51 protein-coding genes, 4 tRNA genes, 1 pseudogene and 1 other annotated feature (1 of these 57 only partly in view) are annotated in these 56,838 nt (G+C 69.4%); of the genes and pseudogenes, 30 read left to right on the top strand and 26 right to left on the bottom strand.

Going from position 1 to position 56,838, the window contains the following annotated elements; translation table 11 throughout:
• Both HMPREF1529_RS03455 and HMPREF1529_RS03450 read left to right on the top strand, forming a co-directional pair.
• On the top strand, positions 1-687 hold the 3' portion of the coding sequence (locus tag HMPREF1529_RS03455) for a glycosyltransferase family 4 protein (protein ID WP_016463708.1). The gene continues 456 nt to the left of window position 1, outside the view; the window shows 687 of its 1,143 coding nt (coding positions 457-1,143); the start codon falls outside the window, past its left edge; its stop codon occupies positions 685-687.
• A gap of 6 nt (positions 688-693) precedes the next feature.
• Positions 694-1,257, top strand: coding sequence for an acyltransferase (locus HMPREF1529_RS03450; protein ID WP_005050703.1), 564 nt, complete (start codon positions 694-696; stop codon positions 1,255-1,257).
• 15 nt (positions 1,258-1,272) lie between these two features.
• On the opposite strand, the gene HMPREF1529_RS03445 is transcribed toward HMPREF1529_RS03450, so the two are convergent.
• The 6 genes from HMPREF1529_RS03445 to HMPREF1529_RS03420 form a co-directional block, all read right to left on the bottom strand.
• Positions 1,273-2,343: a glycosyltransferase family 4 protein gene (locus HMPREF1529_RS03445; RefSeq protein WP_005050702.1), complete on the bottom strand. Its 1,071-nt coding sequence runs from the start codon at positions 2,341-2,343 to the stop codon at positions 1,273-1,275.
• 25 nt (positions 2,344-2,368) lie between these two features.
• On the bottom strand, positions 2,369-4,828 hold the full coding sequence (locus tag HMPREF1529_RS03440) for a right-handed parallel beta-helix repeat-containing protein (protein ID WP_232212041.1): 2,460 nt from the start codon (positions 4,826-4,828) through the stop codon (positions 2,369-2,371).
• A gap of 103 nt (positions 4,829-4,931) precedes the next feature.
• A complete protein-coding gene (locus HMPREF1529_RS03435) occupies positions 4,932-6,107 on the bottom strand; it encodes a hypothetical protein (RefSeq protein ID WP_016463706.1) in 1,176 nt (391 codons plus the stop codon).
• Between the two features lie 44 nt (positions 6,108-6,151).
• Entirely contained in the window at positions 6,152-7,543 is a 1,392-nt protein-coding gene (locus HMPREF1529_RS03430) for a polysaccharide biosynthesis tyrosine autokinase (protein WP_016463705.1), read from the bottom strand.
• Entirely contained in the window at positions 7,540-8,772 is a 1,233-nt protein-coding gene (locus HMPREF1529_RS03425) for a glycosyltransferase (RefSeq protein ID WP_016463704.1), read from the bottom strand. Before HMPREF1529_RS03425 ends, HMPREF1529_RS03430 begins: the two co-directional genes overlap by 4 nt.
• Positions 8,769-10,055, bottom strand: a complete 1,287-nt coding sequence (locus HMPREF1529_RS03420; protein ID WP_232212040.1) for a lipopolysaccharide biosynthesis protein — start codon at positions 10,053-10,055, stop codon at positions 8,769-8,771. The genes HMPREF1529_RS03425 and HMPREF1529_RS03420 overlap by 4 nt, the downstream gene beginning before the upstream one ends.
• A 404-nt stretch (positions 10,056-10,459) precedes the next feature.
• Between HMPREF1529_RS03420 and HMPREF1529_RS03415 the strand changes: the two genes are divergently transcribed.
• Positions 10,460-11,074, top strand: a complete 615-nt coding sequence (locus HMPREF1529_RS03415) for an arsenate reductase/protein-tyrosine-phosphatase family protein (protein ID WP_232212039.1) — start codon at positions 10,460-10,462, stop codon at positions 11,072-11,074.
• Positions 11,075-11,112: 38 nt separating this feature from the next.
• On the opposite strand, the gene HMPREF1529_RS03410 is transcribed toward HMPREF1529_RS03415, so the two are convergent.
• From HMPREF1529_RS03410 to HMPREF1529_RS03380, 6 genes are all read right to left on the bottom strand, one after another.
• The gene (locus HMPREF1529_RS03410) at positions 11,113-12,324 is read right to left on the bottom strand and encodes a glycosyltransferase (protein ID WP_016463702.1); all 1,212 of its coding nucleotides are present in this window, start codon (positions 12,322-12,324) and stop codon (positions 11,113-11,115) included.
• Positions 12,324-13,850 carry a sugar transferase gene (locus HMPREF1529_RS03405; protein ID WP_016463701.1) on the bottom strand — a complete coding sequence of 509 codons (1,527 nt, stop codon included), beginning with the start codon at positions 13,848-13,850 and terminating at the stop codon, positions 12,324-12,326. Before HMPREF1529_RS03405 ends, HMPREF1529_RS03410 begins: the two co-directional genes overlap by 1 nt.
• Before the next feature lie 407 nt (positions 13,851-14,257).
• Positions 14,258-15,495 (bottom strand): IS3 family transposase gene (locus HMPREF1529_RS03400; protein ID WP_442852578.1). Its coding sequence is split into 2 segments (ribosomal slippage): positions 14,258-15,216 and positions 15,216-15,495, totalling 1,239 coding nucleotides; the frame shifts between segments, so codons are not numbered across the junction.
• Positions 15,107-15,223 (bottom strand) — a sequence feature (AL1L pseudoknot). It overlaps the preceding gene by 117 nt.
• Before the next feature lie 180 nt (positions 15,496-15,675).
• Positions 15,676-15,748: transfer RNA gene (locus HMPREF1529_RS03390), tRNA-Phe, on the bottom strand.
• An 82-nt stretch (positions 15,749-15,830) separates the two neighbouring features.
• A tRNA-Asp gene (locus tag HMPREF1529_RS03385) sits at positions 15,831-15,904 on the bottom strand.
• Positions 15,905-15,931: 27 nt separating this feature from the next.
• Positions 15,932-16,004, bottom strand: a tRNA-Glu gene (locus HMPREF1529_RS03380).
• A gap of 270 nt (positions 16,005-16,274) precedes the next feature.
• On the opposite strand from HMPREF1529_RS03380, the gene HMPREF1529_RS03375 reads away from it, so the two are divergent.
• Entirely contained in the window at positions 16,275-17,684 is a 1,410-nt protein-coding gene (locus tag HMPREF1529_RS03375; RefSeq protein ID WP_016463699.1) for a M23 family metallopeptidase, read from the top strand.
• 66 nt (positions 17,685-17,750) lie between these two features.
• Here HMPREF1529_RS03375 and HMPREF1529_RS03370 read toward each other — a convergent pair whose 3' ends face one another.
• Positions 17,751-18,284 (bottom strand): inorganic diphosphatase, encoded by a 534-nt coding sequence (locus HMPREF1529_RS03370; RefSeq protein ID WP_005050676.1) that lies wholly within the window; start codon positions 18,282-18,284, stop codon positions 17,751-17,753.
• Positions 18,285-18,445: 161 nt separating this feature from the next.
• Between HMPREF1529_RS03370 and tilS the strand changes: the two genes are divergently transcribed.
• The 15 genes from tilS to lysS all read left to right on the top strand — a co-directional run bounded on the left by tilS (position 18,446) and on the right by lysS (position 32,301).
• Entirely contained in the window at positions 18,446-19,444 is a 999-nt protein-coding gene (gene tilS, locus HMPREF1529_RS03365) for a tRNA lysidine(34) synthetase TilS (protein WP_016463698.1), read from the top strand.
• A gap of 100 nt (positions 19,445-19,544) precedes the next feature.
• Positions 19,545-19,814, top strand: a complete 270-nt coding sequence (locus tag HMPREF1529_RS03360; RefSeq protein ID WP_016463697.1) for a hypothetical protein — start codon at positions 19,545-19,547, stop codon at positions 19,812-19,814.
• Positions 19,811-21,694 carry an alpha/beta hydrolase gene (locus HMPREF1529_RS03355; protein ID WP_016463696.1) on the top strand — a complete coding sequence of 628 codons (1,884 nt, stop codon included), beginning with the start codon at positions 19,811-19,813 and terminating at the stop codon, positions 21,692-21,694. The genes HMPREF1529_RS03360 and HMPREF1529_RS03355 overlap by 4 nt, the downstream gene beginning before the upstream one ends.
• A gap of 62 nt (positions 21,695-21,756) precedes the next feature.
• The gene (locus HMPREF1529_RS03350) at positions 21,757-22,209 is read left to right on the top strand and encodes a hypothetical protein (protein WP_016463695.1); all 453 of its coding nucleotides are present in this window, start codon (positions 21,757-21,759) and stop codon (positions 22,207-22,209) included.
• 53 nt (positions 22,210-22,262) lie between these two features.
• Entirely contained in the window at positions 22,263-22,814 is a 552-nt protein-coding gene (gene hpt / locus HMPREF1529_RS03345) for a hypoxanthine phosphoribosyltransferase (RefSeq protein ID WP_016463694.1), read from the top strand.
• A 130-nt stretch (positions 22,815-22,944) separates the two neighbouring features.
• A complete protein-coding gene (gene ftsH, locus HMPREF1529_RS03340; RefSeq protein WP_005050670.1) occupies positions 22,945-24,954 on the top strand; it encodes an ATP-dependent zinc metalloprotease FtsH in 2,010 nt (669 codons plus the stop codon).
• A gap of 9 nt (positions 24,955-24,963) precedes the next feature.
• Positions 24,964-25,554, top strand: coding sequence for a GTP cyclohydrolase I (folE, locus tag HMPREF1529_RS03335; RefSeq protein ID WP_016463693.1), 591 nt, complete (start codon positions 24,964-24,966; stop codon positions 25,552-25,554).
• Complete coding sequence (gene folP, locus HMPREF1529_RS03330; protein ID WP_016463692.1) at positions 25,551-26,375, top strand: dihydropteroate synthase; 825 nt, start codon at positions 25,551-25,553, stop codon at positions 26,373-26,375. Before folE ends, folP begins: the two co-directional genes overlap by 4 nt.
• The gene (gene folB / locus HMPREF1529_RS03325) at positions 26,372-26,746 is read left to right on the top strand and encodes a dihydroneopterin aldolase (RefSeq protein WP_005050666.1); all 375 of its coding nucleotides are present in this window, start codon (positions 26,372-26,374) and stop codon (positions 26,744-26,746) included. The genes folP and folB overlap by 4 nt, the downstream gene beginning before the upstream one ends.
• Positions 26,743-27,330 (top strand): 2-amino-4-hydroxy-6-hydroxymethyldihydropteridine diphosphokinase, encoded by a 588-nt coding sequence (gene folK / locus HMPREF1529_RS03320; RefSeq protein WP_016463691.1) that lies wholly within the window; start codon positions 26,743-26,745, stop codon positions 27,328-27,330. Before folB ends, folK begins: the two co-directional genes overlap by 4 nt.
• Positions 27,327-27,821: a DUF3180 domain-containing protein gene (locus tag HMPREF1529_RS03315; protein WP_005050663.1), complete on the top strand. Its 495-nt coding sequence runs from the start codon at positions 27,327-27,329 to the stop codon at positions 27,819-27,821. The genes folK and HMPREF1529_RS03315 overlap by 4 nt, the downstream gene beginning before the upstream one ends.
• A complete protein-coding gene (locus tag HMPREF1529_RS03310) occupies positions 27,766-28,368 on the top strand; it encodes a PH domain-containing protein (protein ID WP_016463690.1) in 603 nt (200 codons plus the stop codon). The genes HMPREF1529_RS03315 and HMPREF1529_RS03310 overlap by 56 nt, the downstream gene beginning before the upstream one ends.
• On the top strand, positions 28,365-29,972 hold the full coding sequence (locus HMPREF1529_RS03305; protein WP_005050661.1) for a PH domain-containing protein: 1,608 nt from the start codon (positions 28,365-28,367) through the stop codon (positions 29,970-29,972). Before HMPREF1529_RS03310 ends, HMPREF1529_RS03305 begins: the two co-directional genes overlap by 4 nt.
• A complete protein-coding gene (locus HMPREF1529_RS03300; RefSeq protein WP_016463689.1) occupies positions 29,969-30,670 on the top strand; it encodes a DUF2520 domain-containing protein in 702 nt (233 codons plus the stop codon). The genes HMPREF1529_RS03305 and HMPREF1529_RS03300 overlap by 4 nt, the downstream gene beginning before the upstream one ends.
• Before the next feature lie 80 nt (positions 30,671-30,750).
• A complete protein-coding gene (lysS, locus tag HMPREF1529_RS03295) occupies positions 30,751-32,301 on the top strand; it encodes a lysine--tRNA ligase (protein WP_016463688.1) in 1,551 nt (516 codons plus the stop codon).
• Positions 32,302-32,353: 52 nt separating this feature from the next.
• Here the strand turns inward: lysS and HMPREF1529_RS03290 are convergent, their stop codons facing one another.
• Entirely contained in the window at positions 32,354-33,118 is a 765-nt protein-coding gene (locus HMPREF1529_RS03290; protein WP_016463687.1) for an IclR family transcriptional regulator, read from the bottom strand.
• 184 nt (positions 33,119-33,302) lie between these two features.
• Here HMPREF1529_RS03290 and dhaK point away from each other — a divergent pair, with 184 nt between their 5' ends.
• Genes dhaK through HMPREF1529_RS03275 form a run of 3 tightly spaced genes read left to right on the top strand, consistent with a single transcriptional unit; the run spans position 33,303 to position 35,705 of the window.
• Complete coding sequence (dhaK, locus tag HMPREF1529_RS03285) at positions 33,303-34,295, top strand: dihydroxyacetone kinase subunit DhaK (RefSeq protein ID WP_016463686.1); 993 nt, start codon at positions 33,303-33,305, stop codon at positions 34,293-34,295.
• 1 nt (position 34,296) lies between these two features.
• A complete protein-coding gene (dhaL, locus tag HMPREF1529_RS03280) occupies positions 34,297-34,959 on the top strand; it encodes a dihydroxyacetone kinase subunit DhaL (protein ID WP_005050656.1) in 663 nt (220 codons plus the stop codon).
• Positions 34,956-35,705: an HPr family phosphocarrier protein gene (locus HMPREF1529_RS03275; protein ID WP_016463685.1), complete on the top strand. Its 750-nt coding sequence runs from the start codon at positions 34,956-34,958 to the stop codon at positions 35,703-35,705. The genes dhaL and HMPREF1529_RS03275 overlap by 4 nt, the downstream gene beginning before the upstream one ends.
• Positions 35,706-35,708: 3 nt before the next feature.
• Here the strand turns inward: HMPREF1529_RS03275 and HMPREF1529_RS03270 are convergent, their stop codons facing one another.
• Entirely contained in the window at positions 35,709-36,842 is a 1,134-nt protein-coding gene (locus HMPREF1529_RS03270) for a DUF4192 family protein (protein ID WP_016463684.1), read from the bottom strand.
• Between the two features lie 116 nt (positions 36,843-36,958).
• Here HMPREF1529_RS03270 and HMPREF1529_RS03265 point away from each other — a divergent pair, with 116 nt between their 5' ends.
• Both HMPREF1529_RS03265 and cls read left to right on the top strand, forming a co-directional pair.
• Positions 36,959-37,171 carry a hypothetical protein gene (locus tag HMPREF1529_RS03265; RefSeq protein ID WP_036282681.1) on the top strand — a complete coding sequence of 71 codons (213 nt, stop codon included), beginning with the start codon at positions 36,959-36,961 and terminating at the stop codon, positions 37,169-37,171.
• A 50-nt stretch (positions 37,172-37,221) separates the two neighbouring features.
• Positions 37,222-38,682 (top strand): cardiolipin synthase, encoded by a 1,461-nt coding sequence (gene cls / locus HMPREF1529_RS03260; protein WP_016463682.1) that lies wholly within the window; start codon positions 37,222-37,224, stop codon positions 38,680-38,682.
• Between the two features lie 94 nt (positions 38,683-38,776).
• On the opposite strand, the gene HMPREF1529_RS03255 is transcribed toward cls, so the two are convergent.
• The 3 genes from HMPREF1529_RS03255 to HMPREF1529_RS03245 form a co-directional block, all read right to left on the bottom strand.
• A complete protein-coding gene (locus HMPREF1529_RS03255) occupies positions 38,777-39,007 on the bottom strand; it encodes a helix-turn-helix domain-containing protein (protein WP_016463681.1) in 231 nt (76 codons plus the stop codon).
• Entirely contained in the window at positions 39,004-39,765 is a 762-nt protein-coding gene (locus HMPREF1529_RS03250) for a hypothetical protein (protein WP_016463680.1), read from the bottom strand. Before HMPREF1529_RS03250 ends, HMPREF1529_RS03255 begins: the two co-directional genes overlap by 4 nt.
• Before the next feature lie 111 nt (positions 39,766-39,876).
• Positions 39,877-41,129, bottom strand: a protein-coding gene (locus HMPREF1529_RS03245; protein ID WP_157533856.1) for an IS3 family transposase whose coding sequence is annotated in 2 segments (ribosomal slippage) — positions 39,877-40,847 and positions 40,847-41,129 — 1,254 coding nt in all. Because the reading frame shifts where the segments join, the coding sequence is not laid out codon by codon here.
• A 318-nt stretch (positions 41,130-41,447) separates the two neighbouring features.
• Between HMPREF1529_RS03245 and HMPREF1529_RS03235 the strand changes: the two genes are divergently transcribed.
• Positions 41,448-43,973: an ATP-dependent Clp protease ATP-binding subunit gene (locus HMPREF1529_RS03235; protein WP_016463677.1), complete on the top strand. Its 2,526-nt coding sequence runs from the start codon at positions 41,448-41,450 to the stop codon at positions 43,971-43,973.
• Positions 43,974-44,130: 157 nt separating this feature from the next.
• Here the strand turns inward: HMPREF1529_RS03235 and HMPREF1529_RS03230 are convergent, their stop codons facing one another.
• From HMPREF1529_RS03230 to HMPREF1529_RS03220, 3 genes are read right to left on the bottom strand one after another with little or no spacing between them, the layout of a single operon-like run.
• Positions 44,131-44,874, bottom strand: a complete 744-nt coding sequence (locus HMPREF1529_RS03230) for a gamma-glutamyl-gamma-aminobutyrate hydrolase family protein (protein WP_016463676.1) — start codon at positions 44,872-44,874, stop codon at positions 44,131-44,133.
• Positions 44,871-45,800: a transglutaminase family protein gene (locus HMPREF1529_RS03225; RefSeq protein WP_016463675.1), complete on the bottom strand. Its 930-nt coding sequence runs from the start codon at positions 45,798-45,800 to the stop codon at positions 44,871-44,873. The genes HMPREF1529_RS03230 and HMPREF1529_RS03225 overlap by 4 nt, the downstream gene beginning before the upstream one ends.
• On the bottom strand, positions 45,797-48,325 hold the full coding sequence (locus tag HMPREF1529_RS03220) for a circularly permuted type 2 ATP-grasp protein (RefSeq protein ID WP_016463674.1): 2,529 nt from the start codon (positions 48,323-48,325) through the stop codon (positions 45,797-45,799). The genes HMPREF1529_RS03225 and HMPREF1529_RS03220 overlap by 4 nt, the downstream gene beginning before the upstream one ends.
• Positions 48,326-48,372: 47 nt before the next feature.
• On the opposite strand from HMPREF1529_RS03220, the gene HMPREF1529_RS03215 reads away from it, so the two are divergent.
• The 3 genes from HMPREF1529_RS03215 (at position 48,373) to HMPREF1529_RS03205 (ending at position 50,370) form a co-directional block, all read left to right on the top strand.
• Positions 48,373-48,906, top strand: coding sequence for an amino-acid N-acetyltransferase (locus HMPREF1529_RS03215; RefSeq protein ID WP_016463673.1), 534 nt, complete (start codon positions 48,373-48,375; stop codon positions 48,904-48,906).
• A 51-nt stretch (positions 48,907-48,957) separates the two neighbouring features.
• The gene (locus tag HMPREF1529_RS03210; RefSeq protein WP_198013019.1) at positions 48,958-49,635 is read left to right on the top strand and encodes a hypothetical protein; all 678 of its coding nucleotides are present in this window, start codon (positions 48,958-48,960) and stop codon (positions 49,633-49,635) included.
• Between the two features lie 327 nt (positions 49,636-49,962).
• Complete coding sequence (locus tag HMPREF1529_RS03205; RefSeq protein ID WP_016463672.1) at positions 49,963-50,370, top strand: hypothetical protein; 408 nt, start codon at positions 49,963-49,965, stop codon at positions 50,368-50,370.
• A 117-nt stretch (positions 50,371-50,487) separates the two neighbouring features.
• Here the strand turns inward: HMPREF1529_RS03205 and radA are convergent, their stop codons facing one another.
• Entirely contained in the window at positions 50,488-51,843 is a 1,356-nt protein-coding gene (gene radA / locus HMPREF1529_RS03200; protein ID WP_016463671.1) for a DNA repair protein RadA, read from the bottom strand.
• 60 nt (positions 51,844-51,903) lie between these two features.
• Positions 51,904-52,857, bottom strand: coding sequence for an L-lactate dehydrogenase (locus tag HMPREF1529_RS03195; protein WP_016463670.1), 954 nt, complete (start codon positions 52,855-52,857; stop codon positions 51,904-51,906).
• A gap of 114 nt (positions 52,858-52,971) precedes the next feature.
• Between HMPREF1529_RS03195 and HMPREF1529_RS03190 the strand changes: the two genes are divergently transcribed.
• Entirely contained in the window at positions 52,972-53,676 is a 705-nt protein-coding gene (locus HMPREF1529_RS03190; protein ID WP_036282679.1) for a DUF899 domain-containing protein, read from the top strand.
• Here the strand turns inward: HMPREF1529_RS03190 and HMPREF1529_RS03185 are convergent.
• Complete coding sequence (locus HMPREF1529_RS03185; RefSeq protein ID WP_016463668.1) at positions 53,646-55,073, bottom strand: MFS transporter; 1,428 nt, start codon at positions 55,071-55,073, stop codon at positions 53,646-53,648. The two genes, HMPREF1529_RS03190 and HMPREF1529_RS03185, sit on opposite strands and share 31 nt — an antisense overlap.
• A 122-nt stretch (positions 55,074-55,195) precedes the next feature.
• Here HMPREF1529_RS03185 and HMPREF1529_RS03180 point away from each other — a divergent pair.
• Positions 55,196-55,286: transfer RNA gene (locus tag HMPREF1529_RS03180), tRNA-Ser, on the top strand.
• A gap of 468 nt (positions 55,287-55,754) precedes the next feature.
• Here the strand turns inward: HMPREF1529_RS03180 and HMPREF1529_RS03175 are convergent.
• Positions 55,755-56,444 (bottom strand): annotated as a pseudogene (locus HMPREF1529_RS03175) (DDE-type integrase/transposase/recombinase); the annotation flags it as partial.
• Between the two features lie 12 nt (positions 56,445-56,456).
• Positions 56,457-56,838 (bottom strand): ISL3 family transposase (locus HMPREF1529_RS03170; protein WP_016463666.1); only part of this gene is annotated, 382 nt, incomplete at its 5' end.

Raw genomic sequence — 56,838 nt, 5'->3', positions numbered from 1 at the left:
GCGCGACGGGTCGCCCGCTCGCTCGACCGGATCGCCTTCGGGACGCCCGATGCGCGGGATCTCTATCGTGATGAGTTCGGGAGCACTCGACGCGGTGCTGCGCGCCTCGTCGAGGCGCTGCCCGTCGCGGTCGACCTCGGGGCGAGTGCGGACGTCGCGCGTCCGCCGAGCATCCTGTTTCTCGGCGATCTGGCGGCGCGCAAGGGCTTTCCCGACGTCATGGCGGCGTGGTCGCAGGTGCGCGACACCATCGTCCAGGCCCGGCTCGTCATCGTCGGACGGGGCGACGGTGTGGAACAGGCGCGGCTGCTGTCAAAGGCGGATCCCCGCGTGGAGCTCTTCGTCGCGCCGCCGCGTGACGTCATCCTCGACCAGCTCGCGCGCGCCAAGGTGCTCGTGCTCCCCTCGCGCCGCCGGCCGCTGTGGAAGGAGCAGATCGGTCTGCCGCTCGTCGAAGGACTGGCCTACGGGTGCGTCGTGGTGACGACCGATGAGACCGGCATCGCCCCGTGGCTGAGAGCCCACGAGCACGCCGTCGTGCCGGAGGCGCAGGTCGCAGAGCGGCTTGCGGGCGCGATGATCGACGCGCTACGCCTGTCGGTCACGCCGGGCGACGTGCAACGTGCCCTGCCGGACCGGGACGGCCGGACCGCCGCCCGGGAGTGGTTGTATGGAATCGAAGGGTGAGAACGCATGTCGACACCGAACCTCCGCCGGCTACTGCGCGGCGTCTGGTCGCGGCGGCGGCACCTGCTCTCGTATGCGCGGGGGGTGCTCCGCGGGCATCCGGGCGCTCGAATCGGACGCGGCGTCCGGCTGAGCGGCCCCGGACGCTATCGAATCGAGCGCGGCGCGACGCTGACCACCGGCGTGCGCATCTGGGTCGGTGACGGCGCGACGTTCACGCTGCGCGAAGGCGCGAAGCTGGGAGACCGGACGATCGTCAATGCCGCCACGAGTGTCACGATCGAGCGGGGAACGCGCGTGTCGTGGGATGTGCAGATCATGGACACCGACTTCCACTGGATCGAAAACGCGGACGGGACCCGACGCCCCCACAAGGCGGCGATCGTGTTGGGTCCGCGCGCGCTCATCGGCGCTCGCTCCATGGTGCTGAAGGGTGTCACCGTCGGAGAGGGCGCCGTCGTTGGCGCCGGCTCGATCGTGCGGCGGTCCGTGGCACCGGGCGTCATCGTGAGCGGCAACCCGGCGCGTGAGGTCGGCCAGGTCACCGACTGGGGCTCGGCTCCCGCCTGATCCGGGCGGTTCGGATCAGACGGAGACGACGGCGGCGACACGCGCACCGAGATGGTCCGTGGTGAATCCGCCCTCGACGTGCGCTCTCGCCGCCTGGCCTCGTCGCTGCCGTTGCGTCGGGTCGTTCAGGAGCCGTAGGGCAGCGGCGGCGAGAGCGTCGGCATCGGACGGCGCCACCATCTGCGCGCCGTCGGTGCCGCCGAAGTAGTCCGCCATTCCCGGCGTCTCGGTGATGATGAGCGGGCGCCCCGTCGCCATGCTCTCCAGCCCCACCGTCATCCCGGAGACGTGGGTGTTCGGCCTGGTCGCGATGACGCAGACCGAGGCGCGCTGGTACAGCTGGCGGAGCTCCCCGTGTGAGAGGTGCGGGACGAGGGTCACCCCCGCCGGCGGCTCCTCCCGTGACGTCGTCTGAATGATGATCTCGACGTCGGGCCGCTCGTGCCGCACCCGTGCGAGCGCGCGGAACAGTGTCGCCGCATCGCGATCGCGATCCCCGCCCACGCTCACCAGCAGCGGCGTTTCCGGCGGCGGCGCCGCGTGGAAGAAATCGGCATCCACTCCGAAGACGACGTGGTGCACCCGAGGGCCGTCCTCGCCGATGAAGTGCTGGAGCGGCCCGACCTGCGCCGAACTGAGCACCCAGAGGCCGTCCATGCGGCGCAGCATCGATCGTCTCTCCGCCAGCCACGACGGCTCCTTCGTCGCCAGCTGGTCGGTCAGCCACACAACACCGCTGAATCGGGATCGCAGGGCGGGGACGGCGGCCAGTCTGTCGACGGAGTTCTCATCCCAGACCAGGCCCACAGGTCCGCGGCCACGCCACAGAGCCGGCGGGGTGGCGCGCATCAGTCGGCGCAGGGCGCCCTGCATGGCTGTGTCGCGCGGAAGATTGCGGGCTTTGACACTCGACACGTGGTGCGCAAGCTTGTTCAGGCCGTACGGCCACGCGTCAGGCCGAGCACCCGCCCCATAGTCGCGAGCCCAGCCGGCGAGGTCCTTGCCGGCCGGATAGAAGACAACCACGTCGTCCGACCCGCCCGCCCCGCTCATCCCCCGTGCGCGCACTGCCCCCGTTGCCCCCATGGACCCATGCTAGAGCTCGCAGCGGCTACTTCGCGGGTGTCGTGAACGGGCCGACGCGGGTGGCGCCCGCCTTCTGGCCGATGGCGGTCGCGACATCCGATGGAAGGCCGTAGGTCGTGGCCTTCGGCGCGGTCAGGACGGCGGACACCACCTTCAGATCGGATGCGAAGATCGGGTTTCCCATCCACAGCGCCGACCTCTGGTCGTTGCCGGTGAAGCGCGAGAAGTCCTCGAGTGTCTTGAAGCTCCGGGTGCCGGCCGTCCCGTTCGCCCAGCAGGCGAAGTTGCTGGGAGCCGAAGCGGTCGCACGGTGGTAGACATTGCCGTCCAGGCTTATGCCGAAGTCGTTGCCGTACATCTTCTGGCTGTAGTCCTGCGTGAGCATCGGGCATGAGCCGCCCGCGCTATACGAAATGGCGTTGTTGCGCAGTGTGATGTTCTTCATCACCCACGGAATCTTGGATGCCAGCGACGACACCTCTTGGCGACGACTGTCGTGCGTGAAGCTCAACGCGCGCTTCACGCCGTCGATCGCGTTGTTCCACACCTGTACGGATCCGCTGTTGCTGATCTGCAGCCCGATGTCGTTGCCCGAGATGTAGTTGTCGGCGATGATCGCCTTCTCGCTGATCTCGACCTGCACCCCGGTCGTCGAGTTGCCGGTGACCCGGTTGCCGGTGACGATGAGATCGTAGGAGCTCACGTCGAACCACACGCCCGCGCTGTCGTTGTTGGCGACGACATTGCCGGAGACGAGGCCTTTGTCGATCCCGGACAGCTTCATGCCGCCGGACACGGGTGCCGGTTTGAAGGCCTGCGCATTGTTGCCGCTGACGACCGAGTTCGTGATGCGGAGGTTGTGCGTGCCGTTCGCGCCGATGCCCAGCATCCCGTTACCGGTCACCGTGAGCTTCTTGAGCGTCTGGTTGTCGTTCCAGGCGTAGATGCCGATCGTCGCGTTGTCGCGCACGACGAGGTTCTCCAGGGTGATGTTGTCCACTTCGGCGGTCACGGTGCCCATCATGTTGAGGGTCGTCGCGTAGCGCTGCACCCCGAAGCCACGCAGCGTCGTTCCCGCGCCCTGCACCTGGATGGCGCGGGTCAGGGTGCTCGCTTCGACGCGGCGACCGGAGGGATCCGATCCGATCACCAGACGCTTTGCGGACGTGTCTGCGAAGAAGGTTCCGCTCGTGACCTGCGTTGCGCTGCCGACCTGACGCAGCGGCTCGCCATCGATCCAGACCTGTTCGGGGTAGCCGGCGAGGGGGTTGCGGGAGTCGGTGAAGCGCGCCGTCTCGTCGAGGTTCGCATTGAATGAGACGCGGCGGTCGAATGAGTGATTCCAGTTCGCGATCCACGTGGATCCGGACTTCGTCCACCCGCTCACCGGCGAGCTTCCGTCGAACCACACGGCCTCGCCGGGGTACGACTGGATCGTGAGCTTCCTGTTGAAGCCGATGTAGACAGACTCGCGGTACGTGCCGCCGCGCAGCACGATCGTGGATCCGTTCGGAGCCTTCTCGACGGCGTACGCTGCGCTCCCGTAGGGATTGTTCGCGGTTCCGGCTCCGGTGCGCGTGCCCTTCGCCGCCGCGTAGATGGCACCCGCGGGCACCGTGTACCGCGTGGATCCGACGGCGGCGCTGCCCGCCGTCGCTCCGGCGGTCGTCGACCCAGGCTGCGCTGTCGGCGTTGGGGTGGGTGTCGGCGTCGCCGTCGCCGTCGGCTCCGGCGTGGGGGTGGATGCCGCGGTGGCGGCGAGTAGGGTCACATCATCCACGCGCACCGCCATCGCCGGCGAGCCCGAGGACAGGTGGGTGCTGACCGCGGCGGATCCCGCCGCGCGCACGCGGGCGTCGGACGAGTCCGAGATGGTCTGCTGCCACGAGGTGGGCTGGGCCGCCCCATCGATCCAGACACGGGCCTTGAGTACGACGGGAGACTGTCCCGACACGGAGAGCTCCGCACGAACCTTCTGACCCGCCGCGATCGAGGCGATCGGCTTGCTCGAGGCGAGCACGCTCTCGGCGCCGCGCGTATCCATCCGGCTGAGCCAGAGGTTCACGCCGCTCGTGCCGAAGCGCACGCGCGCCTGGTAAGAGGTCTTGCCCTCCGAGCGGGCGACGAGGGAGATCGTGGGGCCGTTTCCGGTCGCCGTGCGCGACTCCGGCCAGAGGAGCGCGGAGAGGGTGGCATCCTGCGGCATCCCGCCGGACAGGGTCTGGGTGGTCTGTGTTCCGGGATCGGAGGATACCCGGGCAGACCCGCCCGCCACGCTCGTCGACGACGGTGCTGTCGTCGACCACGAGCGCCCGTCGATGGAGGGACCCCATCCGCTCGCCACGGAGCGTTCGAAGGTATCGGTGCCGGTCGTCGCGGCGGTCGCGGCGGGAGCGACGGCGAGACTCGTGACGACGAGTGCGGTCGCGGCGCAGGCGGAGACCAGACCGCGTGCGAGGGTGCGCGGAAGTGCTGTTCGTCTCATGGGGAGCGCTTTCGGGGTGGCGCGGACGGGAAGGAGCAGGTTCATGTAAACACGGCGAAAACAGCCCGCTTTCCACATGAGACACTTCTCACCTCATGTCACGTCACGGCGATGCGGGTGGCGGCTTCCGTTCACCGACGGCGGGCAGAAGCACCGCCAGCGTCACGGCGAGGGTGAGTGCCGCGCTTCCGATCGGGCTGAACGCGAGGTCCCACATCAGCCGCAGTGCGAGGAACGCACCGACAGCGCTCACCGTCCCCGATGCCAGCCGGATGACGAGGCTCGCTCCGACGGCGAGGGCGAGCACGACGGCGAAGGCGAGGCCGAGCACACCGAAGAGGATCCAGAGGTCACCGGTGAGGCTGTGCACCTCGAACCCGTTGCCGAACATGTAGCGATTGACGTAGCCGTTGTCGGGGTCGTAGCCGAGAGCGACCATACCCTGCTTAGCGACCTGGACCTGTTCGCCGGTGGGGAAGACGCCCGACCCGTATCCCCACGGATGGGCGGTGAGCAACGCGATCGAGGCGCCCAACTCGGGGCGACCACCCGTCAGGAGGGAGCCGGACCGCTCGATCTGGGCGACGGAGCGCGCCTGGGCCTGTTCGCCCAGCGCCCCGTCGAGGAGTGCGGCTTGGATGAGGAAGTATCCGCCCACGCCGACGAGCGCGACGCGGGTCGCGACCAGGGCGGCGCGCCCTGACGTCGACGTTCCCGGCGCCCCCTGCGTGAAGAGGAGCGCCATGACGACGACGAGCATGCCGGTGAGCGAGCGGGAATCCTGGAGCGCGGACACCGCCGCGAGGACGAAGAGCACCGCGATCTGGGCTCGCCGATGTCCCCAAACGCGCGGTAAAGAGAGCGCGATCAGGATGCACGGAACCGCGAAGGTGAACTTCCACGGGTTGTCCCAGTTGATTCCCCGAGATGCCACCGACAGCAGCACTCCTACCCCGAACCCGAGGACCATCATCTGCGCTCCGATGAGGGAGCGGACCCAGAGGAGCGCGATCGCGGTGACGACCACCCCGAGGAGGAGGATCGAGTTCGCTGTCGCCATGCGCGTGCTCGTCCCGGCCCACCCGCGCGTGAGCTCGGTGAGGACGATGCCGTTCGCGATCGCCAGGACCGCGAAGACCGCGATCGTCGGCGCGAACCGGTACTGACGCAGCGCGCGGAGTGTGACCGGCAGCAGCAGCGCGCAGACGGCGACGCCGAGCGGGATGTCCAGCGGCAGTCGGATCCGCTGCGCGGACGCCACGGCGACCGCGAACGCCATCAGCGCCTCTCCGCTGATCGGTGTCCGCCAGGCGGAGGCGGGCCTCAGCCTCGTCGACGACCGCGCAAGAACCATGTCGACCGACCGGCGTGAGGGACCTCGGCCCTCTCGTAGTAGGGGCTCGACGCCACACGCTTCACGTCGTTCAGCACGATGCCCATGATCCGCGTGCGCGTTGCCTCGAGTTCGGCGAGTGTGCGAGCCAGAGCTTCGCGCTTCGTTCGCCGCGACCGAGCGACGACGATGATCCCTTCGACGGCCGGCGCCAGCCACAGTGCGTCGCTCACGGCGAGCACCGGCGGGCTGTCGACCACGACGAGATCGAACTCTTCTCGCACCTGTGCGAGCAGTTGCCGGAGATGACCCGAAGCGAGCAGCTGACCTGGGTTCGGCGGCGTCGCGCCACTGGTGAGCACGCGCAGCCCCGACTCTCCCCATGCTTCGGCGGCGTCATCGAGGGTGACATCTCCCAGAAGCACGGTGGTCAGACCGACCGCGCCCTCGAAGCCGGTCACGTCGGCCACGGTGCCCCGGCGCAGGTCGGCGTCGATGAGCAGAACCCGCTGGTCCTGCTCGGCCGCGATCGCGGCGAGCGTGAGAGCGATGGAGGACTTGCCATCGCCGGATTCCGGCGATGTCACGAGGACGACCCTCGCCTCGCCGTCCACGTTGGCAAAGCGCAGGGATGCCGCGACGGTTCGCACCGCCTCGGCGAGCGAGCCCGACGCGGTGTCGCGAACGGCGACGGCCAGCGGTACCCCCGTCGTGTTGACGGGGATCTGGCCGAGGACGGCGATATCGGTGACCTCGGCGATGTCCGCGCGCGAGACGAGGCGTGTGGTCAGGACCTGTCGCAGGATGGCGATGACCGCCGCCGCGAGCAGCCCGATGAGGGCGCCGATGACGGCGAGCAGGCGCGTGTTGGGCGCGATGGGAGAGCGCGGTTCGCTTGCGGGGCTGATCTGTTCCACGCGTACCGCGGGCCCGGAGGAGGTCGTCTGAGGTGACAGGTTCTCCACGGCATCCGCGAGCTCGTTCGACACGGCGTTGGCGATGCGGGTGATCTGGCCGGGATCCGCGCCGCTCACGGCGATCTCGAGCACGGTCGTGTCGAGAGGGGAGCTGACGCTCACGATGCGCGCCAGGTCGCGCGAGGTCGTGTCGAGCCCCAGGCTCGCGATGACCCGATCGAGGACCACGGGAGACGTGGCGACCACCGTGTAGGTCGCGACGAGCCCCTGGACGTAGTTCGATCCCTGGACGAGCTCACTGGTGGTGTCCCCACGAGCCGGCACGATCACGACGGAGGACTGGGCGCGGTACGTGTCGGTCTGCAGTGTCCCGTACCCGTACCCGAGGGCCGCACCGAGGATGGTGAGGACGAGAAGCAGCGCCCATCGCTTTCGCAGTGCGGAGAAATAGTCGTGGAGCGTCACCGCGTCTGTCCCTTCAGCCGGTCGGTACCCGAGCGTAGCGCCGCGCGTCCGTCGGCCGCACCGGGCGTCGTCTTCCAGTGAACGGCGGTGACGAGCCTCGCGACACTCGAGCGGTACCGGTCGGTGTGGTGCCTTTCGTCGGCCTCCGCGGCGCTGCGCCCGGTCGCGGTGGCGACCGCCGCCCACTGGTCGCAGAATCCCGCGACCGCGTCGGCGAGTGCGCGCGGGTCGTCGGGGGTGACCAGTCGGGTCGACGCGTAGCCGCCCGCCGCTTCACGCAACCCGCTCGTATCGCTGGCGACGACCGGGCGCTGGGCGAGCACGCCCTCGACAGCGGTGTTGCCGAACGGCTCGTCGACGATGGACGGCACCAGGAGGATGTCCGCCGCATCCAGGCGAGGCCATACGTCGCTCTCGAAGCCGAGGAAACGGACGCGGTCGACGAGTCCGAGTCTTTCGGTCTGGTCGCGCAGCTCCTGCTCGAACCACTCGTATCCAGTGAACGCCGTGCCCAGCACATCCAGTGTGGCGTTCGTGCCTTCCTCGGTGAGGATCCCCAGCGCGGCGACGGCGACCTGTGGCCCCTTGCGCGGCGACAGGCGCCCGACGAACAGGAGGCGCAGGGGGTCGGGGGCCTGCGTGCGCAGCGGCGTGGGGGCGGAGGGTCCCGGCACGCCGTTGAGCACGACCTCGGTGCGCGCCGCGAGCGCGGAGTAGGACCGAAGGAGCGTGCGCCGGCTGAACTCGCTGTTGACGACGATGCGGTCGGTGGCGAGCAGCGGTGCGTAGAGCACCCGCCGAACCACCGCACTGGCGGTCGATTCCGCTTCGTGGACGTGTGTCACCGCGCGCACGCGGTGAAGGCGCGCGAGTGGTGCCCACAGCGGGAGCGTGACCGTGCTGACGTACACCGCTGCCGGCCTGTGCTGGCCGATGAGACGCCGCGCGCTGCGGAGATTACGCAGCGAGTCGCGAACGAGGGTGTACCAGCCGCGCGGGCGCAGCAGGGACTTTCGGAGGACGAGCATGGGAACCGTGACGACGGTGACGCCGGCGGCGCGAATGCGGTCGGCGAGCGGTCCTTCCTCCGGCAGTGCGACCAGCACCGGCACCCGTCCGGCGAGCCCGATGACGCTCTCCAGAAACATGCGGTCCGAACCGAACAGTTCCGCTCCCGGGTGCACCGCCAGGATGGTGCGCTCCTCGGTAGCGCGGGCGCCCGCGCTCACGCGTCGACCTCCGTGCTCGCGGTGACGTGCTTCTCCAGGGTGCGCGCGTCCAGTGCGGCCAGCCGTCGGCGGACGAGGAACCAGTTGGGGATGAACTGGAAGAAGAGGACGCCGATGATCGAGCCGAGCACGGGTGCGACGGCTCCGAGCGCCGGGATCAGGGTGATCGTGAGTCCGAGGTTCACCGGCAGCATCCCGAGGATGAAGAACGCCTGGAAGCGCAGACCGGAGGTATCCGTCAAGTACATGCCGAACGGGTACTTCGCCGACTGGAGGACGATGAAGACGCCGAATGCCCAGAGCAGCGGCGCGTCGAGGTGGATCTTGCCGCCGGAGGCGACCTCGGAGAGCCAGCCCGACGCGGCGGCGAGGATCAGCGCCGCGAGTGCCGCGGCGCCCGCGAACACCAACGACATCTTGCCGGGCGAGACGGGCGCCCTCGTGCCGGTCGATCGTGCTTTGGCGAAGACGGGCCACAGGGCGAAACCGGCGGTGGTCACGACGGCGAGCACCGGCGAGAAGATCTGGTTTGCGAGGCTGTATTGGGTCAGATCCGACACCGTGCCGACGAGGCTGAGCACGAGCCGGTCCGATGACATCGCGATCGGAAGCGCGATCATCTGGATCAGCATCGGCCACGCCGTGTTGAACACCCGCGCACCCTTGACCTTGCGGTCGACCGCACCGCGCAGGGCGCTCCCGAGCATCGGGCTGATCATCCGCGCGGCGATGAGGATCGCCAGCCCACTGATCAGGGCGGTGGCGAGGTAGGAGGCGACGGCGATGTAGCCGCCGCCGGCACCGAGCTGGATCATGGCCCAGAGTGCGAGAAGCACGATCGGGGTCTGCAGGGCACTGAGGAGCACGACGACGACGTTCATGCCGAGTGCGGCGAGGATGCGCTGCCCGAACGCGATAAGCAGATTGAAGCCGAACACGGCGAGGCAGAGCGTCGCGGCAAGGGCGCCCGTTTCGGGCGTGAGCGCTGAACCGAGGAGCGTCGGCCAGAGGCCCGTGGCGTACAGGATGAGCGCCACGCTGACGACCGTCACGCAGCAACCCGCGAGCAGTCGCAGGCATGACACGAGGACGAGTCGCAGATTGTTGTCCCGACGGGGGTCATCTGCCCCCGCGACGGCGTTCATGATGGCCGCGGTGAGACCCAGATCACTGAACGGGATGAGCCCGGCGATGCCGACGAGCAGGATGTACTGGGCGTAGGTGTCGATGCCGAAGTGGTCGATGATGAGGCGCGTGACCACGATGCCGAGGACGGCGCTCACCGGTAGGACGAGAAAACGCGCTCCGGCACTCGAGAGCAGCGACAGGATGGTCCCGCGACGGCTGCCGAGGTCGCGGATCTGCGAGATGCCCCTCTTCGGCCCGCGGCTTGCGCCACCGCCGTCGTCCCGATGGTCTGAAAGACGGCTTTCGCGCAGCTCGCGCCGCGTCCGATCTTGTGTCCCCACGTTCACTCTGCCCCCAATGCGCCGGAGTGTCCGCGAGACGCTACACGCATCGGCGTCTCACCACCCGAGCGAACGCGCCTGCGTGACCCCACTGCCGGCTCGCGCGCAAGTCCCCCAAGCGCGCAGGACACTAGGATAGCCGTTTCGGCCGCTGCGCGTGCATGCGGCCGCGAGAGGCCGACGTGGTGGGTCGGTCGTGACGACGACGGGGGCGAGGCGTGACGCGGGTTCTGATGGTCTGCAGTGCCAACGTCTGTCGTTCGCCCGCGATGGCCATCGGCTTTGCGACCGCCGCCCGCGAGGGGGGTGTGCGTGTCGAAGTGGTCAGCGCGGGACGGTTGGCGCAGCCCGGTGCGATGATCTGTGCGGTCACCGCCGAAACGGTCGGCGTGGACGAACGTAGCCGTCAGGCAGCAACCGAGCATCGTGCCCAGCGGCTGAGCGCGGAGCTCATCGAGTCAGCGGGGCTGATCCTCGGCGCCACACGCGAGGAGCGGGCCGCCGTGGCCGTCATGTCGCCGCGCTCACGCTCGCGGGTGTTCACGATCGCCGAAGCCGTCGCGCTGGGCGAGATCGCCGCCGAGCGCCGCTTCGCGCCGGCATCCGGTGACGTCGACGAGTTCGTCGCGGCGTTGAACGCTCATCGTGGCAGGCTGCCGGTGACCGACAGGCGGGTTGGGCCAGGACGGCAGTCCCCGTGGCGGCGAGCACCCGCCGATCCCCTCGATCTTCCGGACGCGCACGGCTCGCGGCTCGCGGAGCACACCAGGCGCGTTCGTGAGGCGGTTCGGCTGTCGGAGCGTCTCGTCGCCCTCATGGCCCCCACGAACTGACACGGCCGGGCGCGATGCGCCCACGGGCGTTCGTTGTGTCAGACCGTCGCACCGACGCGCTGTGCCCGCCGCGCAGATGCGTGCACGGATGAGCCGGCCGCGATGCGTCCCGCGAGGTTCTCGTAGGCGGTCGCGACGTCATCCCAGCGGAAGTTGTCCTTCGCGCGCGCCTGTACGGCGGCCGAGAGGGTGGGTACCTGTTCGCGATCCAGCTCCAGGTCGGTGAAGTGGCGCTCGACCTCGCTCGCGTCTTCGAAGAACCAGCCGAGGTCGTCGAGTGTCTCGCGGTTGAAGTTCACGTCCCAGGCAATGACCGCGGTGCCGGCTCCCATTGCTCGCAGCAGTGACGGATTGGTGCCGCCCACGGAGTGCCCGTGGACGTAGGTGCGGGCGTGGAAGTACAGCGCGTCAAGCAGATCCTGGTCGAACACGCCACCGAGAAGTCGTATGCGCGGGTCGCCCGCCGCCGCGGTGTGGATGCGCTGGGTGTACTCAGCCGCATAGGGCGCTGAGCCGACGACCACCAGCGGCGCCGCCGCCCCGCTAGCTCGGTAACCCTCGACGATCTCGAGCACATGGTTCTCAGGCTCGAAGCGCGCGACGACGAGATGGTAGCCGTCGGGTCGAAGGCCCAACGCGGTGATGCCGTCGATCGGAGCGCTCTCGATGATCGGAGCGCCGTAGCGGATGAGTTCTGTAGGCACACCGAATTGGTCGGCGTAGTAGTCGGCTATGCCGGGTGCATCCGCAATCAGGGCATCTGCGGACCGCACGCCGAACTGCTCGGCCCACCGGTAATAGGCACGACCTCGTGCGCCCCACTTCGAACGCTTCCACTCGAGGCCGTCCATGTGAAGAGCGACAGGGATGCCGCGAGCGCGCAGCAGCGGCACGAACGGAGAGTTGGCGGCGTTGAAAACGAAAGCGGCATCCGGAGCCTTGCGGCTCACCGCGTGCAGGGCCGACAGTCCGGTGTGGCTGAGGGTCTCGAGCTGCTTCTGTCGCAGCGCCGGCAGGTGCACGACCCGCATCCCGAGGTATTCGCGTTCACGGTGCTCGGATCCGCGGGTGTACACCGTGATGTCGTGACCGCGCTCCACCAGCCGCTTGCCGACTTCCTCCACAGCGGTCTCGAAGCCGCCGTACGACGCGGGAACACCGCGCGTACCGATCATCGCGATCCGAAGTGCCCTGTCCGGGACGACAGGTGTGGGCGCCTCCGCGACAGGCCGGCTCAGGATAGACGTCATCAGTAAGCTCCTTCGGACCGCACCATCACGCGCACAGTGCGCCACATGATCTGGAGGTCGTCGACGACCGACCAGTTCTCCACGTACCGCAGGTCGAGCCGGACGCTCTCCTCCCAGCTGAGGTCGCTGCGTCCGCCGACCTGCCAGGGACCGGTGATGCCCGGCTTGATGTAGAGGCGACGGAAGACGCTGTCGTCGTAGGTGGCGACTTCGCTGGGAAGAGGAGGGCGCGGGCCGACGACACTCATGTCGCCGAACAGCACGTTCCAGAACTGGGGAACCTCGTCGAGCGAGTATTTCCGCAGGATCCGACCCACGCGGGTGACCCGAGGGTCGTTGTGCATCTTGAACAGCGGGCCCGCGCCCTCGTTCGCCGCGAGCAGCTCAGCGCGCTGCTCCTCGGCATCCACGGCCATCGAGCGGAACTTGATCATTCGGAACTCGTGGCCGTCACGACCGACCCGTGCTTGGGGAAAGAACAGCGGGCCGGGCGAGTCGAGCTTGACCGCGATGGCGATGACCGCCGCGATCGGTGCGAAGAAAAAGAGCGCGATCGAGGCGACCGCGATGTCGAGTGCGCGTTTGGCGACGTAGGCGCGACCGGTGAACGACGCGATCTCGACATGGATGAGCGGCAGGCCCTCGACGGGCCGCAGCGACATGCGCGGCCCGGCGACATCGGAGACGCGGCTGGAGATGACCAGCTCGGCGGCGGTGTTCTCCAGCTGCCAGGCGAGGTGCTTGATCTCGTCTGCGCCTTCGTCTCCGCGGCTGGCCATGATGATCGTGTCGGCGTCGAGCGCTGCGGCGGCTTCGGCCACGCTGTGCGTGCGCATCGCCGGATAGATGGCGTCGCCGACCCGCAGGCTGTCGAGGTCGTCGCCGCGCAGCGAGGCGCCGACCACCTGGTAGCCCAGGCCGGGATCGGCGATCGAGCGGATCACGTACTCGACGTCCGCGCGGTCGCCGACCACGATCGCGCGCGTCGTGTACGCGCCCGCCAGTCGACGGCGGATGAGCCACCGGCGCCACAGCCAGCGCTCGAAGAGCAGGGCGCTGATGCCGAGGGGCAGCGCGACGAAGAGCTGTGCGCGGATGCCGTCGACATCGATGGCCACATCGATCATCGCGAGAAGTCCGAACGCGAAACCGGTCGCGTGGATCAGGCGGGTGTACTCGGCGGCGCCCGAGCCGATGAGCTTGACGTCCCGCGTCACGAAGGCGGAGAGCATCAGGAGCCAGATCACGGCCGTGGCGGCGGCGATCTGGAAGACGAGGCCAGGATCGGCGACGGCGAGCGGGCCGCTCACCGCGCCGATCGAGACCACCGAGGCCACTGCGCAGGTGAAAACGACGGCGGCGGCGTCGCTCGTGCGCAGGATCCAGCGGTAGCGACGTTCCCACGACTGTCGGCGCTCGAGAGCACGCGACGGTGGTGCGGCCGCAGACGCCCGGGACGCGATGGTCGGGAACGGTGAAACGAACCCGGTCGTCGCGATGCCCGTGGCGTCGTGAAGCGCGCTCATCGTGTGATCCCCAGCACGGACGAACGCAGCAGTGCAGTCGGCATTTTGCCCCCCAGCAAACCGACGGACGGATCGAAATCCGTCCACCCCCAGTAAGACGACGCGAAGACCCCCGTCTCCTGCGGACCAACCCCCCGGCTGTCACGCGTGCGTCGTGAGTGACTCTACCCCGCGAATCGCGTCGAGCGCCACCGCGAGTATTCAACCTGTGGACGGATGCCGTTCATCGAGCATTTCGCGGTCGTTGAGCGACGCGCCGTGCGCCGAGTCGAATTGCCCTACCCCAGTGCGTCGACGACGGCTGCCCGTCGCTGCGGGGCCACGCGCGGCGCGGCATCCCAGATCTGCGTCATCCGCTCGGTGCCGAACGCCGGCCAGCCAGGATTGAATCGGCCTGACTTTCGTTCCTATCGGGAGCCTTGTCCGGCCAGTGCCAGATTGGCTGATTCGTGGTCAGCGTAGTACGCGTCCTCGACCTCGATCGGGGTACGCATGTCGAGCTCGCCGTGGAGGCGCTGGTTGTTCCACCACCACACCCATTCGAGCGTCGCGAGCTCGACCTGCTCGACTGTGCGCCAGGGGCCGCGCTGACGGATCAGTTCGGTCTTGTAGAGGTTGTTCACCGCCTCCGCCATCGCGTTATCGAAGCTGTCCCCGACGGTCCCCGTGGAGGGGACCGCGCCGAGCTCGACGATCCGCTCCATGTAGACCATCGCGGTGTAGTTCGAGCCGTGATCCGCGTGATGGATCAGCCCGTCGAGCCTGCCACCGGCGCTCCACGCGGCCATGTCGAGCGCCTGCATCGGCAGGATCTCCGATCGCAACGTCGACGCGACGTTCCACCCGATGATGCGGCGAGAGTAGACATCGGTGACGAACGCGACATACGCGAACCCGGACCATGTCGCGACATAGGTCACGTCACACATCCAGAGCCGACGCGGCGCCGACGCCGTGAAGCGGCGGTTCACCAGATCAGCAGGCAGCACCGTCGTCTTGTCGCTCCTCGTGGTGAACACTCGCTTCGACTTCTTGACGCCGCGCACCCCCGCGAGCCGCATGAGGCGTTCGGTCTGGTCGCGGCCGATGTCCCAGCCTTGCCGGCGCATCAGCGCATGCATCTTCCGCCGCCCGTAGACGCCGTAGTTCTCGGCGTGCAGCCTCGCGACCTCCGGGACGAGGAGGCCGTCGCGCAGCTGCCGGGCCGACAGGGCACGGCTGATGGCGGCGCGGTAGCCGCGGGAGGTGAGGAACCCCGGAACTGCCGGTCGGAGGACCCGGCAGATGAGCTCGACCCCGAATTGATCCCGGTGCTCATTGATGAACCGGATCATCTCGGTCAGGGGCGGTCGAGCTCCTTCGCGAAAAACACGCTCGCAGCCTTGAGGATCTCGTTCGCCTTCCGCAGCTCGGCGTTCTCCTTCTGCAGCCGCGTGATCTCCGCCGCCGCATCCGTCGTCAGCCCCGGCTTCACGCCAGCGTCGACCTCATAACGACGCTGCCAGAGGCGCAGCATCTCCGGGCTCATCCCCAGCAGCCCAGCCACGTGCCGGACCGCGCTCATCATATTCGGATGCGACGGCCGCGTCTCCGCGAGCATCCGCAACGCCCGCTCACGCATCTCCGGCGAGTACTTCCTGTTCATCGAGTCCATCCTTGCTTGAAGAACGGAACAGAAGTCAGGCCGATTCACTCGTCTAGATTGCTCAATCGCGGTAGGCCGCCAGCGCGGCTCGAGAAGCGCGCCACACCGGGCCCAAAGCAAAACCCCCGCCATGTAGAAGCTAGGCGAGGGTTTCTGGAACCGTTGTAACGACGGTTCGTGTGGCTCCGACGGGCGTCGATCCCGTGACCTCACGATTTTCAGTCGTGCGCTCTACCAACTGAGCTACAGAGCCGCGCGGCATCCGCTTGAGAGAATCTGCCGCGTCCTACACGAAGGGCCCTCGATCTCGAAAGAAAAGGGCCCGTCGCTCGGAGCGACCCTGACGGGACTTGAACCCGCGACCTCCGCCGTGACAGGGCGGCACGCTAACCAACTGCGCTACAGGGCCATACGTATTCAGTTGTGTGTCGGAGAGTGACCCCAACGGGATTCGAACCCGTGCTACCGCCGTGAAAGGGCGGCGTCCTAGGCCGCTAAACGATGGGGCCGAGCGAACCCGGAGGCTCATTCTTACCGACGCTCAAGCATAAGAGATCATCCAGCAAATCGGAAATCGAGGGCGTGGGATGCCGAGCCTCGCCGCATCCGCGGGGGAGGATGGCCGCGGGCGCGGCACGTGCGAGCCTGCGATTTGACCCGGTTTCCCAGCTGTTTCATCACCGGGAACCCCTGGGCGAATGTGACGAATGTTGTTAGTGTGACGTGTGTTGCCACTTCCGGTGGCGGGGGTCAACGCGCGTGAAAGACGGAGGTTCGAGGTGAAGACCGAGAAGGCCGCTTCGGCGGAAGACTGCGGTTGCGCGCCGACCGCCACGGAAATGGCGGGCCTGCGTGGCCCGATGAGCCGCCGGTCCGCCCTGGGCCTCGCGGGGCTCGGCGTTCTGAGCCTCGGCGCCGTCAGCGCCTTCGGCCTGCGGTTCAGCCCGTCCGCGTTCGCCGCCGACTATCCCTCGTGGGACGACGTGCAGAACGCCAAGAACAACGAGGCCGCCAAGGCCAACGAAGTCACCCGCATCCAGGGTCTGATCGCCGCCCTGCAGGCCGACGTCGCAGCGAAGCAGGCCGACGCCGAGCGTCTCGCCAACGAATACGTGCAGGCGCAGATCGACTTCGAGACCGCGTCCGACAATGCGGACGCTCTGCAGAAGCAGGCCGACGAAGAGTCGGCCCGCGCGACCGAGTCGGCCAAGAAGCTCGGCCGTCTTGCCGCCCAGCAGTACCGTGCCGGCGGCAGCGACCCGTCCATGGAGCTCTTCTTCTCCGGCTCCGCCGCCAGCGCCGATGACCTGCTCGCCAAGCTCGGCACGATGGACCGTCTGGTCGAGGCCAACCGCGGCGTCTACGCCGACGCGGTCAGCGCCCGCAACAACGCCCAGAGCCTGAGCGACAAGGCCAAGCTGGCCCGCGACGAGCGTGACCGTCTGCAGCAGGAAGCCCAGCAGAAGATGCAGGCCGCGCAGGATGCCGCCGCCGCCGCCCAAGCCGCGCTCGCCGAGCAGGACAAGAACCTCGGCACCCTCCAGGCGCAGCTCGCCGCGCTCCAGGACCAGACCACGAAGACGGTCGCCGACTACCAGGCCGGCGTCGAAGCCGCGCGCAAAGCGGAGGAGGCTCGCCAGGCCGCCCTCGCCGAGGAGCGTCGCAAGCAGGCCGAAGCCGAGGCCGCCGCCAACGCCAACGCCGGAAACGGCGGCGGCGGTGGAGGAGGCGGTGGCGGCGGAGGAGGCGGCGGCGGAACGCCCGGCACCGACGGCTGGGTGCGCCCGGCATCCGGCTACATCAGCTCGTGGTTCGGCAACCGCGGCTCGGTCTGCGGCAACGGCGTGTGCACCAGCGGCGGCCACCGCGGCATCGACTTCGCCACCTCCTGCTGGTCGCCGATCTACGCCGCAGCCTCGGGCCGCGTCGTCTGGGCGCAGTACACCGGCGACTGGGGAAACTACGTCAAGGTCGACCACGGCGGCGGAGTCGTCACCGGCTACGCCCACATCGTCAGCGGCGGCTACAACGTCAACGTCGGTGACTGGGTCAACGCGGGCGACCTCATCGCCCATGTCGGCAACACCGGTGCCTCCACCGGCTGCCACCTTCACTTCGAGGTCTATTGGCAGGGCGTGCGCATCGACCCGGCGCCCGTGCTCTACGACCACGGCATCGACGTCTACTGACGAGTGCCGCAACGCAGAAGAGCGGATGCCGATCGGCATCCGCTCTTCTGCGTGTGAGACCAGGTCTCAGATGGTCTTGGGGGCGTGGCCCTCACCCTGGGTGGCGGTCTGCGCGTCCTCGTCCTGGAAGCGCTGGAACGCCTCGGCGACCAGGCGCTCGGCCTCTTCGGCGCCGGCCCACTGGTCGACCTTGACCCACTTGCCGGGCTCGAGGTCCTTGTAGTGCTCGAAGAAGTGGCCGATCTCGCCCTTGGTCCACTCGTCGAGGTCGTCGACGTCGTTGATGTGCGCCCAGCGCGGATCCTTCGCGAGCACGGCCACGACCTTGTCGTCGCCGCCGGCCTCGTCGAGCATCTTCAGCACGGCGACGGGGCGCACCTTCGCCATGACGCCCGGGTACAGGTCGCGGTCGAGCAGCAGCAGCACGTCGAGCGGGTCGCCGTCCTCGCCGAGGGTGTCTTCGAAGAAGCCGTAGTTCGCGGGGTAGCCCATCGGCGTGAACAGCACGCGGTCCAGGAACACCCGGCCGGTGCCGTGGTCGACCTCGTACTTCACGCGGCTGCCGCGCGGAATCTCGATGACGGCGTCGTATGCGCCCATGCTGGTTCTCCTTCGGAGGGTCTGGTGGATGCCGGCATCCAGCCTAGTCGGCGGGCTCGCAGCTGCCGAGCGTCACAACTCCGCCTCAGGTGGACCCCGGGACCTGGTCGACCCCGGTTCCCTCCGTTGAGGAGGAGTTGTGCAGGCGCGCAGTCGCTAGCGTGGATGCCGTGGACCACCGCCCCAGCCTCGACCCCGCCGTCGCCGAGATCCGCCGGGCGGTGCGCGCGGCCCTCGCCACGGTCGCCGGCCCCGTGCTGGTCGGCCTGTCCGGCGGTGCGGACTCGCTCGCGCTCGCCGACGCGGTCGCGTTCGAGGCGCCGAAAGCCGGGGTCGCGGCCTCCGCGGCGATCATCGACCACGCACTGCAGGCGGGATCCGACCGGGTCGCCGCCCGCGCGGCCGCCGTCGCGGTGGAGCGGGGCCTGCCCGCCCGCGTCATCCGCGTCGAGGTCGGCACCGAGGGCGGGCCCGAGGCCGCCGCCCGCGATGCCCGCCGCGCCGCCCTGCTCGCCGCCGCGAAGGATGCCGGGGCCGAAGCGATCCTGCTCGCCCACACCCTCGACGACCAGGCCGAGACCGTGCTCGTGGGTCTCGCCCGCGGGTCGGGAGCGGCGAGCCTCGGCGCGATGTCGCCCGACCGGGTCGAAGACGGCATCCGCATCCTCCGCCCCCTGCTCGGCGTGCGCCGCGCGACCACCCGCGCCGCGTGCACCGCGGTGGGCCTGCCGCCGTGGGAGGACCCGCACAATCTCGACCGCCGGTTCCTGCGCGTGCGCGTGCGCCAAGACGTCATGCCCGTGCTCGAAGCCGAGCTCGGCCCCGGCGTCGCCGAGGCGCTCGCCCGCACGAGCGATCAGCTGCGTGAGGATGCCGCCGCTTTCGCCGAGATGATCGACGAGACCATCGAAGACATCGTCGAGCACGCCGAAGCCGGCATCGCGGTCTCGGTGGCCGCGCTGGCCGCCAACCCGCCCGCGCTGCGTCACCGCATCATCCGCCACGTCGTCGCGAGCGAGTTCGGAGTGAGCCTCACCCGCGTGCAGACCCTCGAGGTCGCCCGACTCGTCACCGACTGGCGCGGCCAGGGCCCGATCGATCTGCCCGGATGCCGCGCCCACCGCAGCGGCACGCGGCTGGAGTTCGTCGCGGCATCCTGAACCCGCCGGCGCTTCGGCAGGGGCATCGCGGTGATGGGTAGTGCTCCCCATATGTCCGGCCGCGAAGGTCACGGCAGAATCGCTGTGGGGAGGAATTCGTATGCCGGATCTCGATATCGACGTGAACCATCTCGACGTGGCGTCGGCACTCCTGCGGAGCGCGGGTAACGCCGTCGCCGGTGTCTGCGGCCCGACGGGAGCGTGCGGCTCCGCGACCGTCGAGAGCGCTCTGTCGGAGGTCGACGCAATCGTGCGTGTCGCGCTCGATGCGTTGGCGGACGTCTCGCAGCAGCTCGCGCGCGACGTCGCAGGCGCGGCGCAGACGTTCACGGATGCCGATTCCGCCCTCGCGGCGGGGGCCGGATCGTGAGCCTGCCCGGGATCGACGCAGACCCGTCGGTCGGCGACCCGTCCGCCATCCGCGCGCTGGCGGCGGTGTTCGATGGCCGGTCCCTCGACCTCAACGACCGCGGCAGCGACGTCGGCGTTGCACTCACGGAGATCACCGCTACGAGCTCATCGACCTCCTCGGCGCTCGCTGCCCGGACGATGCTGCTGCATCAGCGGTTCGGCGAAGCCTCGGCGGGAAGCGCCGAGGTGTCTCGTGTGCTCCGCGACTATGCGGCGGCGCTGGAGGGCCTGCAGGAGCAGGCCCAGCGCAGACTGAGCAGTGCATCGGCTGCCTATGATCAGCTGCAGAGGCGTCGGCGGGAAGCGATGAATGAGGCCTCGGAGTTCATCGCGGGGTGGGCTGTCCCGTGGGATGGTGTTCTGCCGCGGTCGCTGTATCTCTCGGACCCGTCGTATCTCGTCCGCTGGCAGTCCGCGATCGACGAGTACAAGGATCGAGCGCGTCTTTACAACGAGCTCCACGCCGATCGGCAGAGCATCGACGATCGCGCGGCCCGCAATCTGCGTGCGATCGACCTCGTCGCAGCCGTCACCCATGCCGGTGCCGTCGGAGCCGGCGGCCTCGTCGCGGCCACGACCGCATGGGCTGGCGATCTGTCTGGACTGACGGCCTCGTCGATTGCGAGCCTCGGCGACCCGGCTGCTATCCGAGAGGTGTGGAACGCGCTCGACCAGACCCAGCGCGAGCAGTTGATCGCTGCCGCACCGCTCGTCATCGGCAACCTCAACGGCATTCCGATCCGTGATCGGGTCGCCGCAAACCGCATCAACATCCGGAACGAGATCACCAGGCAGGAGCAGCTCATTCAGGACTGGGAGCGGCTCAAGGCTGACACTCGCGGGTATCCGGGCGGAGGGCCGGCAGCCTACGACGCGCTCATCCGACAGGCGCAGTCGACGATCGACTACTACCGCGACGAACTGCTCGACCGGGAGATCACCTGGATCGATGACAAGGGTGGCATCCACCGGGAGATCGGAGCGCGTGTCGTCGTGTTCGATCCTTCGAAGGATGCCATCGCCACGTACCACGGCCCCCTCGATCCCGCGACGGGCGACATCCCCGCATGGGTCAAGAACGTTGCCGTTTCCGTTCCAGGCACGACCACGACGATGACCAACTTCTCGGACGGTGTGGCGAAGAACCTCCAGGCCGCCGCCGGCCCCGATTCCGCCGTCTTCCAGTGGGCCGGTGGCCGGTTCCCGCACGACATCCCCGAGGCGATGACATGGGGCTACGCGGAGACGCTGGCGCCGCGGCTGCGCGATTTCGTCGCCGGCATCGACATGCCGGCCGGTGCGACGTCGACGGTGCTCGGTCACAGCTACGGCGGCGCGACCGTCGGCCTCGCCGAGAAGGACGGGCTGTCGGCGGACCGCGTCCTGTACGTCTCCGCCGCGGGCATGGGCCACGGAGTGTCTGGAGTCGAAGACTTCCCGAACACGTCGAACGTGCCGCACTACTCGATGATGGCCCGCAACGATGCCGTCGTCGGCGCCATCCAGCCGGGCATCATGGATTGGATGCATGGACAGTCCGCGCTCACTGCCGACGATGTGACGCGGCTCGAAACCGGCTGGATACACCATGACGACCCGAACAGTGCGGACCTCGAGGACTACAACGAACCCGGGAACGGCACGCCGCCCGCGATCGACGCCCACAGCTCGGTCTTCGCGCCCGACTCGACAGCATTCCACAACATGGTCGCGGTGATCACGGGTGGGGAAGCCGTCGTCTTCGCTCCCGACAAGACGGCTACCACGGGTCGCACCGCGTACACGATGGACGGCATAGATGTGCCCGGTTACACGCCCGAATACGTCAAGACCAAATGATGATGAGACGTCTGGTGGGGGCCGCCGCACTGATGTGCGTCTTGATCCTAGGAGGCTGTGCCATGACCGCAGACAGCAGACTCGACGAATACCGGAAGACTGCTGAGGAGCTGGCCGCGCACGTCGTCCAGCTGATCCCGAGCGATCTCACGCCCATGGCCGACGCGCCCATGGACTCACATGGAGTGGCTCCGCAGAACGGCGTGAGTGCACAGCCACGGCCGCAGGACACGGCACGTTGGGAGGTGCGGACCTACATCGCGCTGATCGCGAGGCAGGATGCCGCGGCCAGCGCCATCGACGCCGTGACTCGTTCGCTCGAACAAGAAGGATGGACGTCATCGCGCGTCCGTGAGACGGGCGGCGGGCGCACCGTGACCGACGGATTCCGCCGAGACGACTGGTATGTCGAGATCTCCTGGACGCGAAGTGAGCGCGGCGCGGTCGAGCGGTTCGACATCTTCGTCGTCAGCCCGGATACCGTGCGCGGCGATCACAACGGTCTCCGCTCCTGACGGCGGAACGGGAGCGGCCGAGCCGCCGCGGCATCCGTGCCTAAAATTGAGGAATGCGCGCAGCCGACATCGCTGACCAGCTGTCCACCGTCCTCGTTACCGAGGAGCAGATCCACGACAAGCTCGGTGAGCTCGCTCAGCGGGTCGAGGCCGATTACGAGGGCAAAGAGCTGCTCCTGATCGGCGTGCTGAAGGGCGCCGTCATGGTGATGGCCGACTTCTCGCGCAAGCTCCGCCGCGACGTGGTCATCGACTGGATGGCCGTCTCCTCCTACGGTGCCGGTACCAAGTCCAGCGGCGTGGTGCAGATCCGAAAGGACCTCGACACCGACCTCACCGGCAAGCACGTGCTGATCGTCGAGGACATCATCGACTCGGGCCTCACCCTCAGCTGGCTGCTGGAGAACTTCGCGTCGCGCGGCGCGGCCTCGATCGAGATACTGGCGCTGCTGCGCAAGCCCGAAGCGGCCAAGGTCGAGATCGACTGCCGCTACGTGGGCTTCGACATCCCCACCGACTTCGTCGTCGGCTACGGCCTCGACTACGACGAGCGCTTCCGCAACCTCCGCGACGTCGCGGTGCTCGCGCCGCACGTCTACAGCTGACACCGGCGGGGCGAGGGGCGTTTCGACTCGCTCCGCTCGCTCAACGACCGGCGGTGCGCGGCCGCTCCCGGTTCGCCTGTGGCGAATGCACAGACGCCCCATAGTCGCCGCGCGGTAGCCTGAGCGGATCATGGACTTCAAGAAGCTCAGCCGCAACCCGTTCGTCTACGTGTTGCTCATCGGCGCCCTGTTGCTGATCGGCATGTCGCTGATCTCGACGCTCACCGGGGCCAAGCAGATCACGACGCAGGAGGGGCTGAACCTCCTGAAGGGCGGCACCGTCACGCAGGTGACGAACACCGACGGCGACCAGCGGGTGGACATGACACTGTCCGCGCCGTTCCAGGGCGCCAACCAGGTGCAGTTCTACTACGTCGGTGCGCGCGCCAACGAGGTCGTCTCGGCCGTGGATGCCGCGACCCCGAAGGACGGCTACAACGACGTCGTCCCTCGCACCACCTTCTTCGAGAGCCTGCTCTCGCTCCTGATCCCGATCCTGTTGCTGGGTCTGCTCTTCTGGTTCTTCTTCTCCGCCGCCCAGGGCGGCAACAGCAAGGTCATGCAGTTCGGCAAGTCGCGTGCGAAGCTCGTGACGAAGGAGACCCCGACGGTCACCTTCGCCGACGTCGCCGGTGCCGACGAGGCCATCGAGGAGATGCAGGAGATCAAGGACTTCCTGAAGGATCCCGCGAAGTTCCAGGCCGTCGGTGCCCGCATCCCGAAGGGCGTGCTGCTGTACGGCCCTCCCGGAACCGGCAAGACCCTGCTCGCGCGCGCCGTCGCCGGCGAGGCGGGCGTGCCGTTCTACTCCATCTCGGGCTCCGACTTCGTCGAGATGTTCGTGGGCGTCGGCGCGAGCCGCGTGCGCGACCTGTTCAACCAGGCCAAGGAGAACGCCCCCGCGATCATCTTCATCGACGAGATCGACGCCGTCGGTCGCCACCGCGGCGCCGGCATGGGCGGCGGTCACGACGAGCGCGAGCAGACGCTCAACCAGATGCTCGTCGAGATGGACGGCTTCGACCCGAAGGCGTCGGTGCTCGTCATCGCCGCCACCAACCGTCCCGACATCCTCGACCCGGCGCTGCTGCGCCCGGGCCGCTTCGACCGTCAGATCGGCGTCGACGCCCCCGACCTCAAGGGCCGCCAGCGCATCCTCGAGGTGCACGGTCGCGGCAAGCCGCTCTCGCCGTCGGTCGACCTCGCCGTCATCGCGCGCAAGACGCCCGGCTTCACCGGTGCCGACCTCGCCAACGTGCTCAACGAGGCCGCGCTGCTGACCGCGCGCTCCAACGCGCAGCTCATCGACATGCGCGCACTCGACGAGGCCATCGACCGCGTCATCGCCGGCCCGCAGCGTCGCACGCGCATCATGAAGGACAAGGAGAAGCTCATCACCGCGTACCACGAGGGTGGTCACGCCCTCGCGGCGGCGGCGATGAACAACACCGACCCCGTCACGAAGGTCACGATCCTTCCGCGCGGCAAGGCCCTCGGATACACGATGGTGCTGCCGCTCGAAGACAAGTACTCGGTCACCCGCAACGAGCTGCAGGACCAGCTCACCTACGCCATGGGCGGCCGTGTGGCGGAGGAGATCGTCTTCCACGACCCGACCACGGGTGCGAGCAACGACATCGAGAAGGCCACCGGCATTGCCCGCAAGATGGTCACCGAGTACGGCATGACCACCGATGTCGGACCCGTCAAGCTCGGCTCCTCCTCCGGCGAGGTCTTCATGGGCCGCGACATGGGTCACGGCCGCGACTTCTCCGAGCGCATCGCCGAGCGCGTCGACAAGCAGGTGCGCGAGCTCATCGAGCAGGCCCACAACGAGGCCTACGAGGTGATCAACGCGAACCGCGACATCCTCGACAAGCTCGCCCTGGCTCTCCTGGAGAAGGAGACGCTGGACCACCTGGAGCTCGCCGAGATGTTCCGCGACGTCAAGAAGCTGCCGCCGCGCGCCCAGTGGCTCTCCAGCGACGACCGTCCCGTCTCGATGTTGCCGCCGGTGGACGTGCCCCGTCGTCAGGACGAGGCCGGGCTGGCCGCGGCATCCGTCGCGGAGGAGCAGCACGCGACGCAGACCGCGGCGCAGCGGCGTCCGAGCGGGCAGGCGCGCCCCGCCACCGCCTAGGCTCGTGACGTGGCCGTCGATCGAGACCGCGTCGCCGCCGCCGTGCGCGACATCCTCGTCGCGATCGGGGAGGACCCCGATCGCCCGGGGCTGAAGGCGACCCCGCAGCGGGTCGCCGACGCTTACGCCGACTTCTTCGCGGGGGTGGGACAGGATGCCGCCGAGCCGCTGGCCCACACCATCAGCGTCTCCCGCGGGCCGGCGCCCGACACGCTGCCCTCCGGCGCGGTGCTGCTGCGCGACATCCGCTTCCGCTCCGTCTGCGAGCACCACCTGCTGCCCTTCGCGGGACGCGCGCACATTGCGTACCTGCCGGGTGAGCAGGTAGTGGGCCTCGGGGCGCTGCCCAAAGTCGTCGACGTGCTCGCGGCCCGACCGCAGGTGCAGGAGCGGCTGGGAGAGCAGATCGCCGACACCATCGCCGCGGCCCTCGATGCGCGCGGTGTGCTCGTCGTGCTCGCCGCCCGCCACGAGTGCGTCACGATGCGCGGGGGACGCCAGCCCGATGCCGAGACCATCACGATCGCCGCGCGCGGTGAGCTCGCCGAGCCGTCGGCGCGCGCCGAGATCATGATGCTCGTGACGGGGACACCCGCATGACCGCGATCATGGGCATCGTCAACGTCACACCCGACTCCTTCAGCGACGGCGGGCGCTTCCTCGCGGCCGACGCCGCGATCGCGCACGGCCTGTCGCTGCGCGCCGACGGCGCCCACATCCTCGACGTCGGCGGAGAGTCGACCCGGCCGGGCGCCGAACGCGTCGCCCCCGCCGAGGAGCAGGCGCGTGTGCTGCCGGTCGTCGCGGCTCTCGCCGCCGAGGGCGCCCTCGTGAGCATCGACACGATGAACGCGAGCACCGCGCAGGCGGCGATCGACGCCGGGGCGCGCATCGTCAACGACGTCTCCGGCGGGCTGGGAGATCCCGACATGCTCGGGGTGGTCGCGGCATCCGACGTCGACGTCGTCCTGCAGCACTGGCGGGGCCACTCCGCCGACATGTACGCCCGCGCCGCCTACGCCGATCTCGCCCGCGACCTCGTCGCCGAGCTGGAGGGGCGGGTCGGCGCGGCTGCGGCCGCCGGGATCTCGCCCGACCGGATCATCCTCGATCCGGGCATCGGCTTCGGCAAGCGCGGTGCGCAGAACTGGGAGGCGCTGCGCGCCCTCGAGCAGATCGTCGCGATCGGACCGCGCGTCCTCGTCGGCACCAGTCGAAAGCGCTTCCTCGCCGAGGCGCTGGGGGATGCCGAGGGCGTGGAGGTCTCGACCTCCCGCCGCGATCTCGCGACCGCTGTCACGAGCGTCCTCGCGACGCAGGCCGGCGCATGGGCCGTGCGCGTGCACGACGTCGCCGCCACCCGCGATGCCCTCACGGTGTGGAGCCGGTGGAACGGCGAGAACGACGGAGGAGGCGCATGAGCGACCGCATCACTCTCACCGGCATCCGGGCCACCGGGTACCACGGGGTCTACGCGCACGAGCGCCGCGAGGGGCAGGTCTTCATCGCCGACGTGGCGCTGGAGCTCTCGCTCGCCGCCGCCGCTCAGAGCGACGACGTCGACGACACCGTGCACTACGGCGAGTTCGCCGACCAGGTCGCCGCGGTGCTCTCCGGCGAGCCGGCGGACCTGCTCGAGACCGTCGCCCAGCGCATCGCCGATCGCGCTCTCGCGTACGCGCGGGTGGATGCCGTCGAGGTCACGATCCACAAACCGCAGGCGCCCATCACGGTGCCGTTCGACGACGTGAGCGTGACGATCCGTCGCGCTCGTGAAGGAGTGCCCGCATGAACCGCCGCCTCGCGCAGGGCTTCTCCGACGACATGCCCGCCCGCGACTCCGCCGAGACGATCGCGGTGATCGCGATCGGCGCCAACCTGGGCGACCGGCAGGCGACGATGACGGCGGCCCTCGAAGAGCTCGCGCGCCTGCCGCTGACGACGCGCGTCGTCGCCTCCGCGCCCATCGAAACGGTCGCGCTGACGCTGGACGGTCCGGATGCGGACGCGCCGGCCTACCTGAACGCGGTCGCGCTCGTGACGACCCGCCTCGCCCCCTCCGTGCTGCTGGGCTACCTCCACGCCATCGAGGAGGCGCACGGCCGGCCGCCGCGCCGGGTCGATGACCTCCGCTGGCAGAGCCGCACGCTCGATCTCGATCTCATCGCCTACGGCGACGTGCGCTCGGACGATCCGGCGCTGACCCTGCCGCACCCGCGCGCGGCGGAGCGGACGTTCGTGCTCGAGCCGTGGCTGCAGGTCGACCCCGAGGCCGTGTTGCCCGGCGTCGGTCGCGTGCGCGACCTCCTCGCAGACCTGCGCGAAGCCGAGGCGTCCGCGGATGCCGAGCCGGCGCCGGACGGGGGCGCGGCGTGAAGCGCACCAAAGCGGGCACGATCGTCGTCGCCATCGCGATCGGCGTGTTCCTCGGGTTCGCCGTCGACCAGGTGCTGACGGCGACAGGGCGCCCCACGTTCACCCCGTCGTTCCTGTTGCCGATCCTGCTCGTGCTGCTCGGCATCGCCCTCGTGCTGTTCGCCCTGCCGATCCGCCGGGCCACCGCCGGTTCGCAGACCGCGCCGGTCGATCCCTTCCGGGCCGTCCGCATCGCGATGCTGGCCAAGGCGTCGACCCTCGTCGGCGCCGGTGTCGCCGGTGTCGCGGCGGGACTTCTGGCCTTCCTGATCACGCGACCCGTCGCGCCCTCGTTAGGCTCGACAGGACCGGTGATCGCCGCGATCGTCGGCGGCCTCGTGCTGGTCGCGGCGGGACTCGTCGCCGAGCACCTCTGCACCATCCGGAAGGACGACGATGACGAACACCCCGGACCTCCCGAACCCGGACTCGGCCTCTCCCACCACGACTGACGTCGAGCCCGGCGGCGGCGTGCTCGACGCGGGCACCTACGACCGCCTCCTCGAGCCGCGCAGCGCCAACCGGCTGCCGCTTGGCGACGGCACCTGGCACCTGCTGTCGCGCAACTACGTCTGGGTGCGGCTGATCTCGACGCTCGCCTTCCTCGCGCTGGTCCTCGCCGCCGCGGTGGTCGGCGCCGTCCTGCTGCGGTTCGGCTGGGTGTGGATTCCGGCGGGTGTCGTCACGGTCGTGACGGTGTGGACGCTCGTGATCCTCCCGCGCCAGGCCCGCTCCTACGGCTACCAGCTGCGCGAGGACGACCTCGTGTTCCGCCGCGGCATCCTCTGGCAGAGGATGGTCGCGGTTCCCTACGGCCGGATGCAGCTCGTCGACATCACCCACGGTCCCCTCGACCGGGTCTTCGGCATCGCTCAGCTCAAGCTCGTGACCGCCGCGGCGACCACCGGCGTCGTGATCCCTGGGCTCACGCAGCCCGCCGCCGAGCTGCTGCGCGACACCCTGATCGCGGTGGCAGAGACCCGACGGACCGGCCTGTGACCGATCCCGCCGCCGTCGCCGACGTGCGCTCGCCGCTCAGCGACGGCGAGTGGCACCGGCTGCACCCCCTCACCCCCGTGCTGCGCGGCGGGCTGTTCCTCGTCGTCGTGCTCGGCATCGTCATCACCAACCTGCGCGACCGCATCATCGGCTGGCTCTTCCCGGCCGTCGCCGACCTGGAACGCTACGAGGCCGACCCCGTCGACTACGTCGTCAGCAACAACCTCATCCTGCTCGCGCTTGTGGCGGTGCTGGCGGTGCTGCTGCTCCTTTTGGGCGGCTTCTGGCTGTCGTGGCGCTTCCACACGTTCCGCATCACCGGCGACGACGTCGAGGTGCGAAGCGGCATCCTCTTCCGCACCCACCGCCGTGCGCCGCTGGATCGGGTGCAGGGCGTCAACCTGATCCGCCCGATGGTCGCGCGCCTGCTGGGCGCGGCCAAGCTCGAGGTCGTCGGGGCGGGCCTCGACAGCAACGTCAAGCTCGAGTACCTCTCGACCGCCAACGCCGAGGCGGTGCGCGCCGACATCCTGCGCCTTGCCTCCGGTCGTCAGCTCGCGCGAACGGCGGATGCCGTGGGTTCGCTGTCCCGAGGACGCGCCGCCGTCGCCACGGTCGGCGCCGCGCTGACCGGGCTGATCGACGGCGCCGAACAGCCCGTCGCCGAACCGGCATCCGTCGTGCACATCCCGCCGGGAAGACTCATCGGCTCACGGCTGCTGTCGGGGTCGACGCTGTGGCTGCTGGTCGTCGTCGCCGCCATCATCGTCGGCTCGGTCGTCGGCACCCCCTGGGTGCTGTTCACGCTCGTGCCGGCCGCGCTGGGGTTCGCGGCCTACTGGTTCCGTACGATCACCCGCGCGCTGCGCTACTCGATCGCCCCCACGCCCTCAGGGGTGCGCATCACCTTCGGACTGTTCACGACCATCACCGAAACGTTGCCGCCGGGACGCGTGCATGCCTTCGAGATCCGTCAGCCGCTGCTCTGGCGCGGCTGCGGCTGGTGGTCGATCCGGGTCAACCGGCTCTCGGGGCGCTCGGCCAATGACGCGCAGTCGCAGCAGTTCGCGGACGTGCTGCCCGTCGGCACCCGCGACGACGTCGAGCGGGTGCTCCGCCTGTTCCTTCCCGGGATCTCGGCCGCGCAGTGGCAGGAACTCGTCGTGCACGGCCTGCTCGGCCCGCACGACGCGAGCGACCCGTATGTGACGACCCCGCGGCGCGCGTGGTGGTTGCGCCCGCTGTCGTGGCGTCGCAACGGTGTGCTGCTCACCCCCGACGCGATCCTGCTTCGCCGCGGACTCATCTGGCGCTCGCTCGTGATCCTCCCGCTCGCGCGCCTGCAGTCGGTGGCGCTGTCTCAGGGCCCGATCGGCCGCTCGCAGAAGGCGGCGACCCTCACCGGGCACACCGTCGCCGGACAGGTGCCGGGCGCGGTCGGCGCGCTCGATCGCGACGATGCGGTCGCCGTGTGGCAGCGGGCGGCGACGGCGGTGATCGCGGCCGCCGCGAGCGATCGTTCGCACCGGTGGGATGCCGCGCCGGCGGCAGAGCGGACGCCGACGATGACCGCGACCATCGACGAAGAGGAAGGACGCGCATGAGCGGCGCGAGCAGATTGGGTGTGGGGATCATCGGCGCCGGGCGCGTCGGTCCCGTCATCGGGGCGGCTCTCGCCGGCGCCGGACACGCCCTCGTGGGCATCACGGCCGGCTCCGACCGTGACCGGGTCGAAGCGATCCTGCCCGGCGTTCCCGTGCTCGACGCCGACGAGATCGTGCGTCGCAGCGAGCTCGTGGTGATCGCCGTTCCGCACGACGAACTGCCGAGCCTGGTCGCCGGTCTCGCCGAACTCGATCGCTGGCAGGTCGGGCAGCTCGTTCTGCACACCGACCCGGCCTGGGGTACCGATGTGCTCGCCCCCGCGGCGCGCCGCGGGGCGATCCCGCTCGCGGTGCATCCCGCGGTCACCTTCACGGGCAGCTCGATGGACCTCCGCCAGCTGCACGATGCGTTCGCGGCGGTCACGGCGCCGGCCGCGGTGCTGCCGATCGCGCAGGCACTCGCCGTCGAACTGGGCTGCGAGCCGGTCGTCGTCGCCGAAGCCGACCGCGCCGCGTACGGCGAGGCCATCGCGACGGCGACGGCGTTCTCGGCATCCGTCGTGCGGCAATCGACGTCGCTGCTGCGCTCGGCGGGCATCGAGGAGCCCGGACGCTACCTGTCGGCGCTCGTGCACTCGGCCGTCGACCGGGCGCTGCAGGACGGGTCGCCGCTGATCGGCGACGTCCTCGGCGGCTGAGCGCGCCGGTCGCGGCATCCCGGAAGCTGCGCAGGCGCGCCTCGATAGACTGGAACGTCGATTCCGAGGAGCCCCGCACCATGACTCAGACGCCGAACGCCGCGTCCACGCCCGTCCCGGCCGCCCCTGATGCCGAGGGGGCGGACCTCGCCGATGTGCACGAGCAGAAGGCCGTGCGTCTCGCCAAGCGCGAGCGGCTGCTCGCCGAGCGGACGGATGCCGCGGGCGGCGCCTACCCGGTCGCCGTGCCGGTCACCGACACCATCGCCGCTCTGCGTGCGCGCTACGCCGATCTCGAGGCCGGTGCCGAGACCGGTGTCACCGCGTCGGTCGCCGGACGCGTCGTGTTCAGCCGCAATACGGGCAAGCTGTGCTTCGCGTCGCTGCAGGCCGGCGACGGCAGCCGTATCCAGGCGATGGTCTCGCTCGCCGAGGTGGGCGAAGACTCGCTGCAGGCGTGGAAGGACCTCGTCGACCTCGGCGATCACGTCTCGGTGACCGGTCAGGTCATCTCCAGCCGCCGCGGCGAGCTGTCGATCATGGTCACGGACTGGGTGATCGCGGCGAAGGCGTTGCTGCCGCTGCCGAACCTGTACAGCGAGCTGAGCGAGGAGAGCCGGGTGCGCTCGCGCTTCCTCGATCTCATCGCCCGCGATCAGGCGCGGGAGACGGTCATCGCGCGCGCCAAGGTGAATGCGTCGCTGCGTCAGACCTTCGCCGACCACGGCTTCCTCGAGGTGGAGACGCCCATGCTGCAGGTGCAGCACGGAGGGGCGGCGGCGCGGCCCTTCGTGACGCACTCGAACGCGTTCGACGCCGAGCTGTACCTGCGCATCGCGCCGGAGCTGTTCCTCAAGCGCGCCGTCGTCGGCGGCATCGACCGCGTCTTCGAGATCAACCGCAACTTCCGCAACGAGGGCGCCGACTCCACCCACAGCCCCGAGTTCGCGATGCTCGAGGCCTACCAGTCGTACACCGACTACAACGGCATCGCCGATCTCACTCAGGAGCTCATCCAGAACGCCGCGATCGCGGTGGCCGGCTCGACGACGGTCACCTGGGCCGACGGCACGGCGTTCGATCTCGGCGGCCAGTGGGACCGCATCTCGATGTACGCGTCCCTCTCGGATGCCGCGGGCACGACGATCACCCCGGAGACCCCGCTCGACGAGCTGAAGGCGCTCGCCGCGTCGGTGGGCGTGGAGGTTCCCGAGAAGGTCGCGACGCACGGCAAGTACGTCGAAGAGCTCTGGGAGCACTTCGTGAAGGGGGGCCTGGAGCGGCCGACCTTCGTCATGGACTTCCCGCTCGACACCTCGCCCCTCGTCCGGGAGCACCGCACCGTCGCGGGTGTGGTCGAGAAGTGGGACCTGTACGTGCGCGGCTTCGAGCTGGCCACGGGGTACTCCGAGCTCGTCGACCCCGTCATCCAGCGGGAGCGCTTCGTCGAGCAGGCGAAGCTCGCGGCCCGCGGTGACGACGAGGCGATGCGCGTCGACGAGGAGTTCCTGCGCGCGCTCGAGCACGGCATGCCCCCGACCGGTGGCATGGGCATGGGCATCGACCGTCTGCTCATGGCGATCACCGGGCTCGGCATCCGCGAGACGATCCTCTTCCCGCTGGTGAAGTAGCCGGTCGGGGCGTTTCGACTCGCTGCGCTCGCTCAACGACCGGTGGTGCTGATCAGGCCGCCGAGCTCGCTCGCGGCGGCCAGCCCGGGGCGCCGAGGTCGCGGGAGATCGCCTGTGCCGCGTCGCGCAGTTCCTTGAGGACTGCGGCATCCAGCTCCGATGCCGGCGCGGGGAAGACGACCCCGAGCGCAGCGATCACCGTGCCGTCCTCGCCGGTGACCGGAACGGCGACGGAGGCGTCGCCGATGACGGCCTCTTCGTTCTCGGTCGCCAGCGCACCGTCCCGCACGACGATCAGCTGCTCCTGCAGCGCAGCCGCGTCGGTGACCGTGTCGCCGGTCAGGTCGGCCAGGGGGTGGGCGAGCACCTCCGTGCGGAAGTCGTCGTCGTAGGCGAGCAGCACCTTTCCGAGGGCGGAGGCGTGGGCCGGGAGGGTGATCCCCGTCTCGGGCATCTGCTCCGTGCCGTCTGGTCGGCGATCGTGGTGGATGACGAGGACGTCCGTGTTGTGCGCGACACCCAGCCGACAGGCGAGTCCGGTGCGATGCGACAGGTCGTGCATGCGCCGCAGCGACCGTGCGCGCACGTCGAGGGTGTCGAGGTACACGCTCGAGAGGGTGAGAAGCGCCGGGCCGAGGGCGTAGCGACTGCCGCGCGCCTCCTGAATCACCAGACCGTGTTCCTGCAGCGACTTCACGAGGCCGTGCACCGTCGACGGCGGCAGGTCGAGGGCGACGGCGAGCTCGCTGATGCCGAGGCGCCGCGCACCCTGCAGCAGGGAGAGGATGCGCGCGGCGCGGTCGATGGACTGGATCATCCCGAGACCTTTCGCGCGCGGACGGTTGACGTCACACTACCTCTTGACACCGGTGCAAATGGGGCAGATATTCGACATAGACGAATCGCAGTCGATGATGTCGAAAAGCCACCCCCGCGATGAGGCCGTCGAAGAACGCCGGCGAGAACCACCTGCGACAACTCAGTGAAGAGGAGATCCGCGCATGAAGAAGCTCATCAACTCGGCCGAATCGGTGCTCGCCGATGCCCTGCGCGGCGTCGCGGCCGCCCACCCCGAGCTCACCGTCGACCATGAGAACCGCGTGGTCATCAGCAACGCCCCCCGCGAGGGTCGCGTCGCGCTGATCTCGGGCGGCGGTTCGGGACACGAACCCCTGCACAGCGGCTTCGTCGGCGCGGGCATGCTCGATGCCGCGTGCGCGGGCGAGGTGTTCACCTCGCCGACGCCCGATCAGATGCTGGCCGCGGCCCAGGCCGTCGATTCCGGTGCGGGCGTGCTCTTCATCGTCAAGAACTACACGGGTGACGTGCTCAACTTCGAGATGGCGGCCGAACTGGCCGCCGACGAGGGCATCGCCTCGGAGTCGGTGATCGTCGCCGACGATGTCGCGGTGAAGGACTCGACGTGGACGGCCGGGCGTCGCGGTGTCGGCACGACCCTGCTCGTCGAGAAGATCGCCGGGGCGGCGGCGGCCGAGGGTAAGAGCCTGGCGGAGGTCAAGGCCGTCGCCGAGCACGTCGCCTCGCACGGGCGCTCGATGGGCGTGGCGCTGACCAGCTGCACCGTGCCCGCGGTCGGTCACCCGAGCTTCGATCTGCCGGATGACGAGATGGAGATGGGCGTCGGCATCCACGGCGAGCCGGGCCGCACGCGCGTGCCGCTCGCTCCCGCGCACGACATCGCCGCTGAGCTCGTCGAGGCGATCACCGCCGATCTGGACTTCACCGGCGCCCCGGTGATCGCGCTGCTGACCGGACTGGGCGGCACCCCGCTGATCGAGCTGTACGTGATGTACGCCGACATCGCCGACGCGCTCGCGGCGAAGGGGGTCACGGTCGCCCGCAGCCTCGTCGGCGACTACGTCACGAGCCTCGACATGGCGGGCTGCTCGCTCACTCTGCTGCGCGCCGACGACGAGGTGCTGCGCCTGTGGGATGCTCCCGTCGAGACGAGCGCCCTGCGGTGGGGACGCTGAGATGACGGATGCCGCGACGGCCGACACCGTGACGCTCGAGGTTCTCGACCGGTGGGTGCGTCTCAGCGACGCGCGGCTGACGACGGAGGCCGACCGCCTCACCGCGCTCGATTCTGCGATCGGCGACGCCGACCACGGCACGAATATGCTCCGCGGCTTCACGGCGATCGTGGCGAAGCTCGATGCCACCCCGCCGCAGACGGTGCCGGAGTTCTTCAAGGCCGTCGGCATGACTCTCGTCAGCAAAGTCGGTGGGGCGAGCGGATCGCTCTACGGCACCCTGTTCCTCGACATGGGCAAGAACGCGCCGGCCGCCGCGTCGATGTCGCCGCAGGAGTGGGCGCACGCGCTGTCGGCCGGCGTCGCCGCGGTCGTCGCCCGAGGACATGCACAGCCGGGTGACAAGACCATGATCGACGCGTTCGGCCCGGCGCTGGAGGCTCTCGACACGGCGCTGGCCGGCGGTGCGACACTCGCCGATGCGGCGGCGGCAGCGGCAGCGGCCGCTGAGCAGGGCAGCGCGGACACCGAGCCCCTCGTGGCACGGAAGGGTCGCGCCTCCTATCTGGGTGAGCGCAGCGTCGGTCACGTGGACCCGGGGTCGGCGTCGACAGCGCTGCTGCTGCGCGCCTTCGCGGATGCCGCCGCCGGGGAAGCCGCGTGATCGGGTTCGTCGTCGTCTCGCACAGTGAGGCTCTGGCCGAGGCCGCCGTCGATCTGGCGATGCAGATGATCCACGGCGAGGCGCTGCCCGTTCGGATCGCCTCGGGGGCTGACGGTGGCTTCGGCACGGATGCGGCGGCCATCGCCGACGCCATCGACGCGCTCGCCGACACCGACGGCGTTCTGATCATCACCGATCTCGGCTCTGCGGTGCTCAGCTCGGAGCTCGCCCTCGACCTGCGGACGAGCACCGTCCCCGTGCGGATCAGCGACGGCCCGTTCGTGGAGGGCATCACCGCCGGAGTCGTGCGCGCTGCGACGGGCGGCGGTCTCGACGAGGTCGCGACGGAGGTGTCGTCCGCGCTGGCGGCCAAGCAGGCGCACGCTCCCGCGGCATCCATGGACGCTCCGACGCCGGAGGCGGCCTCGGCTGCTCCCGCGGACTCCTCGGCGGCGGACGTGTCCGTCGAGGCGGTGCTGCGCAACCCGATGGGATTGCACTCCCGGCCGGCGGCCCTCGTCGTCAAGGCCGTCGGCGGCTTCGACGCGGACGTCTCGATCGCGAACGTGACGAGCGGTGCCGGCCCGGCGTCAGCCCTCAGCATGATCGGCCTGCTCGCCCTGGGAGCCGCGGGCGGCGCCACGGTGCGCATCAGCGCGGGCGGACCGGATGCCGCCGCCGCCGTCGACGCGGTGCGCCGGCTCGTCGACGACGGTTTCGGCGAGATCGAGCAGCCGCCGGCCTGACCTCTACCGTGCACGGAACGCCCAGTCGGGCAGATGCCCGGCGGCCACGAACGACCCGACGATCTCGGCCAAGCCGTGCCGCGGGTCGGCGTGGAGGGCCTGGCGGACGTAGGCCTCGGCGTGCGTGGAGCGTCCACGGGCCCAGGCGATCCAGCCGCACACCGCCAGAGCGCCCGCCCGGCGCTTCTTCGGCATGAGGGCGGCGACGTTGCGCGCCAGGCGCAGCGCCGCGTCGAGGCGCGTCGCGTCGGGGCGCGGGCCGTCTCCCCACATCACTTCGGCGAGATCGCTCGGGTACAGCTCGCCGTCCTCCCAGCGCCGCTGCGCCTCCATCGCCGCATCTCCGCCGTCGACATCGGTTGCCCACTGCACGAGCGCGACGTCGCGGAGCCCTGCCCGGGCGAGACACCAGCCGATCGACGCGGCATCCATCGGGGCCAGATCATCCGGGTTCCACGACAGCGCCCGCTCGAACAGTGCCGGCAGATCGTCGAGGGCGCACGCGGCCTGCAGAGCCGCCGGATCGATGCGGACGGGGGCGGACCCACTCATCCGCGGGATGCCGCAGATGGTCTCGAGCGCCGCGTCCAGTGACCGCAGCGCCTGCGCGACCGCCCGGCGCCGCGCAGCGCCGGGCAACGGCAGCTGCGCCCCGGCCGCCTGGTCCACCGCGGGCGGGCCGTCCACGGCCTCGGGCGGCAGATCCTCGCGCGGCGCGATCCGCTCCAGTGCGTGACCCCCGGGCGGCAGACGGTCCGACAGTGCCGATCCCCAGCCGTTCGCCGCGACGACGAACGCCTCGGCGACCGGCAGTCCGCACTCGTCGGCGCGCGTGCGGAGGGCGTCGATGACGGCGCGGTGGGGGAGAACGGGTGACGGTTCGGTGTTGATCTCGGCATCCGTGTAGACGACCAGCATCACCGCCTCGACGTCGACGATCCGACAGGCCATGCCGATGATGCTGGCGGCGGCGCCGGCCGCCGCGGTCTCGGACGGAAGGTCGACCCGCATCACGCCGAGGGTGCGCCCCTGCGACAGGGGGACGACCACGACGCTGTCGCGCGGTGTGCAGCCGAGCAGGTGCGGAAGAACGGAGAGGAACTGTGCCGCATCGGCGGCGCGGACGATCGTGGACATGCGGAGAGTCTGGGCTCATCGGTGCGAGGGAGGCGGGGGTGCGGCCCCGCCGTGGACAACGCGTGAGCCTGCGGCTTCTGGGGAGGAGCCTGCACGCGGCGGCGTACCATGGACTCATGGACTCGTACTGGACCGCCGTCGCCTGGTCGCTGCTGCCGACCGTCGTCGTGCTGGGGCTGTTCGTGTTCGTGCTGCGCGCCATCATCCGGATGGACCGCTCGGAGCGCCGCGTCTACGCGCGCATCGAGAACGAAGAACGTGCCAAGCGGGGCCTGCCGCCCGTCGGCACTGCCGACACGGCAGCCCCAGAGGCCCCGCGCGCCACCTGAGTCGCCCGTTGTCGATACGCTGAGCGGAGTCCGACAGCGGGGAGAGCGACGTGGATCAGACCGGATGGGCGCTCGCCTGGGTGATCCTGGTCTTCGTCACCGACGTCACGGTTCGCATCCTGGCGATCATCATCGTCCCCCGCAACCGCCGCCCGACGGCCGCGATGGCCTGGCTGCTGGCGATCTACTTCATCCCGATCATCGGCGTGCTGCTGTTCCTGCTGATCGGCAATCCTCGGCTGCCTCGCAAGCGCCGCAAGAAGCAGCAGCAGATCAACGACTACATCCGCACGACCAGCCACGGGCTCGACCTGGGCACTCTCCGGCCCGATCCGCCGCTGTGGTTCGCCCAGTTGGTGCGCCTCAACCGCAACCTGGGAGCGATGCCGCTGTCGGGCGAGAACGCGGCGAGGCTCATCTCCGGCTACCAGGAGAGCATCGACGAGATGGCGGCGGCGATCCGTCAGGCCACCACGTACGTGCACGTCGAGTTCTACATCCTGCAGTGCGACGAGACCACCGCCGGATTCTTCGATGCCCTCGAGGATGCCGTCAAGCGCGGCGTCGTCGTGCGGGTGCTGCTGGATCACTGGGCCAACCGCGGTAAGCCGTTCTACACCGAGACCTGCCGCCGACTCGATGCGATGGGCGCCAGCTGGAAGCTCATGCTGCCGGTGCAGCCGCTGCGCGGAAAGTACCAGCGCCCCGACCTGCGCAACCACCGCAAGCTGCTCGTGGTCGACGGTCATATCGGTTTCATGGGCTCGCAGAATGTCACCGACTCCACCTACAACCTCCGCAAGAACATCAAGCGGGGACTGCACTGGGTGGACATGATGGTGCGCGTGGAGGGGCCGGTCGTGGCATCGGTCAACGCCGTCTTCCTCAGTGACTGGTACAGCGAGACCGACGAGATCGTCGAGGGCATCGAGCTGTTCCAGGTGCACACCGGCAGCGGCGACCTTGACTGCCAGGTCATCCCCTCCGGACCGGGTTTTGAGTTCCAGAACAACCTCAAGCTCTTCATGACGCTGCTGTTCGCGGCGCGCGAGAAGATCATCATCGTCTCGCCCTACTTCGTGCCCGACGAAGGGCTCCTGCTGGCCATTCAGACCGCCTGTCAGCGCGGCGTCCACGTCGAGCTGTTCGTGTCGGAGGAAGGCGACCAGGCGATGGTTTACCACGCGCAGCGCAGCTACTACGAGGAGCTGCTGCGCGGCGGCGTGAAGATCTGGATGTATAAGAAGCCGTTCATCCTGCACTCCAAGTCGATGTCCATCGACGACGAGGTCGCCGTGATCGGCTCGAGCAACATGGACATGCGCAGCTTCGGTCTGAACCTCGAGATCTCCCTGCTCGTGCGCGGCGAGGACTTCGTGTCCCAGCTGCGCGCCGTCGAGGACGAATACCGGGCGCTGAGTCGCGAGCTGACCCTCGACGAGTGGCAGCAGCAGCCGCTGCGCTCCACGGTGCTCGACAATCTCGCGCGCCTCACCTCCGCGCTGCAGTAGACCGTGGCCCGGCGCGTGCCTTCGGTTGGCGCTCGCGCCGGAAACCGGCGGGCGAGTCCCGGCGTACGCGCCAACTGAACCCGCGGTGCGCCGCTCAGCGGGCGCGCACGAGCAGATCGCCCACTTCGCAGTCGAGAGCTCGGCAAACGGCGACGAGCGTCGAGTAGCGGATCGCCCGGGCACGGTCGTTCTTCAAGATCGACAGGTTGACGACCGAGACGCCGACGAGCGCGCTCAGATGGGCCAGGGTCATGCCGCGCTCGGCGAGCAGCTCGTCGAGGCGGCAGTGGATGCCAGTCGGCTCCTCGTCGTCCGGCGGCGTCATACAAGACCGTCCGTGTCACGCTGCAGCCGGGAGCCGTAGCGGAAGATCGTAGCGAGGGCGGCGAACGCCAGACCGGCAGCGAGCGGCCAGAACGGCACGTTGACCATGGCGGCGGCGCGCGGCAGCCAGGCACGCAGGGGGTCCTCGACGCCCGCGATCTCCGGCCACCCGCCGGTGGTGTACGCGAATAGCTCGGACGATGCCATGCCGCCGGCGACGTCGCCCAGCACCTGCGCCGCGCTGCCGCCGATCGCGACCACGATCGCGGTGATCCTCGCCAATCGCGCGAGGACGGGCGCGAACACCCGACCCGCCAGGAGCTGGAAGCACGCGGCCGCGATGAGGGCGGCGATCGCGCCGGGAACGAGGATCGCCAGGCCCTGCGACGTCGCCCAGAGCATACGGGCGCCGGTGCTGAGGTCGGCGATCACGAGGGTGGCGTCCGTGAACCCGCCGCTGAGGCGTGTCGCCGTTGTGCCCCCGAACACGACACCCGCCGGCAGCTCCGGCCAGAAGCCGGCGACCGGCACCGTCATCGTCACAGTCGGAGACAGCAGTGTGTTCAGCACCGCGATGACGCTGCCGATCACGGATACCGCCGCCCACACCGCCCCGATCACGAGGGTGATACTGATGACCGGTGACGGATCGTCCGAGCGCCGAGCGCGGCGCACGGACCGCGCGAAAAGGATGCCGGCGACCACGACCGCGGCCAGCCCGATCCAGACGATCGGGCCGATGGTCCACACGTTCGTCACGGGGTGAGTCCTTCGGTACGCGGGCCCACGGCATCCTCCATATCGAAAATCGCTACTATCGAAAAGCGATATTGACTCGCCCCGGCGTGTCCGGAGAGCGTTTTACTGGTGTCAGCCGGCTTTTCCGACCGGTTCGTTGCGAGCGTAGTCGAGCTGCTCGACCTCAAGGGGTGTGAGGTCGTCGATGGAGCCGTGGGTGCGCTCCGTGTTGAACCACAGCACCCAGGACGCGGTTGCCGCCTCGACCTGGTCGATGTCGCGCCAGGGCCCGTCGTGGTGGATGAGCTCGGACTTGTAGAGCCCGATCTGCGATTCCGCGAGGGAGTTGTCGTAGGCGTCGCCGACGGACCCGACCGAGGGGTCGATGCCTTCGTCGACGAGCCGGTCCGTGAAGGCAATCGAGGTGTAGACGCTGCCGGCGTCGGTGTGGTGCGTGAGCCCGGCGAACCCGGTGACGCCTTCGCGGCGGCGGGTGAACAGAGCCATGTCGAGGCAGTCGAGCACGAGCGGAGTTGTCATCGAGGTCGCCGCTCTCCACCCGATGATGCGGCGGGAGTGCGCGTCGAACACGAACGCGACGTAGACCCATCCGGACCACGTCCAGACGTAGGTGAAGTCGGCGACCCAGAGCTGGTTCGTGCGGAACCGGGCGAAGTGCCGGTCGACGAGGTCGGCGGGCCTGGTCTCCCGCAGATCCGCATCCACGGGACGCTTCCGTTTTCCGCGGACGACACCGGCGATCCCGAGCTCGCGCATGAGGCGTTGGACCGTGCAGCGGGCGATGTCGTGCCCGTCGCGACGCAACCGCAGCCAGAGCTTCCGGGCCCCGAGCACCTTCCGGTGCGTCTGCCACGTGGTCAGGATGATCGGCTTCCACCTCTCGTCCGACACGATCCGCGGTGACGGACCGCGATCTCTCGCGTCGTAGTAGGTCGATGGGGCGATCTTCACGCCGTGCTGGGTGAGCACGGCGCAGATCGACTCGACACCCCATCGGAGCCCTCCGTCGGCGCGGTCCTTGTGCGCGTCGATGAAGCCGACTATCGCTTGTGTGGCCGGTCGAGTTCGGCCGCGAAGAAAGCCGAGGCCGCCTTCAAGATCTCGTTCGCCCGCCGCAGTTCCGCGTTCTCCCGCTTTAGTCGCTTGATCTCCACCGCGGCGTCGGTCGTGACTCCGGGCCGGTCGCCCGCGTCGACCTGCTGCCTGCGGATCCAGGTGCGGATCGTTTCTGGCGACCCGACGCCGAGCATCTGCGCGACAGCGGTCATCGCGGCGTACTCGCTCGGATAGTCGGATCGCACCTCGGCGACCATACGGACAGCGCGCTCACGAAGCTCGCGCGGGTACTTACTGGGACGTCCCATGAGACAGATCCTTCCAAGGAATCCTGTCTCCGGACACGCCGGGGCGAGTCATATGCCTTGGCGCCGTCGGTGTCCAGCGTCGTGAGCGGTCTGCAACGGCGCAGAAAGTGACGTACTCCGCATCCGTTCAGCCGGATGCGTGCGGAGTTGGTGGGATTCTGCGGAGTTCGTGGATGCGGCGTGCCGGTCCCGGTCACGCGCACGCGGGCCGGATGCCGGGGCGGTGCGCCGACGGCGAACACGGGCATACCGGCATTCGCTGATCGTTACCCTCGACGTAAGCGCACCAGAAGACGTGCGCCTGAGGAGTGTCGACGAATGTTCGAGAGATTCACGGACCGTGCCCGTCGTGTGGTTGTCCTCGCCCAAGAAGAGGCGAAGATGCTCAACCACAACTACATCGGCACCGAGCACATCCTGCTCGGTCTCATCCATGAGGGCGAGGGCGTCGCCGCCAAGGCGCTCGAGAGCCTGGGGATCTCGCTGGACGCCGTCCGCGAGCAGGTCCAGGACATCATCGGCCAGGGTCAGCAGCAGCCGACCGGCCACATCCCCTTCACGCCCCGTGCGAAGAAGGTGCTCGAGCTGAGCCTGCGCGAGGCGCTGCAGCTCGGCCACAACTACATCGGCACCGAGCACATCCTGCTCGGTCTCATCCGCGAGGGCGAGGGCGTCGCCGCCCAGGTGCTCGTCAAGCTCGGCGCCGACCTCAACAAGGTGCGCCAGCAGGTCATCCAGCTGCTCAGCGGATACCAGGGCAAGGAGCCCGCAGGCGTCGCCGCCGGTGCCGGCGAGCAGAACCAGCAGGCCGCCCAGGGCGGCTCGGCGGTGCTCGACCAGTTCGGCCGCAACCTCACGCAGGCCGCGCGCGACAACAAGCTCGACCCGGTCATCGGGCGCGAGAAGGAGATCGAGCGGGTCATGCAGATCCTCTCGCGCCGCTCGAAGAACAACCCGGTCCTCATCGGTGAGCCCGGCGTCGGCAAGACCGCCGTCGTCGAGGGACTCGCCCAGGCGATCGTGAAGAACGACGTCCCCGAGACGCTCAAGGACAAGCAGGTCTACTCGCTCGACCTCGGCTCGCTCATCGCCGGTTCTCGCTATCGCGGTGACTTCGAGGAGCGCCTGAAGAAGGTCACCAAGGAGATCCGCACGCGCGGCGACATCATCGTCTTCATCGACGAGATCCACACCCTCGTGGGTGCGGGCGCTGCCGAGGGTGCCATTGACGCGGCCTCGATCCTGAAGCCGCTGCTGGCCCGCGGCGAGCTGCAGACGATCGGTGCGACGACCCTCGACGAGTACCGCAAGCACTTCGAGAAGGATGCCGCCCTCGAGCGCCGCTTCCAGCCGATCCAGGTCGCCGAGCCGAGCCTGCCCCACGCGATCAACATCCTGAAGGGGCTGCGCGACCGCTACGAGGCGCACCACAAGGTGCAGATCACCGACGGCGCGATCGTCGCCGCCGCGAACCTGGCCGACCGCTACATCAGCGACCGCTTCCTGCCCGACAAGGCGATCGACCTGATCGACGAGGCCGGCGCGCGCCTGCGTCTGTCGATCCTGTCGAGCCCGCCGGAGCTGCGCGAGTTCGACGAGAAGATCGCCAAGGTCCGCGAAGACAAGGAGACCGCCAGCGAGGAACAGGACTTCGAGAAGGCCGCGGCCCTCCGCGACGAGGAGAAGTCGCTGCTCGCCGAGCGCCTGCGCCTCGAGAAGCAGTGGCGCAGCGGCGATGTCGCGAGCCACGCGGTGGTCGACGAGGGTCTGATCGCCGAGGTGCTCGCGCAGGCCACCGGCATCCCCGTCTTCAAGCTCACCGAGGAGGAGACCAGCCGTCTCGTCTTCATGGAGAAGGCGCTGCACCAGCGTGTCATCGGTCAGGAGGAGGCGATCGCGGCCCTCAGCCGCACGATCCGCCGCCAGCGTGCCGGGCTCAAGGATCCGAAGCGTCCCAGCGGCTCGTTCATCTTCGCCGGCCCCACGGGTGTCGGAAAGACCGAGCTCGCCAAGGCTCTCGCCGAGTTCCTGTTCGACGACGAAGGCGCGCTGATCTCGCTGGACATGAGCGAGTTCGGTGAGAAGCACACCGTCTCGCGGCTGTTCGGCGCCCCTCCCGGCTTCGTCGGCTTCGAAGAGGGCGGCCAGCTCACCGAGAAGGTGCGACGCAAGCCGTTCTCGGTCGTGCTCTTCGACGAAATCGAGAAGGCCCACCCCGACATCTTCAACTCGCTGCTGCAGATCCTCGAAGAGGGACGCCTGACCGACGGTCAGGGTCGCGTCATCGACTTCAAGAACACGGTCATCATCATGACCACCAACCTCGGATCGTCGGCCATCGCCGGCGGCCCGGTCGGGTTCCAGGTCGAAGGCAACTCGCAGACGACGTACGAGCGGATGAAGGGCAAGGTCGACGAGGAGCTGAAGCGTCACTTCAAGCCCGAGTTCCTCAACCGTGTCGACGATGTCATCGTCTTCCCGCAGCTGAGCAAGCCGGAGCTGCGCCAGATCGTCGGACTGTTCACGAAGCGGCTGAGCGAGCGGCTGCTCGACCGCGACATGACGGTCGAGCTGACGGATGCCGCCAAGGACAAGCTCATCGAGATCGGGTTCGACCCGACGCTCGGTGCCCGGCCGCTGCGCCGCGCCATGCAGCGCGAGGTCGAGGACCAGCTGTCCGAGCGGATTCTGCACGGCGAGCTCAACCCCGGTGACCACGTCAAGGTGGATGCCGAGAACGGCAAGTTCGTGTTCGAGCACGGTCCGCGCGGCGAGAAGGTCGCGGTCGGTGTCGGTGTGGCCGGCGCGATCGAGGCCACCCCGGACATCGTCGCCGGGAGCTGACCTGGTCGAAGAACCACGCGAAGGGGCGGATGCTGCGGCATCCGCCCCTTCGGCGTTCGCGGAGCGGCGCGGGGCGTTTCGACTCGGCGCTGCGCGCCTCGCTCAACGACCGGGGTGAGTTGTCCGGTTGTTGAGGGTGCGGGGCGTGTCGGAACGCTTACCGCGTGGCGTGGAAGCGGCGGGCTTCGGCGACGAGCGCCGCGAACAGGCGTCGGTCGGCGGCATCCTCTTCGGGGTGCCACTGCACCGCGAGGAACCACTGGCCGTCGGTGGTTTCGATCGCCTGCGGGAGGCCGTCGTCGCTGCGGGCGCTGACGACGAGACCATCCCCCACCCGGTCGATGCCCTGGTGGTGGTAGCTGCGCACCGACAGGTCGCCCGCGCCGACGATGGCCGCCAGCCGTGTGCCGTCCTCGGCGCTCGCGGTGTTCGTCGCGAACACGCCCCCGCCCAGCTGGTAGCGGCCGGTGCCGAGCGCATCCGGCAGGTGCTGATGCAGGGTGCCGCCGGCGGCGACGTTCGCCAGCTGCAGGCCCCGGCAGATGCCGAGCACGGGGATGCCGCGACGACGTGCGCCGGCCAGCAACGCCAACTCCCAGGCATCGCGGTCGGTGCGGGGCTCGTCGGTCTCCGGATGGGGTTCGGCGCCGTAGAGGGCGGGATCGACGTCGAGGCCCCCGGTGAGCACCAGTGCGTCGAGGCCGTCGAGCACGGCGTCGGCCGCGGCATCCGGATCGGGCTGCGGGGGCAGCAGCACGCCCGCGCCGCCGGCCGCCGTGATCGCGTCGAGGTACACCTGGGGCAGGAAGGCCGCCCGCACATCCCAGACGCCCTGCTGGGCGCGCTCGAGGTAGGTCGTAAGGCCGACGACGGGCCGTCGGCCAGCGGTGGGCGCGCTCATGCGATTCCTGTCGCTGCGGGAGGGAGGGAGGAAGCGGGCGTCGCCTCGCCGAGCGGAGCCACGTCGACCGAGACGCGCAACGTCGAGTTCTTCGCCTTGGTGAAGATGATGCCGCGTACCGGCGCGACATCCCCGTAGTCGCGTCCCCACGCAACCGTCACGTAACGGTCGTTCGCCCATTGATCGTTCGTCGGGTCGATCGCCAGCCACTGGTCGGTGCCGGGCAGCCACACGGCCAGCCACGCATGCGATGCGTCCGCGCCGAACACCCGCTCCTTGCCGGGCGGCGGCTGGGTCGCCAGGTAGCCAGAGACGTACCGGGCGGCGACGCCGTGCGCGCGCAGACACGCGAGCGCCACGTGCGCGAAGTCCTGACAGACCCCGGCCCGCGCCCGCATCGCATCGGCCACGGTGCTGGTGACGGTGGTCGCCGTCTTGTCGTAGTCGAAGTCGCGGTAGATCCGCTGCATCAGATCCGTCGCGGCCTCGCCGATGGGCCGACCGGGCGTGAGAGAGACCGCACCGTACGCCGCCGCCTCCGGCTCGTGGCGCACCCGCGGCGATTCCAGGGCGTACTCGACGGCCCGCCACGCCTCGGGCAGATGCGTGTTGAGCAGCGGGCGAGCCTGCTCCCACGGGCGCGTGAGCGCGTCGGCGTCGTATGCGGGCGCCTCGACGGCGACCACGCTCGACGCGGTGATCGTCAGCGCCTCGTGCGGGTCGGTCAGGTGGAAGTACGTGGCCGCGTTGCCGAACGCGTCGGTGTCGGGCGCGATGTCGCCCGGCGCCGGGTCGACCTGGACGCTCGCTTCGGTGACCTCCTGCCAGGGCAGGCCGCGGGGCACGAGATGGAACTGGCCGACGCTGTCCTGCACGGGCTTGCCGTAGGTGTAGGCGGTGCGGTGCCAGACACGGTAACGCCTCACGCGCGCGCCTCCATCAACTCGACGAGGGACAGCTCGGTCATCGCGACGGCCGGCGGTCCGCTCTCGAAGTGGAGATGGGTGACGGCATCCGAGAGCTGTTCGAGCTGCGCCGTCACGCCGGCCAGGAACTCGACGAGTGCATCGCGTCGACCGTTCTCGACGGCATCCAGCGCGGCGACATCGATGGCCGCGAGCTCCGTCTCGAGGTGATCGAGCAGTCGCTCCGCACGGGTTGACCCCGTGGATGCCGGCATGGCGGCCAGATGCTCGCGTAGACGTGCGAGAGCGAACGCAAGCGAGCGGGGGTTGCTGTGATCGAGCAACAGGAGATCGAGCACGTCGGCGGCCCGCATCGATCCGCGGTAGCGCCGGCGGTGCGTCACGACGCTCTCGGCGGCCAGGAGCACCGCCTCCAAGACGCTCCGCTCGGCGCGGGGCGCATGGCGCTCGGCGAGACCCGTCGCCAGCAGTTCGGACAGCTGAAGCCCGCGCTCGAGGAAGCGGCCCGCTTCGATCATGTGCCAGCCGGTGTCGCGGATCATGTTCGCCGTGATGCCATACAGCGACAGCATGGCCGACAGCATCCGGCCCCCCGACTCCGCCGTCCGGTGCGGGTGCGCGGAGCCGCGCAGTGCACGGGTGGCGCGATCGATCGTCGCGAAGACCCGCCAGGTGTCACCGGAGAGCTGGTCGCGGACGCCTTCCATCGCCTCGCGCAGGCGCGCGATCGCGTGCGCGGCAGAGCCGGGGCGGCGCACGTCCAGCAGCAGCGACCGGAACTCCGCCTCGGGGTCGAGCGAACGCATGCCGGCCAGGCGCCCGAGCACGTCCAACAGCACACGGGGGCTCTCGGCCAGTCGGCCCGCCACATAGGCGCGGGGCTGGTCGAGCTCGGTCTGCGCCGTCAACAGCAGCCGGAGCAGATCTTCCGCGCGCTCCGCGTAGCGGCCGGTCCAGAACATGTCGGCGTGCGCGCGGGGAGCCAGCGGTGGGATGCTGCGGGCCGTGGGCGCGGGTGCGATCTCGGTCAGGTTCTGGTCGGGGTCGTCCTCCGACGCCTTCAGCACCCACACGTCCTTCGTCCGCGGCAGAGCGTCGGGGCTCTCCCGCACGGTCGCCAGACCCCCGACGAGCGGGCGGTACGCCGAGCCGTACCGCAACGCGAACGCGCGGAGCGTCAGGGGCAGTGCGTCGATGCGCGCGCCGAGATCGTCGGCGCTCGACCAGACCGGCGTCTGCGAGAGCGGCAGCAGATCCTGCCCGACGAAACGGTGCGGCGCCGACGCGATCCGCGCGATCAGCTCGTCGGCGGACATCTCGCTGAACGCCTTGCGCGGTTCGTCGATCGTGCGCACGATGAGACCGCGATCGCCTGCGCGCAGGCGCGACAGGACGCTGTCCCGCGCCTCCGGCTCGCCGCACCACACGGTCGGCACCGAGGGGATGCGCAGCTGCTCGCCGAGCAGGTACTCGCACGCCGCCGGAAGGTAGGGGAGCAGCCCCGGGTTCTCCAGCACGCCGGCACCGAGGCCGTTCACCAGGCGTACATGACCGCGGCGTACGGCTTCGCTGAGTCCGGCCACGCCCAGCCGCGAGTCGCCGCGCAGCTCCAGGGGGTCGCACCACGCGGCATCCACTCTCCGGATGATGACGTCGATGCGGTCGGTGGGGCGGGTGCGGGGCCAGCCGGCGGGTTTCATCCAGACGAACCCGTCGCGGACGACGAGGTCGCTGCCCTGCACGAGGGGGAAACCGAGCGCGCTCGCCAGGAATGCCTGGTCGAATGCCGTTTCGCTCAGCGTTCCGGGAGTGAGGATCACGACTCGCGGGTCGTCGCTCTCGGTGGCCACCGATGACAGCAGCGCTGCCCGCAGTGCCGAGAAGTACGGGTCGATGCGGTGGAGGTTCTCCTCCTGGAACAGATCCGGCAGCACCTGCGAGATCACTCGGCGATTCTCCGCGGCGAAGCCCAGACCCGACGGCGCCTGCACGCGATCGGCGAGGACGTGCCATTCGCCCTCGGCGTCGCGCCCGAGATCGGTCGCCGCCAGCAGCAGCGGATGAGGGTCGACGGCGCTGGCGCGGGCCAACGGTCGGGTGAAACCGGAGTGGCCGAACACGACAGCCGATGGCACGATGCCTTCGCGCATGAGGTTCTGCGGTCCGTAGAGGTCGACGAGCAGCGCGTTCAGCAGCTCCGCCCGCTGCGCGAGGCCGACCTCCAACGGCGACCACCCGGCCGCGTCGAACACGAACGGCACGGGGTCCAGCTGCCACGGCTGCGGTCCGGAGTCACCGCGCAGGTAGGAGACGCCGTCATCCGCGAGAAACCGCGCGATCTCGCCGTCGACACGCTGCAGATCCTCGCCGGTGAGGCTCAGGGCGTGCGCGGCCAGAGCCTTCCACGCCGGGCGCAGCGACCCGTCGGCATCCACGAACTCGTCGTAACGGACCGACTCCGCCGACGGCGACAACGGCAGCGTCGGCTGCGACACCGTCGCGGCATAGTCGCGCAACACACTCACGGCGAAGTCCTTCCCGGCTCCAGCGTAGGGGGCAATACAGTGGGTCGGTGACCCTTGTCGACCCCGCCGAAGGCTCCAGCCCGTCCCGCCCGGTCATCCGGCCTGCGCGGACCTCGGACGTCCGCGGCATCCTGGCCCTGCTCGAGCCCTGGGTGCAGCGACGGATCCTTCTCGGCAAGGAGATCGTCACGCTCTACGAGTCGGTGCAGGAGTTCGTCGTCGCCGAGGTCGACGGCGAACTCATCGGCTGCGGCGCCCTGCACGTGATGTGGGAAGACCTCGGCGAGATCCGCACGCTCATCGTCGCGGAGAACTGGCTCCAGCACGGCGTCGGCGGGGCGATCGTGACCCAGCTGGAGGCCCGCGCGATCGAGCTCGGTCTGTCGCGGCTGTTCTGTCTCACCTTCGAGGTCGACTTCTTCCGCCGTCGCGGTTTCGCCCCCATCGGTGAGCAGGTCGTCGACCCCGACGTGTACTCGCAGCTGCTGCGCAGCCCCGACGAGGGTGTCGCGGAGTTCCTCGACCTCGCGCACGTCAAGCCGAACACCCTCGGCAACACGCGCATGCTGAAGAACCTCTGAGCCCCGCGCGCCACGGCGAAGGAGAGGGATGCCGCGGCCTAGCCTGAAGGGGTGAGCACCCCGACGCGCCGTTCGCGACGCCCCAGTCCCGCCGTCTATCGGCGCCGACGACTCGTCGCCGTGCTGATCGTCCTCGTCGTCATCGCGGCTGTCGTCCTCGTGATCTGGCAGCCGTGGCGCGGGTCAGAGGCAGCCGCACCGAGCCCGTCGGTCACCACGCCCGTCGCGGCGGCGTCGACTCCTCCCGCGTCGGCGGCGCCCGCGGAAGCCTCGGCGGCGCCGGTGGCGCCGAATCCCACCCCCGACGCGTCGGGGACGGCGCCCACGGTCGCGGCGTGTTCGACGGCGGCCATCTCCGTGCAGGCCGTCACTGATCAGGACGTGTACAGCGCCGGCGAGCTGCCGAAACTGTCGATCACGCTCTCGAACACGTCGGGTGCGGCGTGCCTGATCAACGTGGGAACCGCGACACAGTCGTTCGTGATCACCAGCGGCACCGACACCTGGTGGCGCTCGACCGACTGCCAGTCGGAGTCGAGCGATCAGGTCGTTCAGCTGGCACCGGGCCAGACCGTCTCGAGCGTGACGCCGCTGCAGTGGGACCGCACGCGATCGTCGGTCGACACCTGCGGATCGTCGCGGCCGCAGGCCTCGCCCGGCTATTACCACCTGTCGGTCTCGATCGGCGGCATCCAGGCGGCGGACACGAAGGTGTTCGAACTGCGCTGAACCCGTGTTCTTGCCCGTGGGCGATATCTAGATAGCGATATATCTCTGACTCTGAGAGATTTCTCATCTGAGAGCCTCCCTGCACGCCGCGGGCGCGGCTAGCCTTGGTTCAGCTCTCGTCGCGAGCCACCGTCGCCCCCAACGGCGGTCGTCGTGTCACCCCCAAGACCGGCGTTCGGCAGATCGCCCGATGAGCTCAGGCCCTCTCGATTCTCCCAGCCCCCAATGTGGGGATCGAGAGGGCCCCCCTTTTTTTGGCCGGGTCCGTCACGTCGCGCGCGGCCGGCGAGCCGAGGCGGCGTGCAAGGCCCCTCGTATGCTGGAGGGATGGCCGGAAAGAAGCGCGCGAAGACTCCGCTCGAGTTCCGCAACACGCAGCTCGCGGATGCCCTGCAGACGCAGGACATGGCCGCACTGGCGTTCGCCCTGCGGCACGGTCCGACGGTGGTCCCCCTCCTGCGGCCGGGGCAGCGCGACGATCCGCGCGACACCGGTGAGGTTTGGACCTACCGCGACTCGAACACCGGCGACATCGCGCTGCTGCTGTTCAGCGATGCCGCGAACAAGCCGGCCGCTCTTCCCCCTGCGGTGGCGCTGCAGTCGCCCGACTGGCTGCGCGCCTTCCTCACGGCTCACGAACCCGAGATCACCACGGTGTTCTTCGACATCGCGGGACCGCACGCGATGCAGGCCGCGCCGGCGGATCTGCTGGCGGCGCTCGCGTTCGAAGCCTGACGCTCCTCGCGGCGGCCGGTGCGGCGTTTCGACGCGGACGTTGCGCGCCCGCGCTCAACGACCGGTGCGATAGCCCTCGGGCGTTGCGCGAGCGCAGCGAGTCGAAGCGCGGTGCGATCAGAAGTCGGGGCGGTCGCCCGGGTCGACGGGATGGCGTTGTGCGAGGTCACGCAGGGCGCCGCGCAGGTCGCGGGATGCCGTGTCGATGACGGATCGATAGCCGACCCGGTTCGCCTCGTTGCGGCGCTGCTCATGGGAGGTGACGGCTCGCACCTCGCCGGCGAGGCTCAGCTCACCGATGGCGACCAGACCCTTCGGCGTGGCGCGCCCCGTGATCGCGCTCGCGACGGCGAGGGCGATGGCGAGGTCGGCGGCCGGCTCGATGAGACGCACGCCGCCCACGGTGGAGACGTAGACGTCCTGGTCGGATACCCGGATTCCGGCGCGCTTCTCGAGCACCGCAAGCACCATCGCCACGCGTGCGCCGTCGACGCCGCTGACGATGCGCCGTGGGTTGGGGCCCGAACCGGGCAGCGTGAGCGCCTGCACCTCGACCGGAAGTGCGCGTCGTCCCTCCATCGCGATGGTCACGCAGGTGCCCGGTTCGCGTGATCCGTGGCCGAGGAAGAGGGCGCTGGGGTCGGGCACCTCGGCGATGCCGCGACTCGTCTGCTCGAAGCAGCCGACCTCATCGGTGGCACCGAACCGGTTCTTGAGGGCGCGGACGAAGCGCAGCGCGGTCTGCCGGTCACCCTCGAAGTGGCAGACGACGTCGACCAGGTGCTCCAGCACCCGCGGCCCCGCGACCTGCCCGTCCTTCGTGACATGGCCGACGATGATGACCGGAAGATCACGCTCCTTCGCCACGCGGATGAGCGTCGACGCGACCTCGCGCACCTGGCTGGGATGCCCCGGCGCTCCGTCGACGAGGCTGGAGCCGACCGTCTGGACGGAGTCGACGATCAGCAGCTCGGGACGAGTGTCGTCGACATGGCCCAGGATCGTGGCGAGGTCGGTTTCGCTCGCGAGGTAGAGCTCGTCGTGGAGGGCGCTGGTGCGCTCGGCGCGCAGGCGCACCTGTCCGAGCGACTCCTCGGCGCTCACGTACAGCACGCGCCGACCGGCGCGGGCGGTCTGTGCGGCGACCTCGAGCAGCAATGTCGACTTCCCGACGCCGGGCTCGCCGGACAGCAGGATGGCCGCACCGGGCACGAGGCCCCCGCCCAGCACGCGGTCGAACTCGCCGACGCCGGTGGTCCGCCTCGGCGTCTCACGCGTGTCGATCGAGGTGATGGGGCGCGCCGCACGCGTCGGCGCGAGCGGCGTCACCGCATGCATCGGTGTCGACGACACGGCCTCGACCACCGTTCCCCACTGCTGGCACTCCCCGCATCGCCCGACCCACTTCGCGCTCGTCCAGCCGCACTCGGTGCAGCGGTACGCGCTCGTGGTCGCGGTGCGCTTTGATGCCATGCGTTCAGGCTAGTCGCGGCATCCGACAGTAGCGCCTGCCACCGCGTGGACGGCGAGAGATCAGCGCAGCGAGTCGGCGACCTCGCGGAGGGCGTCGGCCGAGCGACGGAACAGACCGAGCTCGTGGTCGGAGAACGACGTCTCGCGGATCGGCACTGCGCCGGCCGCCGAGACGACCGCCGGGACGGACAGGGCGACACCGCTCACGCCGTGGAAGTCGTCGAGCACGGCCGAGACCGGCATGACGGCGTGTTCATCGTCGAGGATAGCCTCGACGATGCGGGCGCTGGACAGGCCGATCGCGTAGTTGGTCGCACCCTTGCCCTGGATGACCTTGTAGGCGGCGTCGCGCACGTCGACGGCGATCTGGTCGAGCTCCTCGACCGTGAACGGCGGCTGACCGTCGAGGGGCTGCCACTCCAGGATCGGGACGGTGCCGATGGTCGCGTGCGACCACAGCGGGAACTCGGTGTCGCCGTGCTCGCCCACGATGTAGGCGTGCACGCTGGAGATGGAGACGCCCGCACGCTGCGCGATCTTCCAGCGCAGTCGCGAGGTGTCGAGCACGGTGCCCGACGCGAAGATGCGCTCGTAGGGCAGGCCGGTGGTCTCCTGCGCAAGCACCGTCAGCACGTCGCACGGATTGGTGACGATGACGAACGTCGCGTCGGGAGCGACGTCGAGCAGCTGCGGCATCATCGACTTCAGGATGTTGGCGTTGACGCCGGCCAGCTCGATACGGGTCTGCCCCGGTCGCTGCTTGGCGCCCGCCGTGATCACCACGACGTGGGAGCCCTTCGCGACCGAGATGTCGGCACCGCCGATGATGTCGCTCGACCCGGTGAACTGGGCGCCGTGTGCCAGATCGAGAACCTCGGCCTCGGTCTTCTCCGCGGCGATGTCGTAGAGGGCGACGTGGCGGGCCGAGCCGCGGATGAGGGCCGCGTAGGCCACGGAGGATCCGACCGCTCCCGCGCCGACGACGGTCAGTTTCGAGTTCTCGATCACGCTCATGGCCCCAGTCTGACAGGCCGGGGGATGCCACGGCCACCGCGGGCCGCAGCCGTGCGAAACGGCGGCGTGCAGGGGGGTCTTGCGGACGGCGTCCGAGGGGCGAAAGATGCCGGCATGACGGACGATGCCCCTGCCCTGCCTCCGGTGGTCGACCTCGACACCTGGCGGCGCGAGTTGGCCGCTCTGCGCGTGCGCGAGAAGGCGGCGACCCGAGAGCTCGACGCGATCGCCGCGCAGCGGCGACGTCTGCCGATGGTCGAGCTGCCCGACTATGTGCTCGAGGGTCCCGACGGTCCCGTGCGCCTCGTCGACCTCTTCGGCGACAGGCGACAGTTGATCGTCTACAGCCACATGTGGACGGACGGGAAGCAGTGGCAGTGCCCGGGCTGCACGAGCTGGACGGCGCAATTCACGCGGCTGGAGTTCCTCGACGACTACGACGCACGGTTCGTCATCGTGACGCAGGGTCCGATCGACGAGGCGCTCGCCTACCGGGAGCGTGTGGGCAACCGCATGGACTGGTATTCGACGGCGCACAGTCCGTTCGGGGCCGACATGGGGGCGCCGCCGGACGCGGGGTTCGCGGTCAACGTGTTCCTGCGCGACGGCGAGAAGGTGTACCGCACGTGGCACACCGACGGGCGCGGCACCGAGCAGCTCGGACACCTTCACGGCGTGATCGACGTGCTGCCATACGGGCGGCAGGAGGCGTGGGAGGATTCGCCGCCCGGGTGGCCACAGCATCCGACCTACGAGGGCGGCATCGGGTCACCCGGCATCGCGGCGCTCTACGGGCCCGGAGGCTCCGCCGCCGGGTGAGCGACTCCCTCGGCATCTCCTCCCGACGCAGCGGAGGTGGATCGCCGCGGGTTGCGGATGCCGAGAAGCGAGACCAGTCCGCCGACGATGAGAAGCGCGGCCGTGGTGACCGCCGCCCGGTGGAAGCCGGCCAGATCGAGTGCGCCACCGGTGATCGAGGCAAGGGCTGCGATCGGCAGCAGCCCCGCCACGCGGGCGACGGCGTTGTTGACCGCGGAGGCGATGCCGGATCGCTCCGGGTCGGCGGCCCCGAGGATCGTCGAGGTGAGGGGAGACACGGTGAGGGCGAGTCCGAGCCCGAACACGACCATGCCCGGGAGCACCTGCCACCAGTAGTCGAAGTCGTCGGCGACGAGCAGCAGCAACAGCGCGCCGACCGACATGATGAGCGGCCCGGCGGTCATGAACAGACGCGGTCCCCATCGTCCGACCAGGGTGCCGATGCGTGAGCTGAGCGCGATCATGAGCAGGGTCGAGGGCAGACTGGCGAGGCCCGCGAGGGTCGCGCTGAGGCCGGCCCCCTGCTGCAGGTAGACGGCCAGGACGAACCCGTTGAGGGCGAGGGCCGCGTAGATGAACAGCGTCGACAGGTTGCCGGCGGAGAAGTTGCGGCTGCGGAAGAGATCGAGCGGCAGGATCGGGTCGGCGACCTGGCGTTGTCGCCAGACGAATCCGGCGAGCAGCACGAGGCCGGCGAGCCCCGGCATCCAGATCGCCGGGGACCCCCAGCCGAGGTTCGGCTGCTCGATGAGGGCGAAGACGGCCGCGCCGAGGCCGAGGGTGCACAAGATCGCGCCGAGCACGTCGACCCGGGCGCCCGCGCGGCGTTCGTCACGGTGCTCGAGCCGTGTCAGCAGCCACAGTGCGATGCCGATCGGCAGCAGGTTGATCCCGAACGCCCATCGCCACGAAGAGTTGTCGACGATGAGTCCGCCCACCAGGGGGCCGATGATCATGGCGCCCGTCGTGGATGCCGTCCAGATGCCGATGGCGCGAGAGCGCAGCGGTTCGTGCATCGTCGCGGTGATGAGGGCGAGAGAGCTCGGCACCAGGAAAGCCCCGGCGGCACCCTGGACCGCACGTGCGGCGACGAGGAGTTCAGGGGTGGGGGAGAGGGCGACGCCCACCGAGGCGATGCCGAAGCCGATGAGGCCGATGCGCAGCACGAGAACCCGGCCGAACGCATCGCTCACCGCGCCGGCCACCAGGATGAGGGCACCCAGTGTCACGAGGTAGGCGTCGACCGTCCACTGCTGGGTGGACAGGCCGCCGCCGAGGTCGCGGGCGATGGCGGGGAGGGCGACGTTGACGATGGTGCCGTCGAGGAAAGCGACGAACGACCCCAGGATGGCGATCACGAGGACGAGTCGCTGCTGTGGTGTCATCTGCCGCGTCATCGCCCGAGCTCTCCCATGCCCTCACGCTAGGGCGCCCCGGCGACATCGTGAAGGGGGTGGGCAGGGCCACCCTCGCTGCAGCCGGTTCGCGGCATCCCACGGAGTGTCGTAAGCTAGTCGGCGGTGACGTGTCCGAGCGGCCGAAGGTGCAACTCTCGAAAAGTTGTGTAGGGTAACCCCCTACCGTGGGTTCAAATCCCACCGTCACCGCCATCGTCGAAGCCCCGCGATCCCTTGCAAGCACTGGGATCGCGGGGCTTCTTCCTTTCTACAGTCGTCAAAGTGGGTAAAGAACGGGTAAATCGCTTCGCCCGGCGGCGCCATGGCGAGTCCTATGAAGGGTGTGATGTCTCAGGACATGGGTGACAGTTCTGCATCAGGACATCGGTGACAGTTCTTGTGTCAGGACATCGGTGACACTCCCGATTTCTTCTTGGGGCCTCGGGGTTGGCCGTTGCCGACGTAGCGGATGCCCGGTGAGGGCCAGAGGTGCTCGACGATGAGGGTGCCGCGGTCGTCGAAGACCATGATCCCGGCGGCTTCGTAGAGCACGAACACGTCGGTCCCGCGGAGTGCGTAGCTGATGTTGAAGATGCAGCCACGGGCCTTGATCGAGCCGTTCGGGTGGACGGTCGCGACCCGGATCCCGTCACGCACCCGCCCGTTCGGTGACGGCGCGGGTGGCAGGGGCTCGTTCGGTTTCCGCTTGACGGGTCTGGGGCGTGGCGGTGTCGCTCTCGGTGTTGCCTCCCATGCTTGCAACGGGGTGATCCTGCCGGGCAGAGCCTGGTGCCCGCGTTCCGTGTTGTAGACGTGATCGAACGCGTCGACCTGCGCTTGCAGCTCGCGGAGGTTGCGGGCGATGGGCTGCTTGTCCAGGTAGCGGAACAGTGTCTGGTGGAACCGTTCGTTCTTTCCCTGCGTGGTCGGCTTGTAGGGCTTCCCGGTGATCGGTTCGACCCCGAGTCGGGTGACGTACTCGACGAGTTGCCCGACGATTCCGCGGCGGGACGGGTTCAGCGCGGCGCCGTTGTCCGACAGGAGTCTTTGCGGGACGCCGTGGCGTTTGATTGCTTTCCGGACGACGCGGATCGCGTCGCGGGAGGTCTCGCCGATGGCGGCGTGGGAGGCGACGGCGTAGCGGGAGTGGTCGTCGATGAGCTGGAAGATCACGCACTTGCGGCCGCCGGCGAGGACGTATTCGGTCGCGTCCAGTTGCCAGCATGCGTTCGGCGCCGGGTAGACGAACCGGCGGTAGGCGGCCCGCGGCTTCTTGCGGGGTTCGTTCCGGGCGACTCCGGTCTCCCGGAAGATTCGTGCGAGCGCCGCGATCGAGGGGACCGGGGTCATCTTGAGCGTGAGCATTTTGTCGGCTCTTCGGAATTAGGGGTGTAGCGCGGGTCTGAAGCCTCCGGCTTCGAGCAGTGATCTCGCGATGTAGTGGGTGAGGTTGCGGAAGCCGAGGGCGGAGCCGCGAAGGTGCTCGAGCCGGCCGTTGATGGCCTCCGTTGGGCCGTTGCTCGTTCCGGGGCGGTCGAAGAACGCGAGGATGTCCGCGGCGCGCTGCTTCAGCGTGCGGCCGAGGCGACGGACCTCTTTGAGCAGCGCGGGAACGCCGTTGCTGACAGAGTCAATCACCGCCCGCATCATCTCCTTCGCCTTGTTCTTGTCGGGTTCGCGGTAGGCGGCGACGATGCGCTGGTAGATGCCCCAGGTCGCTTCGACCTCGACGTGCTCCTCGGCGGCGAACACCGCGTCGAGCCGC

Origin of the sequence: Microbacterium sp. oral taxon 186 str. F0373 (genome assembly GCF_000411455.1) — a bacterium.
Taxonomy (GTDB): Bacteria; Actinomycetota; Actinomycetes; order Actinomycetales; family Microbacteriaceae; genus Microbacterium.
This window is presented reverse-complemented; position numbering and strand designations above follow the sequence as displayed.

What these genes read in the sequence shown, in the direction of transcription:
- HMPREF1529_RS03270 (WP_016463684.1), bottom strand. Translation starts at nt 36,842, where the DNA reads ATGTCCACGATCGTCCGCGCCGCCGATGCGGCACAGTTCCTCTCCGTT.
- folP (WP_016463692.1), top strand. Translation starts at nt 25,551, where the DNA reads ATGACCGCGATCATGGGCATCGTCAACGTCACACCCGACTCCTTCAGC.
- dhaK (WP_016463686.1), top strand. Translation starts at nt 33,303, where the DNA reads ATGAAGAAGCTCATCAACTCGGCCGAATCGGTGCTCGCCGATGCCCTG.
- folB (WP_005050666.1), top strand. Translation starts at nt 26,372, where the DNA reads ATGAGCGACCGCATCACTCTCACCGGCATCCGGGCCACCGGGTACCAC.
- dhaL (WP_005050656.1), top strand. Translation starts at nt 34,297, where the DNA reads ATGACGGATGCCGCGACGGCCGACACCGTGACGCTCGAGGTTCTCGAC.
- HMPREF1529_RS03405 (WP_016463701.1), bottom strand. Translation starts at nt 13,850, where the DNA reads ATGAGCGCGCTTCACGACGCCACGGGCATCGCGACGACCGGGTTCGTT.
- HMPREF1529_RS03265 (WP_036282681.1), top strand. Translation starts at nt 36,959, where the DNA reads ATGGACTCGTACTGGACCGCCGTCGCCTGGTCGCTGCTGCCGACCGTC.
- lysS (WP_016463688.1), top strand. Translation starts at nt 30,751, where the DNA reads ATGACTCAGACGCCGAACGCCGCGTCCACGCCCGTCCCGGCCGCCCCT.
- HMPREF1529_RS03410 (WP_016463702.1), bottom strand. Translation starts at nt 12,324, where the DNA reads ATGACGTCTATCCTGAGCCGGCCTGTCGCGGAGGCGCCCACACCTGTC.
- folK (WP_016463691.1), top strand. Translation starts at nt 26,743, where the DNA reads ATGAACCGCCGCCTCGCGCAGGGCTTCTCCGACGACATGCCCGCCCGC.
- HMPREF1529_RS03370 (WP_005050676.1), bottom strand. Translation starts at nt 18,284, where the DNA reads ATGGGCGCATACGACGCCGTCATCGAGATTCCGCGCGGCAGCCGCGTG.
- HMPREF1529_RS03450 (WP_005050703.1), top strand. Translation starts at nt 694, where the DNA reads ATGTCGACACCGAACCTCCGCCGGCTACTGCGCGGCGTCTGGTCGCGG.
- HMPREF1529_RS03190 (WP_036282679.1), top strand. Translation starts at nt 52,972, where the DNA reads ATGACGGACGATGCCCCTGCCCTGCCTCCGGTGGTCGACCTCGACACC.
- HMPREF1529_RS03235 (WP_016463677.1), top strand. Translation starts at nt 41,448, where the DNA reads ATGTTCGAGAGATTCACGGACCGTGCCCGTCGTGTGGTTGTCCTCGCC.
- HMPREF1529_RS03440 (WP_232212041.1), bottom strand. Translation starts at nt 4,828, where the DNA reads ATGAGACGAACAGCACTTCCGCGCACCCTCGCACGCGGTCTGGTCTCC.
- HMPREF1529_RS03290 (WP_016463687.1), bottom strand. Translation starts at nt 33,118, where the DNA reads ATGATCCAGTCCATCGACCGCGCCGCGCGCATCCTCTCCCTGCTGCAG.
- HMPREF1529_RS03185 (WP_016463668.1), bottom strand. Translation starts at nt 55,073, where the DNA reads ATGACGCGGCAGATGACACCACAGCAGCGACTCGTCCTCGTGATCGCC.
- HMPREF1529_RS03435 (WP_016463706.1), bottom strand. Translation starts at nt 6,107, where the DNA reads ATGGCGTTCGCGGTCGCCGTGGCGTCCGCGCAGCGGATCCGACTGCCG.
- radA (WP_016463671.1), bottom strand. Translation starts at nt 51,843, where the DNA reads ATGGCATCAAAGCGCACCGCGACCACGAGCGCGTACCGCTGCACCGAG.
- HMPREF1529_RS03195 (WP_016463670.1), bottom strand. Translation starts at nt 52,857, where the DNA reads ATGAGCGTGATCGAGAACTCGAAACTGACCGTCGTCGGCGCGGGAGCG.
- HMPREF1529_RS03230 (WP_016463676.1), bottom strand. Translation starts at nt 44,874, where the DNA reads ATGAGCGCGCCCACCGCTGGCCGACGGCCCGTCGTCGGCCTTACGACC.
- HMPREF1529_RS03310 (WP_016463690.1), top strand. Translation starts at nt 27,766, where the DNA reads ATGACGAACACCCCGGACCTCCCGAACCCGGACTCGGCCTCTCCCACC.
- HMPREF1529_RS03255 (WP_016463681.1), bottom strand. Translation starts at nt 39,007, where the DNA reads ATGACGCCGCCGGACGACGAGGAGCCGACTGGCATCCACTGCCGCCTC.
- ftsH (WP_005050670.1), top strand. Translation starts at nt 22,945, where the DNA reads ATGGACTTCAAGAAGCTCAGCCGCAACCCGTTCGTCTACGTGTTGCTC.
- HMPREF1529_RS03445 (WP_005050702.1), bottom strand. Translation starts at nt 2,343, where the DNA reads ATGGGGGCAACGGGGGCAGTGCGCGCACGGGGGATGAGCGGGGCGGGC.
- HMPREF1529_RS03300 (WP_016463689.1), top strand. Translation starts at nt 29,969, where the DNA reads ATGAGCGGCGCGAGCAGATTGGGTGTGGGGATCATCGGCGCCGGGCGC.
- HMPREF1529_RS03360 (WP_016463697.1), top strand. Translation starts at nt 19,545, where the DNA reads ATGCCGGATCTCGATATCGACGTGAACCATCTCGACGTGGCGTCGGCA.
- HMPREF1529_RS03350 (WP_016463695.1), top strand. Translation starts at nt 21,757, where the DNA reads ATGACCGCAGACAGCAGACTCGACGAATACCGGAAGACTGCTGAGGAG.
- hpt (WP_016463694.1), top strand. Translation starts at nt 22,263, where the DNA reads ATGCGCGCAGCCGACATCGCTGACCAGCTGTCCACCGTCCTCGTTACC.
- HMPREF1529_RS03205 (WP_016463672.1), top strand. Translation starts at nt 49,963, where the DNA reads ATGGCCGGAAAGAAGCGCGCGAAGACTCCGCTCGAGTTCCGCAACACG.